Source organism: Sphingobacterium sp. GVS05A (assembly GCF_019969845.1).
In the GTDB taxonomy this organism is placed as follows: Bacteria; Bacteroidota; Bacteroidia; order Sphingobacteriales; family Sphingobacteriaceae; genus Sphingobacterium.
This window is the reverse complement of sequence record NZ_JAHXYR010000008.1, coordinates 57,672-115,342: the sequence shown is the minus strand read 5'-3', so window position 1 is coordinate 115,342 and position 57,671 is coordinate 57,672. Positions and strand designations below refer to the sequence as shown.

Below are 57,671 nucleotides of genomic sequence, written 5' to 3'. Positions count from 1 at the left end.
AACCTCTTTACCATTGGTCTCAATTGCTTTTTTCAGATTCGCTGAAACTTGGATACCGCGGATACCGTCTGTAAATGGAATAACGACATTTTCAACAATCTGACCACGTTCTGCATACACATTATTCAATACTGGAACAGTCAATGCACCAATAGCGTCAATTTTATGATGGTAAGCGTTAATTGCTTGCTCGAAAAGACGATCTGTCAATCCTTCAATCTTACCTTGTGCAAACTCTTCTGCAGTAATTTCCGGAGTAATCGCAAAAATACGGATTACTTCGATTTGGAAGTCTTCAAAATTACCTTGCTCTTTGGCTTCAGCAACAATCTCTTCAGCAACGTCAAAGATCATATTATTCAAATCCACGTCTAAACGTTCGCCGAACAACGCGTTTTTACGTTTTGAATAGATTACTGTACGTTGGGAGTTCATGACGTCATCGTATTCCAATAGACGTTTACGAATACCGAAGTTGTTCTCCTCAACCTTACGTTGTGCTCGCTCGATAGATTTGGTCAACATGCTATGTTGCATCACTTCGCCTTCTTCAACACCCATTTTTACCATGATATTGGAGATTCTTTCAGAAGCAAATAGACGCATTAAGTTATCTTCCAGGGAAACAAAGAATTGTGATGATCCTGGATCTCCTTGACGACCTGCACGACCACGTAACTGACGGTCAACACGGCGCGATTCATGACGCTCAGTACCAATAATCGCAAGACCACCTGCATTTTTAACAACCTCGGTCAATTTAATATCGGTACCACGACCAGCCATATTCGTAGCAATCGTTACTTGGCCCGGTTGACCAGCCTCTGCAACGATATCGGCCTCTTTCTGGTGCAACTTCGCATTCAAGACATTGTGTTTGATCTTCCGCAATTGAAGCATACGACTCAATAATTCGGAAATTTCTACCGATGTTGTACCAACCAATACAGGACGACCTTGTTCTGTCAGACGTTGGATTTCTTCCGCCACCGCATTGTATTTTTCACGTGCAGTACGATAAATAAAATCCTGTTGGTCATGACGTTGGATACCACGATTCGTAGGGATTTCAACAACATCCAATTTGTAGATTTCCCAAAGCTCTCCCGCTTCTGTCGAAGCTGTACCGGTCATCCCCGAAAGTTTGTGGTACATCCGGAAGTAGTTTTGTAATGTAATCGTCGCATAAGTCTGTGTAGCATCTTCGACTTTTACATTTTCTTTCGCTTCAATAGCTTGGTGTAAACCGTCCGAGTAACGACGACCATCCATAATACGGCCTGTTTGCTCATCGACAATTTTCACTTTACCCTCATCAACGATATATTCTACATCATTCTCGAATAAGGTATATGCTTTCAATAATTGATTGATCGAGTGGATACGATCAGCCTTAATAGAGTAATCGCGTAACATGTCTTCTTTCTGAGCGGCTTTTTCTTCCAAAGTCAACGAAGACTTTTCAATTTCCGCGATCTCAGTACCTACATCAGGTAAAATAAAGAATGAAGGATCCTCTCCTGTGGCTGTGATCAATTCAATACCTTTTTCAGTTAGTTCAACCTGATTGTTCTTCTCATCGATGACAAAATAAAGCTCAGCATCAACTTTAGGCATATTTTTATTTTGCTCTTGCATATAGTAGTTTTCTACTTTTTGCAAGATAGAACGATTAGCACCTTCACTCAAGAATTTGATTAAGGCTTTATTTTTAGGTAGACCTCTGTAAGCTCTTAATAAAGCTAGGCCACCACCTTCTACATCAGAATCACCTGCAGCCAATGCTTTTTTAGCATCATTTAATACGGTATTGATATAAGCTTTTTGGACATGTACCAAACGCTCAATACGTGGTTTCAATTGATAGAACTCATGTTGATCACCACGAGGGATTGGGCCTGAAATAATCAATGGTGTACGGGCATCGTCGATTAAAACCGAGTCAACCTCATCGACCATGGCAAAATGCAATTTACCTTGCACTAATGCATCAGGTGTCTGAACCATGTTATCACGTAAATAGTCGAAACCAAATTCGTTGTTGGTACCATATACGATATCCGATTGGTAAGCTTTACGGCGTTGTGGCGAGTTTGGTTGATGTTTATCGATACAATCTACGGATAAACCGTGGAATTCAAATAATGGAGCGTTCCATTCAGAGTCACGACGAGCAAGATAATCATTCACAGTCACGATATGCACCCCTTGTCCAGAAAGTGCGTTCAGATAGGTTGGCAAAGTTCCGACCAATGTCTTACCTTCACCCGTAGCCATCTCAGCAATCTTACCGCTATGTAATACAATACCACCGATCAACTGTACATCATAATGTACCATGTTCCAGGTTACCTCTGTACCAGCAGCCATCCATTTGTTTTTCCAAATGGCTTTATCACCATTGATAATAACGTTTGGCTTGTAGACAGCCAACTCTCTGTCAAAATCACTGGCAGTAACTTCTAATTCTTCGTTTTCTGTCAAACGTCTTGAAGTTTCCTTTACCACAGCAAATGCTTCTGGTAAAATATCCTTCAATACCTCTTCCAACTTCTTATCACGATCTTTCGACAATTTGTCTACTTGTTCATAAATAGAAGTCTTTTTAGCCATATCGTCCTCATCTTGATCCGCTTCTTTTTTAAGCGTATCTATTTCTTGGTCAATATCTGCAAGGTAATTTTTAATTCTTTCTTTGAAGTCAGCGGTCTTGGCACGTAACTCGTCATTGGTTAGATTTGAAAGTTTATCATATTCAGCTTTGATTTGCTCTACAACTGGCTGAATCCCCTTGATATCTCTTTCGGATTTACTTCCAAATAATTTACTTAAAAACTTTAACATAATTTTTTTTCTATCTCAACTAAAGATTTTGTACAATAATGACTCCAAAGTAAAATTGCAGACAATTTGACACTAATCGGGCAAATTTAGTTATTAGATATGATATCTAACAGCTTACCACTATTTTTTTTGCGTTATTTTTTTCTATCGGATTAGCTTCTTATTCTGCACGGTTCAATTTATCCTATTATCGGGTATCTCATATGCCCGGTATCCTGGTTATTTGCTCTCTAAACCCAAAATAGCCGCATTTGAAACCAAACTGGTAGACTTAATTCCTGCACAAGCGGCTTACTCATACGGCTACTAAATATCAGTGATGTTATGAAAGAAACAGTTTTTTATCCGAATGTGGGATAAAACCCATTTCTTGCGCTTTCTGAAACATCTTAGTAATTGCATTACGTCCTTCGACACCCAATTCAACGGAATATTTATTGACATACAGTTCAATATGCTTATACATCACCTCCTCACTCATCTCCTGCGCGTGACTACGGATAAACTCCAATCCGGACTTCGGATTTGCAAAAGCAAATTCAACACTTTCTTTTAAAATTCTATTAAGCGTGTCTTTCACATCTTTCGGCAACGAACGTTTTACGACAATACCACCAAGCGGAATCGGAAATTTTGTCGTATTTTCCCAATACTCTCCCAAATCGACCACTTTATACAGTCCTTTTTCTGCATAGGTAAACCGATTTTCATGAATAATCAGTCCCAAATCAATTGAACCATCTAATAGAGCACCCTCAATATCAGAAAAAACCAGCTCTATTTTATTGGTTAATTCCGGAAATGCTAGCCCCAACAGGAAATTTGCCGTTGTAAACTTCCCCGGATATCCCACCTTTAACTTATCGAATTCACCCAAACCGTCACCACTTTTTAGCTTCGCTTGGAGCACTTCGGCCAAAGTCGCATCTTTTGTGATCAGCATAGGCCCTACACCAAAGCCCAAAGCGCTACCTGCATCCAATAATTCATAGTCTTCAACGGCATAAGCAAAAGCATGATAGCTCAGTTTGGTAATGTCCAGATCTCCTTGAAATGCCTTCAAATTTAATGTCTCAACGTCCTGATATTCCACATCAAAATCCAAGCCTCTTGTATCAATTTTATGGTGAATCAAAGCATCAAAAATAAATGTATCATTTGGACAAGGAGAAAACCCCAATGTTAATTTCATCTTATTCCTCTTAAAAAATAAACAATAAAAACCTCGCAAATATCCTTCGCTGTATAGCTCGGGTATTTTTACATTTCGTTTTATACCGTCACTTTATGTGTAATTAAATATAATATCATGGACAAAAATGTCATGATGACAATTCCTTTCCCTACCTGATCATTACCTGAACGGTATGCAAACCTTAAGAAAATCAAATTGATCAAAACGGCAATGGTATACGTTGCCATTGGCTTCTCGGGCAGAAAATGAAGTTCGATGTCGGTGAAGCGTACCAATAAAAATGCTAGCAAGGGAAAAGCAATTCCTATGCCCGAGCCCACCCAAAGATTATTTTTCACCTTTGCCGTGTTTCGTCGTACCTTCCAAATGATCAAAACTCCATGAATTCAGTTCTGGGATAGCATGATGTGCAGTCATGTCGAATTGTGTAGGAACAACTGAAACATAGCCATTTGCTAACGCAAAACTATCCGTATCCTCTCCACGGTCTTGTAAGACAAACTTTCCTGTCGTCCAATAATAATCACGGTTATGTGGATCTATACGTTCATCAAATTCCTCTACCCAATGTCCTCCAGCCTGTCTGCAGATTTTAATCCCTTTAAATCCTTGTGTTTGTGGAAAGTTGACATTTAGCAGTGTATTTTTGGGTAAGCCATTGGCCAAAACTTGTTCCGTTATGGAAATCACATAAGGTCTACAGTAGTTAAAGTCTGCATCATGGGAAAAATTATCCAACGAAAAGCCAACAGAAGGTATTCCCTCGATAGCCCCTTCGACCGCAGCAGACATTGTCCCAGAGTATAACACGTTAATTGAATTGTTGAGCCCATGGTTAATACCGGACACACAGATATCCGGCTTCTGCCCCTTGAAGACTTTATTAACAGCAAGCTTGACACAGTCAACAGGTGTTCCAGAACATTGGTACATCTCAACTCCCTCATAGAGATTGATTTTATCCAATCGAAGTGGCCTACCAAGCGTAATCGCATGCCCCATACCCGATTGTGCCGAATCTGGTGCCACAACAACCACATTGCCAATTTTTTGCATTTCTTCTAACAACACCTTAATTCCCGGCGCTGTGATACCATCGTCATTAACAACTAAAATATTCGGTTTCTTCTTTACCATATACGAAGTTAGCAAATCTGAAAAATAAAAACCGCAAGAAAATTTGTCTTAATAGATCCTTTACATAAGTACGACATCGATTGCGTAAGATTGTATCGTTTTTGATAAATATTAGCCCTAAATTTAGCTTTCAAATAAAGAAAAATCATTCCGTTATGAGCATTAATTTTGAATCCCGCTATGCAATCGGGCCTAAAGAATACAAAACATTAGATACACAAGGATTAAGAGATAATTTTCTCATCGAAAAAGTTTTTGAAACTGATAAAGTTAACTTTGTCTACACACACTATGACCGTTACATGGCTGGTGGTGCAATGCCCGTAAATTCTAAAATTAAATTAGAAACAATCCCTGAATTATTAAAAGAACCTTACTTTCTCTCTAGAAGAGAATTGGGTATTATCAATGTCGGTGGCAATGGGCAGGTAGAGGTAGATGGAACATTGTATGAACTTAAAACCAAAGAAGCTCTCTATATCGGACAAGGCGCAAAAGATATCTATTTTTCAAGTCAAGAAAGTGCGAATCCGGCAAAGTTTTATTTAAACTCAACACCAGCGCACCAGAGTTATCCTACCAAAAAAGTCACTAAGGAAGATGCTAATAAAATAGAATTAGGATCTCTAGAGACAGCCAACCACCGTACCATCAACCAAATGTTATTGAATAAAGTTGTACAAACCTGTCAGTTACAAATGGGAATGACAGAGCTAAAGCCAGGATCCGTGTGGAATACGATGCCATCGCATACGCATGACCGTCGTATGGAGGTTTATTTTTACTTTGAATTACCAGAAGGTCAGGCTGTATCTCATTTTATGGGACCGATAGACGAAACACGTCATATCTGGATGCATAATGATCAGGCTGTCATTTCTCCGCCTTGGTCAATTCACTCAGGAGCTGGAACATCCAACTATACTTTTATCTGGGGTATGGCGGGCGAAAATCTCGACTACGATGATATGGATAAGTGCGCTATCACTGAGCTTAAGTAGTATTTAGATATCTTTTTCTTTAATCCATTATCAAATGAAAAGAACATTCATATTAAGTTTAACGCTGGGGCTTTCAAGCATCGCCTTTGCCCAAAACAATAAGACGATTACGGTTAAAAATCCTTCAGCTTTAGCTAGAACAGAGCTGATCAGTATTCCCTATGCAACGTTCGAAAAACATTTCGAATTGAAGAAAAATGTCTTTACGATTGTTGATAGCAAGGATAAAGCGGAACTGGCTTACCAATTGGAAAAGCTAGGACAGCCAACCCCTCAAAATGTACTGATACAAGTATCTATTGCGCCTAAAAGTGCTTTGACTTTTGGTGTAACTGGAAATAATCCAAAAACCGTTACTACCAAGACATTTGCGCGTTATGTCCCCGAACGTAAAGATGACTTTGCCTGGGAAAATGACATTGCTGCATTCAGAGCCTATGGAAAAGCATTAGAAGGGAGCTCTGAAGACGCCCAAGGATTTGATTTTTGGTCCAAAAGAACGAATGACCTTATTATTGACGAATGGTATAAAACAGGGGATTATCATGCCGATCATGGTAAAGGTTTGGATTACTATTCTGTGGGTCAAACACTAGGAGTAGGCGACGCAACTCCATTTATTGATCAACAGGTAGTCTATCACAAACATTATCGTCAATACGAAGTATTAGATAATGGTCCATTGCGGACTACGTTTAAGCTTATCTATGAGCCAGAAAATGTAAAGGGTCAAAATATACAAGTTGAAAAAACAGTCTCTCTGGACGCTGGAAGCCAACTGAACAAAATACGTTATGCAATCAAAAATACGACTTCAAGCAGCACCCCTGTAGTCGTTGGTCTTGCCAAGCGAAAAGAGGATAAACCTCAGCTCTTAAACGATACCAAAAATGGTATTTTGGCTTATTGGGAGCCTGCTGAGGGGGATAAAATCACTGGTACCGCCGTGATCTTGCCTAATAAAGTAAAATATGTATTTAAGGATAGTCCAAAACAGTTTTTATTGGCAACTACGGTCAAAAACAATAGTCCTTTGACCTATTTTGCTGGAGCAGCATTCAATAAAGCGGGAAAAATAACCAGTTTTGATCAATGGCAATCCTATATCAAAGAATTTAGAAATAAGTTAAATCAACCATTAACGATAAAATACTCAAAATAATGTCCATACTGCAATCTTTTGATTTGACCGGGAAGGTCGCTTTGGTAACTGGCTGTAAAAGAGGAATAGGTAAAGCTATAGCCGAAGCATTAGCGGAAGCTGGGGCAGATATCATTGGTGTTTCGGCATCGCTGGAGACAACAGGGTCCGTAGTAGAAAAATCCATCCAAGCATTAGGAAGGAATTTTTATGCTTACCAATGTGATTTTTCAAAAAGAACCGAGCTCTATCAGTTTATTGAAAAAGTAAAATCGGAGCATCCAACCATAGACATCCTTTTCAACAATGCCGGAAATATTCTGCGTAAACCAGCAGCTGAACATCCCGATGAGTACTGGGATGAAATTATCGAAATCAATCAAAATGCGCAATTCATCCTGACAAGGGAAATTGGAAAAGATATGATTTCACGTGGAACCGGAAAAATTGTATTCACGGCATCGTTATTGACTTTTCAAGGCGGTATCAACGTTCCTGGATATGCAGCCTCCAAAGGCGCAATTGGGTCATTGGTAAAGGCTTTTGCAAATGAATGGGCCTCCAAGGGAGTGAATATAAATGGTTTTGCTCCTGGTTATATTGCAACGGATAATACGGAAGCATTGAGAGACGATCCAGAACGTTCTAAATCTATCTTGGACCGTATACCTGCTGGACGCTGGGGAACGCCGGAAGACTTTAAAGGACCAGCGGTATTCCTTGCTTCAAAAGCAGCAGATTACGTACATGGTACCATCCTTACTGTCGATGGTGGCTGGATGGGAAGATAAAAAATCAACCTTTTAAGATTTTTTGTTTTAAAAGTCTTTATCCTTCGGGGTAAAGGCTTTTTTTACGATCCTAAATCCGAGATTGCTGAATGAGGCATTCGGGCTAACAGAACCAATATAGACTGTATTGAATGCCGAACAGCTATTTCTACTGCACCACCATGACCCTCCTCTTGCATGAGCCACATAACGCTCCCCATCTCTATTTAGCTTGCCCGAACAAAATTCAAATACATTACCAAATATATCATAAAGTCCCCATGGATTTGGTTTGAATGCCCCTACAGGGGAAGTATACATATAACCATCCGAATAGTCTGCTTTAAGGTGATCCCTGCTATGCCATATATTAGCATATTGACCTACATTTTCTTTATTCACCCCCTCAAAATAACGTCCATTACTGCCGGCTCGTGCAGCAACTTCCCACTCCTCAAAAGTAGGTAACCTGCAATCAGCCCAAGTGCAATAAGCCAATATGTCCTTAAAAGATATACAAGTGACAGGATGATCCATTTTGTCTACTATACCACCACGGCTTATTCCATTTGGGAAACGCCAATAAGCGGTGCTGTCTTGCAGCCACCTAAATTCCGCAAGCCCTGGCTCAAATACCATCGCATTATGATATCGTTCTGCCAAAGTCTGATAGCCCGTCGCCTGTACAAATTTTTCAAATTCGGCATTGGTCAGTTCGTATTGGGCGATCCAAAAAGGCTCTATATGTACTGTTCTTTTCGGATTGTCCATACTCATCGTATCCCCCAATTGATAATCTCCCTCAGGAATCAAAACATATCCCTTCTCCTGCCCTACTAATGATATATAGCTCAAGAGAAACAAGATCAATATGGATAATGCTTGTCTCACTGATTTTGATGTTTTTTATATAATGCTTGAGCAGATTCAACAATATACTCTTCGTTGGCACTTGAAAAATTTACCCAGCTATCCGAATGCGTATTTTCTCCATATAATTTGTTGTATATTTTAGACTTTTCAAATCCTACCAGATCTGATTTTTTTAATAACTGGAGCAAAGTGGTTAATATATCTTTGTCCTTTAGATTCTTTTGATAGAAACTGATCAAAAAGGGAATACTTTCCCAAGCGTCAATTTCTATTAATGCTGTTTTATAATTCAATCCGAGTGTATGGTTCTGGATCGCTTGATCTATGATCAGATCTATTATTCTTTTTTTATTTTTCTTCATAAAATGAAGCTGTCGTTCACTCCAAAAGACACCATTATAAACAAAAAGCAATTGCCCAAAGATTTTGTTCTGAGGATCGAATACAAACATTCGCTCCGCACATGCCTGACTGTAAATTTCAGGATAGACCATCGTATAAGTAAACTTCTCTTCAAAGCTCAGCTTATCAAAGTCGACTCTCGAAATTCCTGCGTTATAGTCTACCAATGCTCCATCCGGAAGACTTTTCAGTCGCTGTTCAACTAAGCCCTGAATCTTCTTGAGGCCAAAAGGTGGTATACTCGCTTTTTCCCGCATCACATAATAAGCTGAATCTTTTGACCGAGGTTCATTCCAGGCAACATCTTTATATTCCTGACCGAAGCTCGAATTGCTAATAAAGCCAAGCAAGAGCAGCCAGCAAGCCCATATTTTATTTACCATTTTTTTCATTGTAATACCCCATTGCTCTACGATATATTAGTTCTTCGTTTTCTTGATTATAATCCAAGTAGGAATAGTAATTACTTGTCTCGCCATATAACTTTTTGAAGGATGTAGACTTCATAAATTCGCTATACTCGCCACGTTTCATCAGTAACAACAGCAAAGTTAATGCATCCTTATCTTTAGGGGTTTTCTTTGCATATTCAATAATAAATGGAATCATTTGCCAGCCATTGATCTGTTCAATCGTTTCTTTGTAATTCACCCCCATTCGTTTGCTTCTCAAGACAGACTCTTGAATCAGTTTCATAACCGAATCTCTGTTTTCCCGCAAAAAATCAGTCTGTCTTTCTGACCACCAAGCTTCATTAAAACCACCAAGCAACTTACCAAATATTTTCTTGTCAATAGCTTTCTGGTTTTCCGGTATATCGCAATTCTGGGCATATACCTCCGCATGAATCATGGTATACGTAAATTTTTCGCGTAAACTTAAATTCTTAAAATCTGTTGCAGAAAGAGCAAGCACACTAGTCTCTCCCCCATCTTTATCCCCTACAGGAGATAATTTAGCAATCAAAGCTTTCACCTTTGCCAAACCATAAGGTGGTATTGTCATCTTTGTCCTGAATTCAATAGCCGCGGGATCCATGATATAATTATTTCCCTCCTCGTTTTCTGTCTGTGCAAAAGCCCAAGTCCAACTACCGAGGCAAATAAATAATAAAATTAAACTTCTCATAAAGTATACATAATGCTATTTAAAAGTAAAGAAATTATTCCTACCAAAAACAATTTCATTTGTTAAATCTAATACCATAAATTTTATTCCCTTCTGATCTATAAAGGTATCACTTTCGATATATCTACATCGTCCAAAGCCATGTGCTGCACAATTAGCTTTCTAACGACATAGAAAACAAAAATCCCCAGACTTCCTAAGAGATCCAGGGATTCACGTTGTATATTTTGCGGTCCTTATGAATAAAGGCCCTTTTTATCTATAAAATCAATAACTTTTTGCGGCGTAAAAAACTGAATATTCTTATTCTCTTTGATCGCTTTTCGCAGAAAAGTAGAAGAGAGTTCCATTAATGGTGTATCTGTCATGGTTATGGAAGGATGATCCTTTAGTTTTCCCCCATCATAACCTGGACGAGGGTATACATAAATATGATAATCGCGTAAAATAATCTCTGCATTCTTCCATTTTTCCAATGACTCTAAGATATCCTCCCCCATCAAAAGCACAAATTCTCTATTTGGATATTTTTCTTTTAGATATGTTAAGGTATCTATTGTATAAGACGGTACTGGTAAATGAAATTCAATATCACTCACGCGCAAATGTTCACAATCCTCCACTGCCAGATTTAACATCTCTAAACGATCGTAGGGATCCGCTAAGGTAGATTTTTTCTTAAATGGATTCTGTGGAGATACCACAAACCAAACTTCATCCAGTCCAGTAAAATTGGCCATGTAATTTGCTATAATCAAATGCCCAACATGCACCGGATTAAAAGAGCCAAAAAACAAACCAATTTTTTTCATTTAACCCCTTATTTATTGATGAAGCCCATTACAATTTCTTCTGCGTCGGCACAAGCTGTCGCGAGGTCAAAATTTTTCAAGATTACATCAAACTTATTCGCATAGGTTAGTTCCAATTCCGCTTTGGCAAATCTTTCCTGTAGTTTTTCCTCCGAATCTGTGCCACGTCCAGTTAGACGTTCTTTAAGTACTTCTAATGATGGTGGTTGCACAAATATAGAGATTGCCTGCTCTGGAAATTTAGATTTCAGACGTAATCCTCCGACGACATCAATATCGAAAATAACATTTTTACCCTCTTTCCAGATACGTTCGATTTCGGAACGCAAAGTACCATAAAATGTACCTGAATAGACCTCTTCAAATTCGATAAACTCTTGTTTGGCAACTTTATGCAAAAATTCTTCTTTGGACATAAAGTAGTAGTCTTTTCCATCGACTTCCTGTCCCCTTGGATCACGGGTACTCGCAGAAATAGAAAATTCTATTTTATCGCCATGTTTACTTAAAAGGTCTCTTACTATAGTTGTTTTTCCCGCGCCCGACGGTGCTGAGAAAATAATTAATTTACCGCTCATCCTTATAATACGTTGAGCAACTGCTCTTTTATTTTTTCTAATTCTTCCTTCATTCTAACCACAATCTGCTGTATACCTGCGTGATTAGCTTTAGATCCCAAAGTATTGATTTCACGGCCCATTTCTTGAGAGATAAAGCCTAATTTCTTACCATTTGAATCGTCAGAATCAAAGGCTTTTAGAAAGTAGTTACAGTGGGAACGCAACCTAACTTTCTCTTCAGTGACATCTAATTTATCTATATAGTAAACAAGCTCCTGTTCAAAACGATTCTGATCTACATTCTCTTTACCCACACTATCATTGAGAAATTGCTCTATACGTTGTCTGATCAAAGGGATACGTTCAACTTCAAGTGCTTCCACTTCGCCCAGGTAGGTCAAAATCATTTCAGCTCTCTTTTTTAGATCTTGAGCCAATACATTTCCTTCATCTTCACGGAATGTATTGAAATGTCTTACCGCATCATAAAAAGCATCCATCAATACGCTAGATTCTTCATCATCAACGGTATCGTCATTGTTGGTAACAACTTCAGGCATATTTAACGCCAATTCGAATAGATTGACATTCGTATCATTTAGCTCATTTGCGATCTGCTGCAATTGACCATAATATTTTTTTAGTAAATCAGCATTGATAGATGAAGCCTTGGCTGTTTGATCAGCATATTCTACGGTCACGTTCAGGTTAACTTTTCCGCGTTCAATAAGCTTACTGCATTCGGTGCGCAAGGTCAATTCTTTGTCCGAAACTACTTTAGGCAGACGAAGATTTAATTCAAGGAATTTTGAATTTAAGGACTTTATTTCGACACTATATTTGACTTTACCGTTCTCTTTGGAAGCCGTGCCATATCCTGTCATGGATTTTATCATATGCAAAGGTATGACTTTTCGAATAAAAGTTGAAGACGCAACATAGATTAATTGCTGACACTCCTCAAATTACCTCCAAATACGATAGTTTATTTACCAATCATGCTTTGCAATAATAACAACGAGATAGCTTTCATAAGGACTAGCTCCCTTACACTTCACATAACCAATCCCGATATCATATAGTGATCCGTTCCATTGATCCATACCCAATAAATGCGTACGATGATGATAACCTGGCGCTTCTCTTCCGATAATCAATGCTTTAATAGCATCGGTTGCACTAGCACGATTAGCGGCAATGGATTCAAAATTATTGGCGCTCCTTTTTTTTAGCCAAGACTGATTTAACTCGTATCCAGCTTCTTCGATAAAATAATTGGGTCCATAGCCTTCAGGAGAGACATGATCAAAATAAGACCGTTTGGCCATATCTTTAGCCCGATACTCTGCAACTTCGGCAAGCTGCTTGTTCCAATTAAGCTTTGTTCGGGTAACCTTTTGTAGATTGAATAGCTTTAATTCCTTTTTATATTTCTCGGGATTTGTTCGGATTTTATTCAACAGATCATAAGCTTCTTTTGCTTGGCGCCGATCGACAGAGACACGTTGCCCTGAAGCAAGCTGTGTGACAAATAAGGTAAATGCTAAAATGAAGTATTTCATATCAATCCTTTAACCTTAAAAGACTGACTTTAGTATTTAACGTTTAATCTTTTTTTGACCTTTTAACCGCTAAAAACTGTATCAACATGGGTATTAGGCTAATAAATATGATAGCTAATACAACTAGGGAAAAATTCTGCTTGAAAAAAGGAATCTGCCCAAAAAAGTAACCCGCTAGAATAAATAACGATACCCATAATATACCACCTGCTATATTGTATTTGCCAAAAATGCGGTATGGCATTTTGCCAATACCAGCTACAAAAGGGGCAAAGGTTCGGACGATAGGTACAAAACGAGCATAAACAATGGTTTTAGTACCATATTTTGCATAGAAATCTTGTGTTTTTTGAAGATAGGATGGTTTAAAAATTTTTGAGTCTGGTTTAAAAACTCGAATTCCAAAATATTTACCTATCTCATAATTCACAAAATCGCCAGAAATAGCCGCACATATTAGAATAAATAGGAAAAGTGACAGTGAAAGGTTGCTTTCTGGTCGGGCAATAATGGCTCCCAATGCAAATAATACTGAATCCCCCGGAAGGAATGGTGTAACCACAAATCCCGTTTCAGCAAAGATAATCATGAATAGAATGAAATAGGTCCATCCAGCATAGGTATTGACAATCTGCAACAGGTGTTGATCAATATGTAGGATAAAATCGACCAGCTGAGAAACAATCTCCATATTTGATAAATAAAAAAAGGGAGTCCTATTGAACTCCCTTTTTAGTTTTTATTTTTTCTTTTACCAACTCAAATATAATAGGCAGTACTGAAATAAAAATGATCAGTAGTACCACTTTCGAAAAGTTATCTCGAATAATTGGAATATTACCCAAAAAATAGCCGGCTAATGTAATGCCGCCCACCCACAACACAGCTCCTACTATATTGTAAGTAATGAAAGTACCATAATTCATCTTGCCAATACCACCAACAAATGGTGCTAAAGTACGTACAATGGGTACGAAACGAGCTATAACAATCGTTTTACTTCCATACTTTTCATAGAAAGCGTGTGTCTTGGCAATCTGTTCATCCTTGACAACCTGTTTTCCAAAAAGTTTGAATTTTGTCAATCGCATCCCAAAATGCTTTCCGATGGAATAGTTAAGAGAGTCGCCTGATATTGCAGCAATCAGCAGAATCAATATCATCAACCAAACATTCAATTCATTCGGTTGTGCAGCAAGCATTCCGCCAGCAAACAGCAAAGAATCTCCAGGTAAAAAAGGCATTACGACCACACCCGTTTCCACAAAAATGATAAGAAACAAAATAAGGTATGTCCATAATTGATAATCATTGACAATTTCAACCAAATGTTTATCAATATGGAGAATAAAGTCAATAAGATGTGTAATTATTTCCAAAACCGATAAGAAGATTAAGCGTTATTTAACATCACTGGCATAACCAACATCAAAATATCCTCATGATCTTCAGATGTCGCAGGAATCAATAAACCGGCACGGTTTGGTGTACTCATTTCGATAACAACCTCTTCGCTTTCAAGGTTATTTAGCATTTCAACCAAAAATTTCGCGTTAAATCCGATCTCCATATCATCTCCCTCAAATTGACAAGACAAACGCTCGTGTGCTTCGTTGGAGAAATCCAAATCTTCAGCAGAGATATTCAATTCGCTACCTGATATCTTCAATCGTACTTGATGTGTTGTCTTATTTGCGAAAATAACAACTCTTCTCAAAGTGTTTAAGAAAAGTAATCTATCAACCGTCAGCTTATTTGGATTGACCTGAGGAATTACCGCAGCATAGTCAGGGTAACGCTCGTCGATCAAACGACAGATCAGATTGATATTACCAAAACTAAAAAATGCATTAGTCTGATTATATTCGATAGATACTTTTGTATCATCTGATGGTAATGACGATTTTAATAAAGAAAGTGCTTTCTTAGGTAGAATAAGTGAAGCAGGTTTTTCAGCACTGATATCCGATCTTGTGTATCGTACCAATTTATGTGCATCTGTAGAAACAAAAGTCACATTTTTCTCAGCCAATTGCACTAAAACCCCAGACATCGCTGGTCTCAATTCATCGTTACTTACCGCAAAGATAGTCTTACTGATAGCCTCCGAAAGAACCGGAGCTGGCATTTCTATAATAGATCCGTTATCAATAGAAGGAATTTTAGGAAAATCATCTGCATTTTCTCCGCTCAATTTATATTTACCATCACCTGCACTGATTTCAATAGCCAATGTGTTCATGTCTACTGAAAAAGCAACGGGCTGATCTGGGAGAGTTTTTAGTGTTTCTATCAAAATCTTAGAAGGCATAGCTACTCTTCCTTCTTCTTTTGCTTCAATCTGCAAAGAAGTAACCATACTCGTCTGCAAATCCGTAGCAGAAATAGTCAAGTTATTGTCTTTTATTTCAAAAAGAAAGTTTTCCAATATCGGTAAAACAGTACTTGTACTAGATGCTCCATTGATAGCTTGTAACTGCTTTAATAAAATTGATGTTGATACAATGAATCTCATTTCCTAATTACTAATTATTATGTGCAATAATACACAAATTAATCAATATTTTTGAGATTTGTAAATGCCTTTCTTTCCACATACGAAGATTTATTGCACTTAAATAAGCGATTGTATTTCAATTAATAAGCACGCTTTCAAAAGTATAGAAAGCAAATTCACCCTGATAAATCACAATATTTATTACATTTGTATAATAGCAGTAGTGTATGCAGTTTAAAGATATCATTGGGCATAAAGACATCAAAGAACATCTTGTTCGTACGGTTCATGAAAACCGTGTGAGCCATGCGCAATTATTTCTAGGCCCTGAGGGCTCCGGAAGCCTTGCACTAGCTTATGCATATGCTCAGTTTTTAAACTGTGAAAATAAACAAACTACGGATAGTTGTGGCGAATGTGCCTCTTGCCGAAAATACGGCAAGCTGATTCATCCAGATTTGCACATGTCTTATCCTTTTATTGCCAAACACAAAGAAGATACAGCGACAGATTATGCTGAAAACTGGCGAAAGTCCTTTTTAACCAATCCCTATATGGGTTTGGAATACTGGCGAAATCAGTTGGATGCAGATAATAAACAGGTCAATATTAATATTGCTGAAGCACATGGTATCATAAAGAAATTGAGTCTTAAAGCTTTTGAAGCTGAATATAAAGTGTTGATCATGTGGTTGCCCGAATACTTGGATACCCAAGGCAACGCATTATTAAAATTGATTGAAGAACCGCCCGAAAAAACGCTATTTATTTTGGTTGCAGAGAATCAAGATAAAATTTTAAATACCATTATTTCTCGGACACAACTGGTCAAAATTAAGAAACTGGACCATACCGAAGTCTCACAGTATTTGAAGACTGCGCAACATCTTTCTGATCAGGAAGCATCTGAAATAGCTTTTATAGCTGATGGAAACTTACAGGAAGCGCTTAATCAACTCAATACACAGACCAATAATCATTTTGGTATTCTGGTAAACTGGCTGCGATTTATCGTATCGGACGCAGGAACAAACATGATTTCTTTAGTTGAAGAGGATTTGTCCAAAATGGGTCGCGAAAATCAAAAGAGCTTTCTTTTTTATGCGATCAACATGATGCGGCAGATTATTTTGATTAAGGAAGGGCTCTCCAGTCTCGTATTTTTACCTACCAAAGAATTGGATTTTGTCCAAAAATTTGCAGTACATTATAGCATAGAACAAATTGAAGAAACAATAAATCTATTTGAGGAAACGCATTATTTTGTAGAAAGAAATGCAAACCCTAAAATATTATTTTTAGATTTATCTTTGCAATTAACATTAATATACAAATACAAAACGTTTCCGAAAGGAACTCAATATATATAAATAGAAAACTATGGGATGTGGCAGTTGCTCATCCGGCGGAGGTTGCGGTACTACCACAGCAAGTGGTACACCAGCAGGATGTCAAAATAATGGCTCTTGCATGACTAGCGGATGTAATAAATTAGATGTATATGACTGGCTTTCCGATATGGATATGCCATCAAACTATAAACCATTCAATATCGTAGAAGTACGATTCAAAGGATCTCGAAAGGATTTCTTTATTAATGTAGACAACCTATACCTTGAAATGGGAGAAATGGTCGTTGTAGAGCCCTCAACAGGGGGATATGACGTTGGCCACGTTTCCTTGACGGGTGAATTGGTTCGATTGCAATTAAAAAAGAACAATGTTACCCCTGAATTGGTAACAAAAAAGATCTATCGGAAGCCAAATGAAGTGGATGTAGAAAAGTATAATGCAGCGAAAGATCTTGAATGGGAAACCATGCATAAAGCACGTAAACTTGCTTTGGATCTAGGCTTATTAATGAAAATTTCGGATGTAGACTATCAGGGAGATAAAACAAAAGCAACGTTCTATTATACTGCAGAGGGCCGTGTGGATTTTCGTGAATTGATCAAAAAAATGGCTGAAGCATTCCGTATACGGATTGAAATGCGCCAGATCGGTATGCGTCAGGAAGCGAGCCGTCTTGGCGGTATTGGATCGTGTGGACGTGAACTATGTTGTTCTACTTGGTTAACGGATTTTAAAACCGTTTCCACCTCTGCAGCCCGCTACCAAAATTTATCATTGAATACCTTAAAGCTAGCTGGACAATGCGGTAAGTTAAAATGCTGTCTCAATTATGAATTGGATAGTTATATGGACGCATTGAAAGATATTCCTAACAATATTGACCGTATTGAAACACTAAAAGGTGTGGCTTATCTCCAAAAAACCGATATCTTCAAAAAAATGATGTGGTTTTCTTTCCCAGGAGCAGAAAACTGGATTGCAATGTCAGTTCAACAAGTCAAAGAACTTGTCGAAATGAATAAGCAGGGTATTAAACCAGAAGCCATATCAAGCGCAATAGAAACCGAAGATATCCGAGAGGAAAAAATTATCAACTACGATTATGAAAATGTAGTCGGTCAAGATAGTTTAACACGTTTGGATGACCGCAACAAAAGAAAGAAAAAACGGAAAACCAAAAGCAATAATGCTAAACCGGAAAACAAAAGCGGCCAGAAAAGTGATAAGGCTGAACAAAATCCACCAAAACAGGTAGTGGCCAAACAGCAAAGCAATCCGGATAGTACAAATCCTGCAACAGCGAGCAAAGAGAATAAAGAGGGTCAAAATAATAAACCTAAAAAACGCTTTAATCGTCATAGAAATAAAAACAAAGGCAACAATAACAATCCTGCCTCAAAAACAGAATAAAACGAATATGCCTAATTTTAAAATGTTAGGCATATTCTATTTATATAGATTTAAAATGAAACTAAAGGCTTTTCTTTTTGGAATTTTATGTATTGGTTTATGGACATCCTGTGACCAAACTGCTATTATCAATGAAAATAAACCTATCGAAAATAAGACGTGGCTATATACCTCACATCCTAGTTTTCAATTCCACATTAGCGACAAGACAAAAAAATACGATGTACTTATAGATGTACGCCATACACCTGAATATGCTTTTTCTAATCTCTTTGTTTTGATTTACCAGCAGGGCCCAGATAAAAAAACAAATACCTTCCGTAAGGAAATTAAATTGGCAAAATCAGATGGAAAGTGGATTGGAAAATCATCAGGCAGTCTTTACAATCAGCAATCTATCATTCATCAAGATTACGTATTTCCAGATACAGGATTATATACGATATCCATTGAACAGAATATGCGAGATAATCCTTTGCAGGAAATTACAGATATTGGATTGACAGTAATACCAAAATAATGTGGACTTTCCTACGATATCTCCTTCTTCCCCTTTCCATTATTTTTGGATTAATCGTATGGTTAAGAAATCGACTATATGATTTCCATGTGCTACCAGCTCGATCTTTCCAGATTCCGACCATCGTTATTGGCAATTTAGCAGTTGGTGGTACCGGTAAGAGTCCCATGACCGAATTTGTTGTCTCCTATCTTAGTAGTAACTACAAGGTAGCTATCCTCAGCAGAGGTTATGGTCGAAAAACAAAAGGATTCCGGACTGTGCAAACAGATTCTTTAGCAACAGAAGTAGGCGATGAGCCATTGCAATTCAAAAACAAGCTTCCAAATATCACAGTAGCGGTATGTGAAGATCGTTGTACTGGAATAGAAAATCTTGAGACAGATCATCAGCTTATTATCTTGGATGATGCCTATCAACATCGAAAATTATCTCCTTTATTTAATATTCTTTTATTTGATTTCCGATCCTTTTCGCAACCTATGTTTGTATTTCCTGCTGGAAATTTCAGAGACCTACTCACTGAATCTAAACGAGCGCAAATCATAGTCATTACAAAATGTCCGCCTAATATTTCCAGTGAGGAAAAGATACGTATAGAAGAAAAGCTCCGTCGTTATAACAGCGAGGCCTTGATCGCATTTAGCCATATAGACTATTTTGAACCTGTTAATAGCGATGGGAGATCGATTGATATCGAAGATAAGGATATCATATTAGTGACTGGTATAGCCAGACCACAGCCATTACTAGATCATGTCAAGAAAAAAGCAAACGCTGTCAATCATATCTCTTTTGGAGATCACCATACATTTAACGACTCCGATATTGACCAAATCATAAAAGCATTCCAATCTCTAAATAGTAGCAATAAAATAGTATTAACCACTGAAAAAGATTATCAACGGCTAAAACCATATAAAGATCGTTTCGATACTATAGAACTCGTCTATTTACCGATAGGACTTAAATTTAATGATCCAGTACAAAGAGATCAATTTTGTAATATTATAAGTGATACAGTCGCATTAAGTGTTAATCAACCTTAAATTTTGTTAAGGGCTAATATTTTAGTAAACTTTTTCGTCAAATTTATATTCAAAAGGAAAGTAAACTTAAAATATAAAGCGATGAAAAAGAAAACTTTAATGGTAATAAGCGGCCTACTTTTGGTAACAACAGTAGCTTTTGCCCAGCAACGTCAACAACGGAGTCCCGAAGATCAAGCGAAGATGCGTGTGGAACATCTAGACAAACTACTTACACTTAATCAAGTGCAAAAAGATTCCATTTATAATCTTACATTAGGCCAAGCCCAACAGCGAGCGGCAATAAAAAGTGATGGCGGAGACCGCAAAGCCAATATGGAAAAGTATAAACAGCTCCAAGAAGCTCAGGCAACTAAAATAAAATCATGGCTCACTCCGGATCAAGTAAAACTATTCGATGAACAGCAAGAAAAAATGAAGGATAGAATGAAAAAACGTTCTGAAAACTAATTTTAATGGAAAAGGTCGATTATTTATCGACCTTTTTTATGAATTAACCTATGGCTAGCCAAAATAGTAGAGAGTGTACCTTTCTATAGCATATTAGACCTATAAAGCCTTATAATACCATTATTAGGTCTTTTAAGGCCATTTATTCTTCCAAGCAAGCATATTCTTTCTTCTATACCAAAAGCGATTCTCCGCGCTTTATTTAAAACAAAACAATCATTATCTATTATATCTTGCTCCTAAAAACACATACACAGCTGATAATAAATAAGATACACAAACATGTAGCGTTAAAACTTTGTTAAAGTAACATGCTTGATACAATATAAATCAGCTTTATTAGTTTTTATATCAAGACATCATAGTTGTAACTTTTTAAATACAATAGATATGAAAAAGCTAATTTTAACAGGTATAGGATTGTGTTTGGCACTTAGCCTAACATTTGCTCAACAGGCTACACCTGAGGAAACCGCTGCAAAAGCTACTACCGAACTGGTACAAAAGCTGAATCTGAATGATGAACAGAAAACTGCTGTATCCTCCATTCTATTGGATCAAGCAAAAGCAGAAGAAACGATTCTAAAAGACAGCTCTTCCACTGCTGCTGCGAAAGGCGAAACCCTAAATAAACTTCAAACAGAAGTAGACAGCAAGGTGAGTCAATTACTGACAGAAGATCAAAAAACTATTTATCAGAAGGTAATTGCCGAACGGCCAGCAAAAGCTGTCCCTACACCTACTGAACCTTCTAAAACAGAATCCAGTGCTAATTAACAGTTTATTGGAATCATTAAAAACAGACGTTAATAAATTCATTGAATAATTTCATTTAAAATTAAACATCATGAAAAAGTTATTTTTAACCGGTATAGGTTTTTTCCTAGCGATGAGCCTAATATTTGCACAGCAAACCAGCCCAGAAGAAAATGCAACTAAAGTTGTGACTGAATTGGTAACAAAGCTTACACTGAATGATGAACAAAAAACAGCTGTATCACCAATTGTATTGGATCAAGAAAAAGCGATAGCAGCTGTTATCCAAGATACTACAACAACAGCTGATGTAAAAAAAGAGAGTATTACGAAGCTTCAAGGTGAATCAGATAGCAAGATCGCTCTACTATTGACCGATGAGCAGAAAGTGGCCTTTAAAAAATACATTGAGGAGCGACCTGCAGTAAATATTCCTTCCACTCCGGCACCAACAGAACAAAAGGAAAATAACAACGAAAACAGCAATCAACAACAATAATCATTCTATTAAATTTAAGAAGAATGTATTAAACCTCTGGATATGCTTAGGCATATTCAGAGGTTTTTTTATTACTTCACCATATATGAGTACAAAAAAAGGCTGTCTAGATAGACAGCCTTTTTTACTTTAATTCGATATCAAGCTACATTAAGATTTCAATTTCTTCATAATGTCGCTGACATAAGTTTTAAATTTCTTGTCAGTTTCAATTAAATCCTCAACGGTTTGACATGCATAGATGACAGTTGAATGATCTCTTCCTCCGAAGAATGCGCCAATCGATTTGAGCGAAGATTTTGTGTGGCTTTTTGCTAAATACATCGAAATTTGCCTGGCCTGCACGATTTCACGTTTTCTGACCTTTGACTTTACCATATCCACAGGAACCTCAAAGTATTCGCAAACTAATTTTTGAATAAAATCCATTGAAATTTCCTTATGTGTATTCTTCACAAAATTCTTCAACATCGATTTCGCCAACCCCAAATCAATTTCCTTTTTGTTCAATGTAGATTGAGCCAATAGAGAAACCATTGCTCCCTCTAATTCACGAACACTGTTATCGATTTGTGTTGCTACATATTCCACGACATTTTCAGGTAATTCAATGCCGTCAGAATACATCTTCTTCTTCAAAATCGCCATTCTTGTTTCAAGATCCGGAATTTGAATATCTGCAGATAATCCCCACTTGAAACGACTAAGCAAACGTTCTTCTAAACCAGCTAGATCTTTAGGTGCTTTGTCAGAAGTCAGAATGATTTGTTTTCCAGATTGATGCAAATGATTGAATATATGGAAGAAAATATCCTGTGTTTTCTCTTTACCAGCAAAATTGTGTACATCATCCATGATGATTACGTCCATTGCCTGATAGAAATTAACGAAGTCATTGATTGTGTTATTTTTCAATGAATCCACAAACTGCTGACAGAATTTTTCACAGGACACATAAATGACCAACTTATCGGGAAGATTTCTTTTGATTTCATTACCGATAGCTTGGGCAAGGTGTGTCTTTCCCAAACCTACATCACCATAGATCATTAAAGGGTTGAATGAAGTACCTCCCGGTTTGTTTGCTACAGCGTAGCCTGCAGAACGAGCAAGACGGTTACATTCACCTTCAATAAAATTCTCAAATGTGTAGTTTTGATTCAATTGCGGGTCAACCTGCAATTTCTTTAATCCAGGAATAACAAATGGATTTTTGATATCTCTATTCAAAGATACCGGCACAGGAATAGATTGTCTCTTACCCTCTGCCCCATTGCCATTCGATGGAAGATTAGTCGTATAGGGATGAGAAGCCGATGACTTCTCAACTACAATATTGTATTCCAATCTACCTTGTTCTCCTAGAAACTTCTTTACGGTCTTGCGAAGAATACCCACATAGTGTTCTTCCAACCACTCGTAAAAAAATAAGCTAGGTACTTGAATAGTCAAAACGTCACCCTCCAAACGGACTGCTTTCACAGGTTCAAACCAGGTCTTGAAACTTTGTGCTGGGATATTATCTTTGATAATCGAAAGACAATTATTCCAGACACTTGAATACGTTTTTTCCATTCTAAAATTGTTAATAAGTTGATTTACAATACGCGACAAAAAATATGTTGATAACTTTCTCTGAGAACGAAGATGACAAAAAAAAATCAGCTAAAAAACTAAAATATAAAATAATTAATAAAACTCTATATATCAGTAAATTACCTTGTAAAATTGTGGAAAACTCGCGCTAAAATTGATCTCTAAAAATAATTATTAACATTCCAAATTTATTTCAAAAAAAAGAACAAAAAAAGTAGTAAACATACTACAGCTCAGTCTTAAAGGTATAGAACTAAATTAACCAAAATAAAAGCGAAATACAACCTTTAGTTCATATATTTTTAATATTAAATTTATAAGAATTTAAACTCTACTTAACAACATTACTCAACATCTTTCTACTCTATTCTGAAGCTCTTGTAAAATAAAAAAGTATAATGATTACAGGTCATTGAACAATCGTTTTTGTAACATGACAGAAAGGAAAACTCCAAAAAAAACTTTCTCAAAAAAAAGGAAATCCCCTTAGAGGATTTCCTTTTTATGGTAAATTATAAGTGGCTGGATCTATCCAACCATTGTATGGGTAAATTTTCCATCACACATTTTTTTTCCCTCTTCCACAATTGCAGCAGCATCGTAATGAGAATTTCGCCATTGGGCATTCTGTTCAGCATGTTCTACAATTCGGTCAGGAATACCTAATCGTACAATCTGACTATTGTAACCATGGTCGGCCATAAATTCTAATACAGCGGAACCTATGCCCCCCTGCAGACATCCATCTTCAACGGTGATTATCTTCCTGAATTTTTTAAATACTTGATGCAATAAAGCTTCATCCAAAGGCTTCGCAAATCGCAGATCATAATGCGCAGGATGTATTCCCAATTCATTCAATTGCTGTACGGCTTTGACGGCTTCATTTCCAATAGCACCGAAACTTAAGATAGCGAGTTCCTCCCCTTCGGTAATCACCCGTCCTTTCCCTATTTCTATTTCCGTAAATGGACGACGCCAATCTGGCATCACCCCATTTCCTCTCGGATAGCGAATGACGAAAGGTCCTTTATTAGGTAACTGTGCTGTATACATCAAGTTTCTAAGCTCCTCTTCATTCATTGGAGCGGAAACGGTCATATTCGGAACACAACGCATAAATGCAATATCATAAGCTCCATGATGTGTTGCACCATCTGCTCCCACTACGCCAGCACGATCTAAGCAAAACACAACATTCAAATTTTGTAGGGCGACGTCATGAACAACCTGATCATAGGCACGTTGCATAAACGATGAATAAATATTGCAAAAGGGTAATAAGCCCTGAGTCGCTAAGCCAGCACTAAAGGTAACAGCATGTTGTTCGGCAATACCAACATCAAATGCTCTTTCAGGCATTGCTTTCATCATGATATTCATCGAGGAGCCAGAAGGCATTGCTGGCGTGATACCAACAATTTTTTCATTTGCTTCAGCAAGTTCCACCATAGTATGTCCAAAAACATCCTGGTATTTTGGTGCAACAGGTTTTTCACTTGAAGATTTCTTTATCTCCCCAGTAATTTTATCAAATAAGCCTGGCGCATGCCACTTCGTCTGATCCTTTTCAGCAAGCGCAAATCCCTTTCCTTTCATTGTTACAACATGTAGCAATTTAGGACCGGGTATATGTTTAAGATCTTCAAGCGTCTTGGCTAACTTCTTTACATCATGTCCATCAACTGGACCAAAATATCTAAAGTTCAATGACTCAAAAAGATTCGCATTCTTCAATAGGGTACCTTTGATGCTTTTCTCTAGTTTTTTAACAATACCAAGAGCATTTGGACCCACTTCAGAAATTTTAGTCAACACAGCAGCTATATCATCCCGAAATCTATTATATCGTTTTGATGTAGTAATACTTGTTAAATATTCTTTCAGCGCGCCAACATTGGGATCTATGGACATACAATTGTCATTCAAAATCACCAATAGGTTAGATTTAGAAATACCTGCATGGTTCAATGCTTCAAATGACATACCCCCAGTCAAAGCTCCATCCCCAATAACAGCAATATGCTGCCTATCTTTTTCTCCTTTTATTTGGGAAGCTACAGCCATACCTAAAGCCGCTGAAATTGACGTAGAAGAATGCCCTACCCCAAAAGCGTCGTATTCGGACTCAAAACGGTTGGGAAAACCCGAAATTCCGTTTTCTATGCGATTCGTATGAAATATCTCACGACGTCCAGTCAAAATTTTATGACCATAAGCCTGATGACCTACATCCCAGATCAATTGATCATAAGGTGTATTCATTACATAGTGTAACGCCACGGTTAATTCAACGACTCCCAAACTTGCTGCAAAGTGACCACCATTCACCGAAACTTGATCAATAATAAATTGACGTAATTCCTGGCTTAGTTGTTCTAATTGGTCTTCCTTTAGCTTTTTAAGATCAGAGGGATCGTTTATTTTACTTAATAGTTCTCCAGCCTCAAATTGCATAGTACTGCTATTTTACATTAAATGTTTACACAAAGTAACGACAATTTTATTTAATCTTTAAAATAAATCGCATTTCCATATTGAACTACAACAAATAAAAGCACCAATAGTTTCTATATGAACAATTCCAAAAGATTTTATTATGTAAATTTGTATTAGATATGCAAGTAGAAGAAGGTTACGAAATCAAGCTTCCCCAATTTGAGGGACCTTTTGATTTATTACTATTTTTTATCGAGCGGGATGAATTGAACATTCATGATATCCCTATTTCGAAAATTACCGATGATTTTTTGTCTTACGTGAGTCAAATGCAGGCACTCAATATGGAGATGGCCAGTGAATTTATTTTTGTAGCCTCTACATTGATGCGTATTAAGGCGAAGATGTTACTACCTAGACCAGATCTGGATGAAAACGAAAACGAAATAGATCTGAGAGAAGACCTCGTTCAGAAACTTATCCTCTATAAGCAATTTAAAGAGGTATGCGAAGGCTTAAAGGTAATGGAAGAAAATCGTCTCCAGTTATTTAGTAGAGGCAACATCCAATATGATATACGACAACGACTACAATTAGATGCAACAGGTGAAAACCTAGACAGCTTTGATCTCTATGGACTAATGATGATCTATGAACAAATGATGTATCAATTTCGCAATAGACCAGTAGAAGTAACACATACTGTTGTAAAGTATCCCTATACTATCGAACAACAGAAAAAGGCGATAGCTGAGCTTATTGAAATCAATAAGAAATTGGATTTTCAGGAGATATTGAAAAACTCAGAAAACAAGATTCAGTTTGTATATAATTTCTTGGCCATTCTAGAGATGCTCCAACAGCGTTTACTGCAGATAGAAGTAGGTCTTGGATACAATAATTTCAATGTTGGTGAGCGAGATCCACAACAAGAAGATTTAGTGCTTGAAGAAGAATTAGAGCAATAAAAAAAGGCTGCCAAATTAGTTTGGCAGCCTTTTTTTATCTTGCTTTAACGAAACATTCCACATCAACTTTTTCAATATTTATTCGTGGAAAATTCGTTTCTTTTTTTTAGATATCTTCTTTTTAATCCTTTTTCTTGAAAGCATTCCAGCCTTGCGCTGTAATCGGATACAGATTTCCAGATTTCGAAATCATTTCACAACCTTCTGAAGCCGCTGTCATATAGCCTATGATACTGATATCAGGCAAATTCTTAATCTTATCGTGATCTGACTGTGCTATTGTAAACAGCAGTTCATAGTCCTCTCCACCATTAAGAGCAGCAACGGTTGGGTCAATACCAAATTCACGTCCAGTATCATAAGTCATCTGATCCAATGGAATTTTTTCCTCATACAGTCTACAACCTTTATCAGATTGGCGACAAATATGAAGTACTTCGGAAGCCAAACCATCTGAAATATCCATCATTGACGTAGGTATAATATCCAATTTTGCAAATAATTCAACAATATCTTTTCGTGCCTCTGGTTTTAACTGACGTTCCACGATATAGTCTTTACCTTCTAAATCAGGCTGCACATTAGGATTTTCTAAATAAATATCCTTTTCTCTCTCCAATAGCTGTAATCCCATGTATGCTGCTCCTAAATCCCCCGATACACACAATAGGTCACCTTCTTTTGCTCCGTTACGATAAACGATCTTTTCAGCATCGGCATAGCCTATACTTGTTACTGATATAACGAGACCTTGCGCTGAAGCCGAGGTGTCTCCGCCCACCAGATCAACATTATACTTTTTACAGGCAATCAAAGCTCCCTGATAGATCTCTTCCACCGCCTCCAATGGAAATTTGGAAGATAGGCCAATAGAAAATGTAATTTGAGAAGCAATTCCATTCATGGCATAGATATCACTCAAATTTACCTGTACAGCTTTATAGCCCAAATGTTTTAATGGAACATATCGCAGATCAAAATGAATTCCCTCGAGGAGCAAATCAGTAGAAATTAAAGTCTTCTTTCCTCCAAAATCCAATACAGCTGCATCATCACCAATTCCTTTAATGGTAGATTTCTCGGTCAGCTCTACTGCTTTACTTATATAGTCAATTAAACCAAACTCCCCCATTTCTTCCAAATTGGTACGTTCAGTATTATCAAAATCAAACATGTTAAAAAATTTAAAATTTCAAAATATCATGTAATGCTTCATCAGGATATTCCCTCGATCCTCATCAAGATAACTTGATGAATAGCATTACAAAATAATAATCGATATGAAAACCAATTTGTTATCATATCGATTATTATCAAAAATTATGCAAATTACTACAGTCCCAAACTTGCCGATATCTCTAACATCCGTTCAATAGGCCGTTGTGCGCGAAGTATGACATCTTCAGGAAGTAAAATTTCAGGTGATTCATATTTCAAACAATTATAAAGCTTCTCAAGCGTATTAAGCTTCATGTGAGGGCAATCATTACATGCACAGGCATTGTTTGGTGGAGCAGGAATAAAAGTCTTCTCAGGGCTTGCTTTCTGCATCTGATAAAGAATTCCAGATTCCGTGGCAACAATATAAGACTGGGCACTATCTGTCTGTGTAAACTTAAGCATTCCGGCCGTGGAACCAACATAATCTGCTTTAGCTAAAATATGGTCTTCACATTCCGGATGCGCAATAAATTTAGCCTCAGGGTATTCGCTTTTCAAACGATCTATTTTATCCTGAGAAAAAATTTCATGTACCATACACGCTCCATTCCACAACACCAGATCACGTCCAGTTTTTTTCTTTACATACGCCCCAAGGTTACGATCTGGTCCAAATATGATTTTTTGGTCTATCGGAAGACTCTCGACGATTTGTACAGCATTGCTTGAGGTACATACGATATCTGAAAGCGCTTTTAATTCAGCTGTACAATTTACGTAAGTAATCACCAAATGATCTGGGTATTGCTCTTTAAACTTAGCAAACAAATGTGGTGGACATGAATCCGATAATGAACAACCAGCTTTAGCGTCTGGCAAAATAACTTTTTTTGTTGGTGAAAGTATCTTGGCTGTCTCGGCCATAAAATGTACTCCAGCAAACACTATCAAGTCTGCATCCGTTTTCGCCGCTTCTTGCGACAAGCCCAAACTATCCCCAATATAATCTGCTATATCTTGAATTTCAGACTCTTGATAATAGTGTGCCAAAATTACAGCATTCTTTTCTTTCTTTAATCGTTGGATTTCGGCTAATAAATCCAATGAGGGGTCAATCGGAGCATCATTATATCCTTTTGCCTGAAGCTCATAATTTACAATTTCCATGCGGGTACCTTCAACAGTTTATGAACAACAAAAATAAGCATTGTTACATATATAAAAGTCAGCAAAAAGCAAATTAATCAAATATGTTGATAGAGTAATTTAAAAATAACACAAAAACTAAAGTTAAATTATTATCGCAAAACAAAATAACTCCAGAAATATTCAATTTTTAACCCTCTTAGAGTCGTATATCCAATAAATAACCAAGCTATATATCCTATATCAAAATCTCAGCGGGTTTGTTTCAGAATCTTTCTAACACAGAAAACGAATTTCTATAAATTTCTAGCCTTATGAACGTTCTTAGGCATGATACAAAACAAGGAAAAATATAGCATAAACGGAAGCTTTATTTATTAACATTTTCTATCCGATGGAAATTTGTAGCCGTTAGAATCCGCTATTCAAAAATGAATTTATGAAGGAAAAAAATATTGATGTCTAGGGAAATTTAGGAAGAAACTTCAATAACCATCCACCCTTCTAATAACTACCATATCGAGCCGCTATAGAGGATAAAAATATGTCGACTTCAAAGAGAATACGCAAATATAAAGTCATTTAGAATCGATTATTCCCGTGCAGGAAGTCAGCCGCGATTTTTAATAAAATCTAAAAGACTCTATTTTTAAATCGACCAGTTTTTGAAAAAATAAAAATCTAAAAAAATTGATAAAGGATTGTCCATACAGAATCCACCCTCAAATAAGGCCCCTGAGATTTGAATATTCACATATTGGTGGCTAGCGATGAATTTTTAATAAAACCTGAAAGACTTTATTTTTAAATCAACCAGTTTTTGAAAAAATAAAAATCTAAAAAAATAGGGAAAGGATTGTTTATAAACAATCAATGGTCAAATAAGACCGCTGAGAATTGATTATTCATATACTGGCAGCTAACGGTGAAGTTTTAAGAAAACCTGAAAGACTTTATTTTTAAATAGAGCTATTTTTTAGATGTGCGAATCGAAAGGAGTAAAACAAGCGTAGACCAAGCGCTATCCATTTTCAAATAAAGTCGCTGAGAATTGAATATCTGTCTCTATTATCAACATAATGTACTGTAGCAAAATCTCAAAGACTTTAAATTCTCGGATAAAGTGTTTTATGCAGCATAATTTCGAAAATAAAAATTTGTATTATGAATAGGTTTAGACAGTCAGAAGTAGTTGATTAAATAATCCAGATCGATTTTGAAAATAAATCGATTCCGAAAAGACAAATATTGGCTATTCGGAATAAAAAGTCTTTCAGAATCCAATTTTCTAATAAAATAAAAAAATAAAAAGTTATATAGAAAGCTAGGAGGGTTTGGTCTTGTTGTAAGGTCGAAATTCAACTAAATAAAGGCTGTAGGAATAGAATATCCTTCCGAAAAATCTGTAAATCGGAATTTATTCAAGTTTAGCAGGCTTTACTATTATACAAGACCCTTATGGATAAACTATTCAATATAATAAATAGAAGATAGGCTTATATCGGAATCTAGAACGCCCAATAAAAACTATTAGTCGAATAGAATTGAATTAAGTGTTTATAAATAATGTATTCCTACCAAAGCGCCCACTAATACGTTCAAAATAACTCAGAAATATATAGAGAAAATAGCCATTTCTATGCTTTCTACCGGTGTAAAGGAATATTATTTAAAAAATTTCTATATAATTAAATATAAACCATATATAAAATTATATTACAATAACAATATTAATATAATTTAAAAAAGTATAAAATTTTATTATAATTAACTATTGTAGTTTGTAAAGTCTTTTATAGGCTCTAAGAATTCAATAATCTATAAACATAAATCCTATAGTTCCAATAACCAATCTTAAAGCCTTTAGAATCCGCTATGCCGTACAAATAAACTCCTTGAGAATCTATCAGAATTAAAATTTTACAAACTATATAATTCTATTACATTCATAAAGATCCTATTTTAAAAATAAACTCCTTGAGGTTGTCATAAAAAATATACAATATTCAATAATGGCATTCATTAAAAGCTAAAGCACTTAAATTTAAAATTTCCAAAAATGCCCAATCGATACTGGGTCGCAAATATAGTAAGAATGTTCATTTCTCAATAAACTTTTTTCAAATAACACAATCACATTCGATTTCAGTGTATCTACTGTGAAATTATGCTAAGCTCATCAAATACGCGGTTCATGCGATTCGATTAGTATATTTCAAAATGTCATTTAGAATCTAATAACAATTTCTTAAAAAAATTCAGTGGAAAATATTCAATTCTAATCGCCTCTATTTTACAAAAGTTTATAATAAAGCCGCTGAGAATAGCATAAATACCAATAAATACTACAAAAATTTGAATATCTCAAAGAAATCGGTAATAAATCACCATTAAATAGCGTTTTTCAAAATTTTCACTCATATAAAATAATTTTTTTAAAATAGTCGATCTCAAAATAAACTTTTCTTGTTTTAAACCCAGTAGGAATCCGATAAAACGCCAAAAGTATATTAGCGAATCGTTTATCTGATTCTGAAAGGGTTAAAAATTTAAAATTTCAAAATATAGAAATCTCCCAAAATATGGTTCTAAAATTCAATAAAAAATCCTCGTTTAAACCATTTTAAACTTAGTAAACCAAGAATATTCCAGAAAAAAATAAATATTAAAGCGAAAACGACCTAAATAAACAGATTTTTCCATTTAAAATGATTTTAAATGCATTAAGATTCAGATAAAATCCGAATAAAGTTATCAGAAGTGAAATAAACAAGTCTAATAGCCTCAAAAACGAAATTCCAGAATAAAAAGCATAAAAATACCAATACAAACTCTTTTATAATCTCATAAAATGTTGTTTCTAAATTTTTTAAAAAAATATTCAATTCTAAAGAGTATAAAAATCCCTCAAGAATTTGATTTCCGAAAATAAGCCCGTTTAGATTTCGATATTTCAATAGGGGAGTTAATCACTTCCAAATATCGTAACCTAAAAAGGTTTGATTCGATGCTGACAAAACTAAACAAAGATTTTCGAACGTATTCCACAATCTTTTTTTTCAATAAATACTAATATTTTAAATTAAAGAATCTCTTATTGTTTATTAGGGTGTGGAAAAGTGGTATAAATTGATCTGAATCGATTTTGATTTTAGGTTTTTATAGAGTTTTCAACAATTTTTCAACAGAAATTTGGTATTAAAGAGCTGATTTTTAAAATTCTAATTTTTCCTGTTTTTTATTTTCCATATTTTTTTGTTGAATAGTTAATGTTTGTAAAATGTGGAAATCTGCCAATTTTTGTGCGGAAAAATAATTGGAATTCGTAGTGAAAGTAGGGGATTTGTGGAATGTTAAATACTTTTCATTTTTATTTAACCTTTTATTTACACGTTTTCCACATTTTTCGTTAATTTGAACCATCACTTTTGGGGATAGTTTGTGAATTTTAAAATATATGGCAGATAGAAAAGTAGATTTTTTGGTCATTGGATCAGGTATTGCCGGATTGAGCTTTGCATTGAAAGCTTCTAAATTTGGTAAAGTGTTGATAGTCACTAAGTCCAATGAGGATGAGTCTAACACGAAATACGCACAGGGGGGAGTGGCTGCCGTTGTGGATAAGTCAGATAGCTTCGAAAAGCATATCATTGATACTCAGATAGCTGGAGATGGATTATGCGATGTAGAAATTGTGGAAAACGTGGTTCGGGAGGCTCCGGATCGGATTGCCGAACTTATTTCTTATGGAACTTCATTTGACAAGGAGGAATCTGGAGTTTATGATCTAGCTAAAGAAGGGGGGCACTCGGCTCATCGTATTCTCCATTATAAAGATATAACAGGTTATGAAATAGAAAGAGCGTTGTTGGTGCAAGCACACAACGATCCTAATATTGAAATGGTTACTCATTATTTTGCTATCGATCTGATCACCCAGCATCATATGGGGGAGTATGTTGATAAGAATAGGGAAGATATTACCTGTTACGGTATCTATGCATTTGATACCTCATCGCATCTCGTAGACAAGATTTTGAGCAAGGTGACTGTCATGGCATCCGGTGGTGCGGGACATGTGTACTCGAGTACAACTAATCCGACTATTGCTACTGGTGATGGTATAGCGATGGTTTACCGAGCGAAAGGAAAGGTGCGTAATATGGAATTTATGCAATTTCACCCGACCTCATTATATAATCCGAAGGATTCACCCGCTTTTTTGGTTTCGGAAGCCGTCCGTGGTTTCGGAGGGATTCTTAGAAGGATAAATGGGGAGTCTTTTATGGAGGAATATGACGAAAGAGCATCTTTGGCTCCAAGAGATATTGTTGCGCGCGCTATAGATGCCGAAATGAAGAGGTCTGGTATAGATTATGTGTATTTGGATATTACCCATAGGGATAAGAAGGATATTATTAAACACTTTCCAAATATTTATGAGAAATGTCTTTCTATAGGATTGGACATGGCTACAGACTTTATACCGGTCACTCCGGCTGCCCATTATTTATGCGGTGGAATTTATGTGGATGATTTTGGACGAAGCAGCATACGTAATCTATATGCCTGTGGAGAGTGTTCATCGACTGGATTGCATGGAGCAAATCGATTGGCTTCTAATTCCTTGCTTGAGGCTCTTGTATATGCTCATCGGATCTTTTTGGATGCTACAAAATCCGTTGGAGCTATAAACCATGTTTCCGATGTTCCCGAATGGGATGACTCTAAGACCTCCCTTTCCAATGAGGATATTTTAGTCAGTCATAATCTGCGTGAATGCCAAAAGATCATGAGTGATTATGTTGGTATTGTTCGATCGGATTTTAGACTAGAAAGGGCGCTTAAACGCCTACATTTACTATATGAGGAGACAGAGGATTTCTATCGCAATACCCGGCTTTCTGTGAAGCTTTGTGAACTGCGGAATGTGATCCAGGTTGCTTATATTGTAACCAAGTCGGCTATGCTTAGAAAAGAAAGCAGGGGCTTGCATTATACGACAGATTATCCCCAGCATTCAGATATATTACAGGACACGATATTTTAGTAGATATGGCACTTATTTTACCAGTTTTAGATAAGTCTCCAATGATAGCTGAGGAGTGCTTTTTGGCCCCCAATTCGACTATTGTTGGCGATGTAGAGATTGGGCACCATTGTTCGGTTTGGTTCAATGCGGTAATTCGCGGGGATGTTAATTATATTCGTATAGGTCATTATACCAATATACAAGATGGTGCTGTTATCCATTGTACCTATAAAAAATGCGGAACTACCATTGGTAATTACGTTAATATTGGCCATCAGGCCATGGTACACGGATGTGTCTTGGAAGATCATGTTCTGATAGGGATGGGCGCTATAGTAATGGATAATGCAGTGGTGGAATCCAATGTAATTATTGCTGCTGGTGCTGTTGTTTTAGAAAATACCCGTTGTGAATCAGGATATTTATATGCTGGAGTTCCTGCAAAAAAAATAAAAGCGCTGACTGATGAACAGAAAGCGCTTTTACAGCAGCTACCACATAACTATGTATTATATAGCTCTTGGTTTTAGCTTAAACGTATTAGCAATAGTTTTTTTCTTGTTTTTTTACAATTAGTCTCAATTTTATTCCTTTTTGAGTCCACTTAATGAAAAGCTATCTTTTTGTTCCCAGTTTGCACGTATCGTGAAAACCTTATTTAGGTAGACAACAGGCTCAGGGAAAGTCTTCTTCTCAACATCTCCGGTATCCCATATTCCATTGTTATTGTCATCGCGGATGACACGTATGGTATATTTTCCTCCTGGAAATTGTTTGTAAACTACTGATGAATTAACACTATTGATCTTATCCATTCTATATATCCTATCTTTTTTCTCATTGATCAGTTCGACCAAGTAGGTTGTATTGCTATCCAGATCCGTAAAGTCAAATATTAGATCCCCATAGTTTTCACTATCATCGTAAGTCAGATCGAATTTCTTCTCTTTATTTTGTTCCCCAAAATATCCTGTTATGGCACCTTCTGTAAATTCTATCTGATATTTTTTATCTTTTCTCCAATTATAGCGGATATGGTAAATATTGGAATCATTTGTATCCACTGCCAATTGATAGTTCGTTCTTATAAGAGAATCTTCTTTGAACTTTAACTTCGCTTTATCTATATTTTTTATCGGAGTAAAAGCTGATACCTGAAGGTGATTGATCCTATCTACTTTACCATTATTTGGTGTAAATTGTGGGTCTATAACCTGCTCTATTTTCACATTTCCTCTTCTGACAAGAATAGTATCCAAAGGTTTCTCACCTTCTGTTAGAACGAGCTTGAGTGAGTCTATTTTTAGGTTGGGAAGAAACAACGTCGCAGAATCGGAACTCTTCGAGAATCGTACTATTTTATCCTTATTATTGACTTCATCGTTTAGAATATTAAGCTTTGGTTTATCCACTCTTCTATTGAAAATGAGTAGCACACTTCCATTTTTCTCAAATTTCTTTTCTTGCGTGCGGAATTTTTTTGGAACAGCTTTGAATACTTCTAAATTGATATTGGTAAGATCCCGTTCTAATACGATGGAATCTTTTAGAAAGCCTATTTCTTCATCGGGTGCATTATAGATCCGATCATTGTTCTTTTCCTGGAGAGCATATATACGATACGTTCCCTCACGGAGGTTATTTAGTTTGTAGTTTCCAGCAGTATCAGTTATTGTGAATATATTGGCTTTCTTTTTTCCAAAAATAGAATCCTGGCTTGTGGGTATTAGAAGAACTTTAACTTCTTTTAATAATTCTTTTGTGGTTGCACTTTTTACATTACCCGATATACTGAGCGAGTCAATTTTATCACCTGTTGCAAATACATAAGCGTAATTTACCAATGCATTCCCTGCATTATAATCTACGAGGCCCTTGCCGAAATAGATGCTATAGGTCGTATTTTTTTCCAGTGAATCTGGTAATGTGATTTCCAGATTTTTTTTCTTGATTTTGAATTGGGGATTACTTCCCATATCCGGTGTGATACTAAACTCTTTTTGCTGATTGGCCAGCTTGACATACTCATCAAAAGTTATAACGATTTTTTTTTCGGTAAAATTCTTCGAAAAGTTCGTAGGACTTTCCTGCAGAATTTTTGGAGGAATAGAGTCTTTTGGTCCTCCTGTTGGCTGTTGTATACTCGCACATTGTATTGACAAGCCAATGAGCATTATAAACATGCTTAAAATAAGTAATCTCGTTTTTAAGCTACTTTTTAGCCTTTCTGAACTACTTTTATTACTTTTTAAAGAAGTTGTCATAAAAAATAGAATATTGTCTTAAATCGCTTATTTTAAGCTTGTTTATTTTTATTTATAATCACCTGTAAATCAATTAATTAACTCATGTGTACCATCAAAACACTGATATCTGATGGTGATACACCCGAAATTCGGGAAGCTTGGCCTAATGTTCTGGGTTTTACCTTCGCTAATTTTTGTCTTGCTTCAATTGACAGTGAAGTTAGTAAACTATAATCGAAATCAGGATTAATTTCTCTATCTTCCATCTTCTTCATGCGATTGACTATTTCTATTTCTTTTTCGAAATAGCTCTCGTATTTCATGTTAATTTCTGCCTGCTCTATTGTTTCATTATCAAATTGAGAAACATATTGAGCAAAGGCTTCATCGCCTTTGACGATATCTTGTATGCTGACCTGTGGCCTGGCTAGTACATTACTTAAACGTGTTTTTTGAGCAAGTGCACTGGATCCAACTTCTGCCAATACCGTATTCATCTTTTCAAGATTCGTTGAATTCTGTTTGAGATATTCAATGATGTTATTGGAGTTATCTATTTTATCTTGCACTTTCTTTAGTCTCTCCTCTCCAACTAATCCTAGTTTATAGGCTAGTGGTGTAAGACGGATATCGGCGTTATCCTGACGCAGCAGTAAACGGTGCTCTGCTCTCGAAGTAAACATGCGGTACGGTTCCTCTGTTCCTTTTGTGACAAGGTCATCTACTAATACACCAATATAAGATTCGGATCTTTTTAGAATAAGTTCTTTGTCATCATTGATACGTTGGTGAGCGTTTATACCAGCAAGGAATCCTTGTGCTGCAGCTTCTTCATACCCCGTAGTACCATTGATCTGCCCAGCAAAAAATAGATGTTTTACCAACTGGGTTTCCAATGTTAGATCGAGCTGCATTGGTGGAAAGTAGTCATACTCTATCGCATATCCCGGACGGTACATCTTTGCATTTTCAAATCCGGGTATAAGTTGTAGCGCTTTTAATTGTACATCTTCTGGAAGTGATGTGGAGAATCCGTTTACATAAATTTCCACTGTTTTGAATCCCTCCGGTTCCACAAAAATCTGGTGTCGCTCACGCTCCGCAAAGCGATTGATCTTGTCCTCTATCGAGGGACAATAACGAGGACCTAATCCCTTAATTCGTCCAGTAAACATAGGCGATTTTTCGAACCCTGTACGAAGCATTTCATGTACCTTATCGTTGGTATATGTAATCCAGCAACAGCGTTGTTCTGTCGGCATCTCTACATCTGTATAGGAGAATCGTCCTTTCTTTTCATCACCCCATTGTTCTTCCATGAGACCATAGTTTAGACTGCGGCCATCAATTCTTGGTGGGGTACCGGTTTTCATTCTACCTGATTCGAAGCCCAGTGAAACGAGCTGTTCGGTTAATCCTGTAGCAGCCTTCTCTCCTGTTCTACCGCCTCCAAATTTTTTATCACCGATATGGATTAGGCCATTTAAGAATGTTCCGTTTGTTAGGACAACAGCATCCGATTCAATTTTTATTCCCATAGAAGTGATGACTCCACATGCCTTTCCGTTTTTAACGATTACCTCTTTGACGGTGTCTTGCCACATATCTAGATTCGGCAAAGATTCTAATTGTAATCTCCACTCCTCTGCAAATCGCATCCGATCATTTTGTGTACGTGGACTCCACATCGCTGGGCCTTTTGAAAGATTAAGCATGCGGAATTGAATCGTTGATTTATCTGCAATGATACCTGTGTATCCTCCCATCGCATCTATTTCTCTTACGATTTGTCCTTTGGCTACACCACCTATAGCGGGGTTGCAACTCATTTGAGCTATCACACCCATATTCATTGTAATAAGCAAAGTGGAAGAACCCAGATTGGCTGCTGCTGCTGCTGCTTCACATCCGGCATGTCCTGCACCTACTACAATTACATTGTATTTTTTAAACATCTCTATATCCTTGTTCCACGTGAAACGTGGCTTTTTATTTATTTACAAATTTACTCTTTTATCTACGTTCCACGTGAAACCCGATAGAAAATTTTACATAAAATCTGCAAGATATAACCATCGTTCAGATTTTTGGTCTATCTGTTCTTGCATAGTTTTGATCTCCTCTGCTAATGTTGAAAGCTTGACATGATCTGTTAATTGAATTAATTCTTCAGTCTTTGCCTTTACCTGTAGTTCGAGATTTTCTATTTCTGTTTCCAGTTTATTGTATTCAAGTTGATCCTTGTAAGAGAGCTTTTTCTTTTCCTCTTTTACCTCGGGTTTAGCTTTGTCTTGGCTATTTTTCTTTTGCTTTTCCTTTTCTAATTTTTGGATTTCGTCTTGTTCTGATTTAAAGTCGGCATAGTTTCCATTATAGATACGGATCTTACCTGTTCCCTCAAATATGAAAAGTTGATCTGTCAACTTATCCAATAGATATCTATCATGGGACACCAATATAAGTACGCCCCTATAATTATCAAGGAAATCTTCCAGTACATTTAATGTATCAATGTCCAGGTCATTGGATGGCTCATCTAGTATAAGGAAATTAGGATTCTTCATTAATACCCGCATCAATTGAAGACGCTTTCTTTCCCCACCACTAAGTTTGTTGACAAAACCAAATTGCTTCTCTGGAGGAAACAAAAAGTGTGTGAGTAATTGAGATGCTGTAATCACTTCTCCATTTGCCATCTCAATATAATCAGCAATATTTTTTACAACATCAAGTACACGATCATTTTCATTTACTTCAAGTCCTCCTTGTTTATAGTACCCATATACTGTAGTCTCTCCTACTGCTATAGTTCCGGCATCTGGATTTTCTTCTTTTGTGATAAGATTTAAAAAGGTTGATTTACCAGTTCCGTTTTTTCCCGCTAGACCTATACGGTCGCCTTTTTTGAATGTGTAAGAAAAATCTGTTACGATTTCTTTCGCTCCATAATGCTTGGATACATGTTCCAGTTCGAGAATTTTAGAACCCTGTCTACTTACTTTTACACTAAGCTGAACAGAGTCATTTCCTTTTATTGATTTGGATTTTTCTTCTAGATCGTAGAAAGCTTCGATGCGGGATTTAGATTTGGTACCTCTTGCCTGAGGTTGACGCCGCATCCATTCCAATTCCTTGCGAAGTAGATTTCTGCTCTTCTCGACCATGACTGCATCGATAGTTTCTCGATCCGACTTCTTCTCCAAAAAATAGGAATAGTTACCTTTATAAATGTAAAGATTACCCCTATCCAGTTCTCTGATTTCTGTACATATATTATCAAGGAAGTAGCGGTCGTGTGTAACTAAAAGTACCGTCTTGCTGCCAGTGGTCAGCAACTTTTCTAACCATTCAATGGTTTCTATATCCAAGTGGTTGGTTGGCTCATCCAGGATATATACATCCGGCTCGTCTATCAAAAGTTTGGCCAGTGCGAGTCGTTTACGTTGTCCCCCAGAGAGACTTTTTATGTCCTGCTGAAAGTCCATAATATTTAAACGATTTAAAATCGTCTTTATATTATGCTCATATTCCCAAGCATTCAATGAACTTATTTTTTCAGTAAGATCTTCTAATTTTTTTTGATCAATATCAGTACTTTCAAGAAGTTCTTCATATTCCCTGATTAGACGTTGCTGATCGTTATCTGCACTATATATAAAATCATTGATTGATTTTAATCCTGTGAAATCAGGATCTTGTTCGAGAAAGCCTATTTTTATACCCTTTTCTTTGACAACTTTTCCTGATGTTGGCAAGGTACGATCTGCTAAAATAGAAAGCAATGTTGATTTGCCTGTACCATTTATTCCGACCAAAGCCACCCGCTCTCCTTTTTGGAGTCCGAAGTGTAAATCTCTAAAAAGCCACCTATCATGGAAGGAATGGCTTACTTGTTCTGTAGCTAAAATACTCACGTTATATCACCCAAAAATTAATTTTAGTCATTTTAATACAATAAAATTCCATTCAAGAATTTATTACCCCTGATGGTTTTTTTAATGTATTGAAAATCAAGTAATTATATTATTATTTTTGATTTTCAATTATTTATATATTGAATCAATAATCTTTTTTGATTGCTGACTAATTAAATCTAATGGATGGCTTTCTATGCTATGTTTAACTATGGGCTGAGGAACAAAATGATCCTGTTCAGCATAATCTCAGTAACAAGTTGATTTAGAATGCACGCAAAAATAAAGAAATAGTTTCTTATTCGATGCGAAAAAAGCTTCGTTGTGTGATAAATCGGCAATAATGATATTACCTTGATAAATTTAATTCAACGCATAATCCGCAATCAGATTGAAACGTGGTATTTCAACCTGGAAACTGCTATTATCCAAAGAACGGATCATATTGTAATGACCTTCCATGAAACCAAATTCACTGTTGAGATTACATCCCGAAGTATATTGATGTACCTGGCCCGGTTCGATAACAGGCTGCTCACCTACAACACCTTCTCCCGACACTTCCCTATAGTCGCCTTTTGCATCAAATATTTTCCAGTAACGACTGATCAATTGTACCGTGTAATCGCTCAAATTTTCTATGCTAATGTGATAAGCAAACATAAAATGTTCACGGTCGGGATTAGAATACTCCGATTGATAGATGGTTTCAACCGAGATTTTTACGCCTTCTGTAATTTGTGTGATCATTTGGATGATGTTTATTGTTGCAACAAATACTTATGCTAAAATACTAATAATGAGTTTAAAATTCGCAAACTTAATCATTTTTAAAGGTTAAATTATGCTAAGTTTAAAATTACTATAGCCAAATGGTCGTTAATTAGTAGGTTTGTATATGGCAAAAGGTATATTATATTTAATTCCCGTTCCTTTGAGCGATGATGCTGCATTCCAATCTTTTACTCCTTATTTGGTTGAGACAATCAATGCATTGGACGAATATATCGTGGAAAATGAAAAGACGGCGAGAAAGTTTCTCAAACTGGCTGGATTAAAAATTCCTCAAAGTGAATTGACTATACATGATTATGGTAAACATGCGCGCGACAAGGGAAATATCAATGATTTTTTCGATGGCTTGAAGCAAGGAAAAAACGTAGGATTGATGTCGGAGGCCGGCTGTCCGGGAGTAGCGGATCCCGGTGCTTCTGTGGTTGCTCGCGCTCATCAGCTTGGGATAAAAGTGGTACCGTTGGTTGGTCCCAGTTCCATCCTTTTAGCACTTATGGCTTCAGGATTTAGTGGACAGAAGTTTGCTTTCCATGGCTATTTGCCTATTGATAAAAATGAGCGAGCAAAGAAAATCAAAGATCTGGAGCTACAATCTATGCGCGAGAAGCAAACTCAGATATTTATTGAAACACCTTTTCGAAACAACCATCTTCTCGAAGATATTCTAAAAAACTGTAAATCCAATACACAGCTTTGTGTAGCCTGTAATGTCACTTCTGCTGACGAGTCTATAAAGAGTCTAACCATTGCTGAATGGAAAAAACAGAAAGAGGATTACCATAAAAAACCAACAATATTTTTGTTGTATGTCTAACAAGTTTTGTCGAGTTCTCCCCTACCCTGCTTTATCTGTTGGGACAGTTTTAATATGAAATCTATCTTTAAACAAGGATAAAGCCAGGTGTAGTTTTATGAGTAATTACTCACATACATAGTTTTTGACTGCAAAATGGAAAATGCTTATTGGAACATAGGAAATTGTTGAATAGATTTAGGAGGAGTGACGTGTTAATTTGACTAAACATAATGCAATGAAATTTAATAAATTAGGTTATTTTATATTGTTTTTTTCATTAGCTGTAGGCTTAAAATCTACTTATGCACAGCAAACTACTTATGTTATTGTGCATGGAGCCTGGGGTGGCGCCTGGCAATTTAAAAAGACAGCAAATGAATTAGAAAAAGAAGGACATAAAGTATATCGTCCTACCCTAACTGGTTTGGGAGAGCGTTATCATTTAGCGGATACTTCTATTCGTTTACAGACCCACATCAACGATGTTGTCAATACGATATTATTTGAAGATCTTCGAGATATTGTATTGGTTGGACACAGCTATGGTGGAATGATAATAACGGGGGTAGCAGACAGTCTTCCGGATAGAATAAAAAAAATGGTATATTTAGATGCCATCCTTCCCGATAATCAGGAATCAGTCTTGAGCTTGATGGTAAAGCCTGGGGACAATGGTCTTTTGAAATTTGAGAAGGAAGGTTTTATTATTCCATTTTGGGTAAAAGACGAAAGTAAGTTTCCGCGGGACGTCCCCCACCCTTTGAAAACGATGACTGATAAAATCAGTTTAAGAAACCCAGAAAGGGAGAGAATTCCCGCTACTTATATCTTGACATACGAAGAAGGTAAGGCAATGGAAAAAGATGACTTTTATCCATTTTACGCGAAAGCTAAACAACGTCATTTTAAAACCGTTGAATTGATCGGAGATCATAATCCGCAAATAAAGAAGCTGAAAGAATTAGTAGATTTGTTATCACAAGAAAAATAAAAAAGAGCAAGATATTTCAATGACGCAGGAAGAATTAGTAAAAGAATTAAATAAGCCCGAAGTACTCTATACAATCTTAGGTCTAGTAGCGATACGGATTATTATTTGGTTGTTATTTGCGAATACTATTCGCAGAACTTTAAACTTGATCGCAGTGGAAAATAGATTGATGACACCTAATCAATCTTGGTTGGTTGCGATTCCATTAATCAATATTTATTGGAATTTTCAGGTCGCTTCCCGCCTGAGAGATTCCCTCATCAATGAGTTCTATGACCGTAAGATAGCTGTAGAGGAAAACCCTACCTTTCGGAAAGGATCGTTATACGCATGGATTTATTTGGCGACAAATATCCCGTTACCTATTTCTATTTCAGGGGTATTGGTCATTTTGCACTTTGTCACATTGGCTAACTATTGGTTCAACATTAGCGCGAACCGTAGAATTTTAGAAGAACACGATAAATTTAGAGAAAAGGAGGTGATTATAAACGATGAAAATTAAAGCAGTTATTCAATATCTGGAGCAGCTGGCTCCATTGGATTTTCAGGAATCTTATGATAATGCCGGACTTATCGTAGGCGATGCAAATCAGGAGATTACCAAAGTATTAATTTCGTTGGATTGTACGGAGGAAGTTGTACAGGAGGCGATCGAAAAAGGATGCAATTTAATTATTTCACATCATCCTATTGTTTTCAAAGGCTTAAAAAAGTTCAATGGAAAGAATTATGTGGAACGCACTGTCATAAAAGCTATTGAGAATAAGATTGCGCTATATGCGATACATACCAATCTGGATAATATCACTGGCGGGGTCAATTCAAAGATAGCAGATAAACTTGGATTGGTTAATCAGGCGATATTGGAATCGAAACCAAATGTATTGCGCAAGATGGTGGTGTTTGTGCCAAGGAGTCATGTAGAAGAAGTCAGGACAGCATTGTTTGATGCTGGAGCGGGTCAAATTGGGAAACATTATGATCAATGTAGTTTTAATACTGCGGGATATGGAAGTTTCAGACCTTTGGCGGGATCCGAACCTACTATTGGTGAAATAGGAACACAGGAACGTGTCGAAGAAACGCGGATCGAGGTGATCTATACACGTTCAATAGAAAGAAAGCTGCTTTTGGCACTTTATGAAGCACATCCTTACGAAGAGGTGGCTTATGATCTTTTCGATTTGCAGAATACAACAGTGGAGATTGGAGCTGGGATGATCGGTAATTTACCCGAGCCCATGGACGAACGGGATTTTTTAGCTTATTTGAAGGAAAATCTTAAACTAAACGTTATTCGCCATACAGCACTTCTTGGCAGAAAAGTCAGTAGAGTTGCCGTCTGTGGTGGCGCGGGAGGTTTTTTGTTAGGTGCAGCAAAGCGATCTGGCGCTGATTTTTTTGTGACAGCTGATTATAAATACCATGAATTTTTCGATGCCGAGGGTGAAATTGTCATCGCGGATACGGGACATTTTGAGAGCGAACAATTTACGCAAGAATTATTGTACGACATTATTACGAAAAAATTTCCTAACTTTGCAACCTTAACAACAGAAATAGATACAAATCCTATAAAATACTACAGTTGATGGAACAAACCGTAGAACAAAAATTGAAAGCACTATGGCTTTTGCAAGCCATACATACTAAAATAGACAAAATTCGCCAGGTTCGTGGTGAATTGCCTATGGAAGTTGCAGATCTTGAAGATGAGATTGCGGGTTTAGAAACTCGTATTGAGAAGATCAGAACAGACTTAGACGATTTAGAAGATTCGATCGTTAAGCGTAAAAACATGATTAAGGATGCCCAAGCTGCTATCAAAAAATACGAGTCGCAGTTAAATGAGGTAAAGAACAATCGTGAGTACGACGCTATTTCGAAAGAAATTGAAATTCAAGGTCTTGAGATTCAGGTTTGTGAAAAAAGAATCAAAGAAGCAGAGTTCGAGATTCGTAACAAAACAGAAAACTACGATACTACTGTAGGTAACCTGGAATACAGCAAAGGCGAACTTGAGGGTAAAAAGAAAGAATTGGAAACAATTACTTCCGAAACCCAAAAGGAAGAAGATGCTTTATTAGCAAAAGCTGCTGAAGCGGAAGCTAATATTGAAGAGCGTTTGGTAAAAGTTTACTACCGCTTACGTAATTCTTTCAAAAATGGTTTGGCGGTCGTTTCTATCGATCGTGATAGCTGCTCAGGATGTCACAATAAAATCCCTGCTCAGATGCAATCTGAGATTCGTCAACGTAAAAAAATCATTATCTGCGAACATTGCGGTCGTGTTTTGGTTGACGAAGGTATTGTATTGGAAATCGAACAAGAATACGGTTTTTAATCTTCAATAACAGTATATAAGCCCTGCTTAACAGCAGGGCTTTTTTTTTGTGATATTTTTTATGCAACTTTGTTGATATACGAAGCAATGTGCTAGACAAAATAGTAGCTTTGCATAATAAATTTTAACCACTAAACATTTATGAATAAAACTCATTTTAAGTTTATTGCTGCGTTTTTAGTAGGAACATCATTTCTACAGGCCAAAGCACAGGAAACTTTATTGCTCCGAAATCCGAGTATCAGTGCTAATAATATTGCTTTCGTGTACGGCGGCGATATTTGGATCGCAGACAAAAACGGTGCAAATCCAAAACGTCTGACGACAAACCCTGGTGTAGAACAAAACCCAATGTTCTCTCCTGATGGAAAAAAAGTAGCATTTACAGGCAATTATGATGGTAATACAGATGTATATGTCCTTCCTATTGAAGGAGGTGAACCCAAGCGTATTACGTATCATCCATCTTCAGATGTATTGCGTGGCTGGTTGAATAATGACGAAGTATTTTATACAACATCGCGTGACTTTACCTATGCGCTAAGCCCACGATTATATAGTTCTAATATCCAAAGACCGGGTATGGACAGAGCTTTATTGATGCCTGAGGCTAACCAGGGGAGCCCTTCTGCGGATGGACGTTATTGGGCTTATATCAAAAATACTGATCCTACGGAGCGCGATCGTGTCGCTTTCAAGCGTTACCGAGGTGGTGGTACACCTACTATTTGGATTTTTGATACAAAAACCAAGGAAATTGAAGCAATTCCACAGGTAAAAAGCAACGATGTTAAACCCCTTTGGTTAGGCGGTAAGGTCTATTTTCTATCGGATCGTGATAAAATAGTAAACATCTTCAGTTACGATACGAAATCAAAGAAAGTTGAAAAACTAACTGATTTCAAAGACTACGATGTACGCTCGCTCAATGGAAATGGCAATGAACTGATTTTTGAATATGCTGGCGTATTGAATACATTAAGCTTAAACAATAATAATAAGGTAACCGCCCTACATATTAGTGTAAATACAGACGCCATGTTTAAGCGTCCTTTCTACAAAAATATCAAAGAGGACATTCGCTACGCGGCCCTCTCTCCTACAGGCCAACGGGCGCTATTTGAGTCACGGGGTGAGATCTTTACCGTGCCTAAGGAGAAAGGTGAGGCACGTAATTTATCGAATTCACCAGGTTCTCATGAACGTTTTCCAGATTGGTCTCCCAATGGAAAATGGGTTTCTTACATCTCAGATAAAAATGGTTCCTATCAGTTGGTTTTAGTGGATCAATTTGGAAAGGATCAACCTTTGTATTTCAATCTGGGCGAAACTAATTTTTATTTTGAGCCTACCTGGTCTCCAGATTCGAAGAAATTATTCTATAATGACGCTCACCTCAATCTGTACTATATTGATATCGCATCTAAGGCTATTGTAAAGGTCGCAGACGATAAGCTGAGTGGACAAACCGGTAGAGTATCAAATCATTTTCAACCGAGCTGGTCTCCAGATTCAAAATGGATTTCGTTTACACGTACTTTGGAAAACGGCGTACCGGCTGTATTTATGTACAATCTGGATACAAAGAAAACGCAGCAAATTACAGATGGTATGAGTTCTGTTCGTAGTACTGCCTTTTCACAGGATGGCAAATATCTTTTCTTCACGGCGAGTACCAATACAGGATTGACCAATTCTGGTCTACATATGTCCGCTACGCAACGTAATGTTGATTATGCTGTATATGCCTTTATTTTGTCAAGTAAAACCCCTTCGTTCTTTAAGAATGAAAGTGATGAAGAGCAGATTCGTGAAGATAAAGCGGACAAACCAGCTGAAAAAGAAGACAACAAAACAGCTCGCGTAAAAGAAAACGATAAAAAAGCACCGAAAACAGATAAAAAGGAAGAAGCTCCGGCTAATAAGCCTGAAGACAAGTCCATTCAGGTAGATTTTGACCGTATCGAGAACCGCATTGTTGCTTTACCTTTGCCGGTAGGTACCTATTGGAATCTGAATGGCTTGGTTCCAAACCAATTGACCTATCAGCGCGGAGGTACCATCGGAGCCTATGATTTTAAAGATCTGGAAAATAAGACATTGGTTGAGAATGCCCGTAGTTTTGTGATCAGTGCTGATGGTAAGAAAATGTTGTATCAGGCAGGGAATGGTTATAATATTGTGAACGCCGGACAGAAAGTTGCGTCTCCAACTGCAGGTGCAATAAAATTGGATGGTATCCAACAATTGGTAGATCCTGTTGCCGAATGGAAACAAGTCTTCAATGAAGTTTGGGCAATGCAAAAAGACTATTTCTATGTAGAGAATATGCATGGTGCTGATTGGAAAGCCATGAAAACCAAATATGAGAAGTTTCTACCATTTGTTAATCATCGTTCTGATTTAGGCTATTTATTGAACGAAATGATGGGCGAAATGGTTGTTGGACACAATTATATTTATCCGGGTGATCAACCTTCTACCCCATCTGTGTCAGTAGGTGTATTAGGGGCTGACTATACGATCAAAAATGGATATTACCAGATAGCGAAGTTATTTACACGTTTGGAGTGGAATCCTTCTTTTAAGGCACCGTTGGCAGAACCGGGATTGAATATCAAAGAAGGCGATTATATTGTCGCTGTAAACGGTATTGAATTAACGGAAGATAAGGATATCTATAGTCTATTTGATAATACCGTAGGCAAGCAGGTGGCCTTAAAAATTAATTCCAAGCCATCTCTGGTTGGCGCTCGCGAAGTCATTGTAAAACCGATTTCTTTTACGGACGAAATGAGCTTACGTAGCATGGAGTGGGTGGAGCGCAACCGTAAGAAAGTAGATCAGTTAAGCAATGGACAAATCGCTTACGTATACATGCCAAATACAGGTCCTGAGGGGTATACCTACTTTAACCGTTATTATTTCTCCCAGATGGATAAAAAGGCCCTTCTGATGGACGAAAGAAACAATGGAGGAGGCTGGGTAGCCGATTATGTCATTGACTTACTATCCCGTGAATTAATATCCGGCTGGGGTATTCGTGATGGCAAAGGATTTACGACTCCAGGTAATGGTATTTATGGACCAAAGGCGATGATCATAAATGAAAATGCCGGTTCTGGAGGTGATATGATGCCGTACATGTTCCGTTTCAAAGGTCTAGGTAAACTGGTTGGCCGTACAACAATGGGAATCTTGGTCGGTATCAGTGGATACCCGCCGTTGTTGGATGGTGGACGTATTACCTCTCCAAACTTTGGTGTATATGACCTGAAAGGCAACTGGATTATTGAAAATGAGGGTGTTGCTCCAGATATCTTTGTTGAGCAATTACCGAAAGATTTGTTAGAGGGACGTGATCCACAATTGGAAAGAACGGTGAAGATTTTATTGGAAGAAATGAAAACCTATCCATACAAAAATCTACAAAAACCTGCAGATCCAATACGGGTGAACTAATAGAGGAATAGCGATAAAAAGGGCTTTGGAAACTATTTCCAAAGCCCTTTTTGCATGTTTGTGGAGCTGATTATCTTGCTTTGATAATTATTTTAAGGTATCTGGGATCAGGTTTTTAGTAAATGGTCTTTTTCCACTACTTTAATGAATTAATGGCTATTGAAATGCAGTGATTTTATAAAGTAACATGCTTTTATTGTTATCTTTAAAGCATATTTTAAATTTATGTACCCCGAGCAAACTACTTCCCCTTTTCAATCGTTATTGCGTTTGGTCCTGTTGGTCATCGGATTTACCTTTCTCTCACAGGTCATCGGTATCCTTATCATCTTTTTCTACTACAAGTTTACAGGACAGGCATTTTCAATGGCTACCCTAATGCAAGGATCAGCGAATGAAATGCGTTTTCTATTGCTGTTGAGTAGCTTGGGATCCTTTGTTGTACCCGCCTACCTGATGAATACCCGGGAGGGATATGGAATCACTTATTTTAAACAGGAAGATATGCCACAGGCAAAGCAGCTAGCATATATCTTTTTCGCAATGCTTGCTTTTATGCCATTGATGAGCTTAATAGGGCATTGGAACGAGTCATTACAGTTGCCTGATAATATGAGATCCGTGCAGGTATGGATGGAACGTAGCGAGCGAGAATCAGGAGATCTGATCAAGGGGATTATCGTGGAAACAAGTTTTATCGGATTTCTATTTAATCTAGTTGTTCTGGCATTTATACCAGCTTTAGGTGAAGAATTATTATTTAGGGGTGTCCTTCAAAATATTGTGGGAAGATGGGTTTCCAACCCTCACATTGTCATTTGGATTGTGGCTATTGTTTTTAGTGCCATACATCTGCAGTTTTTTGGATTTATACCACGGATGTTGTTGGGTGCATTTTTTGGTTATCTCTATTTATGGAGCAGAAATATTTGGTTACCTATTTTTGGCCATTTTGTCAACAATGCAGGGGCTACGATCATGGCATTTTATTATACAAGAAATGGTAAAAGCTATGCTGAAATCGATGCATTTGAAGTGCAGTCTTGGTGGATATATGTTGTAGGCTTCATTTTTACTGCTATTTTTGTATTCTTATTTTATCTGTCAACACAAAAAGGAAACCATGGAGAACGATTGGAAGAAAATTAAAACATATACAAATGCTATTCAGGCTGAAATAGTGAAACAAATGCTGGAAGAGAATGGTATTCCCGCTGTTGTATTAAATAAACAAGATTCTTCTTATCTGTTTGGAAAGATAGAGCTATATGTTAGCGAAAATTCGGTTGAAACTGCCGAAAGATTGATCGAAGAAGTAGAGGGAGAAAACTAAAATGAAGACAAGAGCGATAACCGGTGCTATTTTTGTAGCTGTCATGGTGGCATCCACCTTATTCGGGCCATACTTATACAGTATCTTTTTTACACTCTTGAGTGCATGGTGTCTGTATGAGTTTTACGGTATTGTGTCATCCGAAGAACGTGCGCCTAATAAGACCTTAGGGATCATTTTGGCGGTGACAGGATTTGCCATAGGGTCTATGGTAGCTATGAACCTTTTGGAACCTAAATTTCTATGGCTCGTTACGCCACTGGTCGGTTTGACCTATATTATTTCACTTTTTCAAAAGCGAAGTTTTCCCTTTAATGATATCGCCTATACTTTCTTAGGTATCTGTTATGTCACATTCCCCTTCTTTCTTTTTGCAAAACTGGGATTTATCAATGGTGTATATAATCATTATATTCCCCTCGGGTTTTTAATATTGCTCTGGACCAACGATACCGGAGCATATCTTGCAGGTCGGAGCTTTGGTAAACATAAATTGTTTGAGCGGATCTCTCCGAAAAAGACTTGGGAGGGATTTTTTGGTGGTTTCATTTTAGCTATTGTGGTAGCTGTAAATCTTGAAAAATATTTTGGAAGTTTGCCATTGTGGCAATGGATTATCGTTGCTATGATCATCAGTATTGTTGGAACATTGGGCGATCTGGTCGAATCGATGTTAAAGCGAAGCTTGCACGTCAAGGATTCAGGCAGTATCTTACCGGGACACGGAGGTTTCTTGGACCGTTTTGACGGCTTATTATTGGCAGCACCGATAGTTTATGTTTTCTTAATTTTAATCAGTTAAAAGAATTATGAGTCACATTCAGAAATCTACCTTTGATTTTTTGACCGAATTAAAGGAAAATAATACAAGAGAATGGTTTGCAGATAACCGGGAGAAATATGAATCCGCATTGGCTGATGTACGGAGTTTTCTAACGGATTTGATAGTCGCGCTGAGTGAATTTGATCCTAAAATAAATACCTCCATACAAGCCAATAAATGTCTGTTCCGTATCTATAGAGATACCCGTTTTTCAAATGACAAGACGCCCTATAAGACCTGGTTTGGAGCCGGAATATCTGTTGATGGAAGAAAATTGCGTGGGCCTGAATATTATATTCATATCGGTGCTGAAAACTCATTTATTGCCTGTGGCTACTGGAGGCCGGAGAAGCCGCACTTGGAGGCTATTAGACAGGAGATAGACTACAGTGGCGAACAATTGGCTAAGACTCTGAATGGATTGTTGGATGAGGGGAAAATAAATCTTTTCAAAGAAGATCTGTTAAAACGTGCTCCCGCCGGTTATGGCGAAGATAATCCCTATATTGATTTTATCAAGTTAAAAAGCTTTGTTCTGGATCAACCCCTGACGATCAAAGATCTGTCAAACAAAAACGCATTGGATAATATTATCGCCTCTTATAAAAAGATGTTACCCTTCAAGGAGTTTTTACAAGAGGCGATCGACAGCGAATAGTCTACTCTGGTAGACTAATTTTGCCCATACAGACCGCCGGAGAATCTTTTATATGTTCGACATTGGATTTGTTTCCAGTGAGGGTCTCATTGGCTAGCAAGGCGAATAATACAGCTTCCTTCGCATCGGGATCAACCCCTAATGTGGCGAAGCTCTCTACTTTGATGTCCGGTAGATTTGCTTTGATGTACCCAAAAAGTAGCGGATTATGCAATCCCCCGCCACTGATATATACCGAGAAATTCGCTAAGCCAAGGGCTTGCCGACGTATGCCGTTGATCATCGCTTGGGCCGAAAAGCGATTGAGTGTTGCCATGATATCTTCTGCTGAGAGATCTAACGTCTCTGAACGTTTTTGAGCCTCTTTCAGGTAATCAAGATTGAATAATTCCGGACCTGTTGTTTTCGGGAACTCCAAAGTTAGGAATTCTTCCGCCAGGAGCTGCTCCAATAATGGTCCATTAACTGTCCCCTTTTTTGCAATCATGGCGTCTCTGTCCATCTCTTGGTCAAAATGAGCTTTCATATACTGGTTCATCATTGTATTTCCTGGCCCTAGATCTGTCGCATAGGCTTCCAGATTGCTTTGATGACTCGGAATAAAGGTGAAATTTGAAATGCCGCCTATATTCAGTAAAAATCGGTTTTCGGTGGGATGGGAAAAAAGAAGGTAGTCTCCATAGGCTGCTAATGGTGCCCCCTCTCCTCCTGCAGCAATGTGTTTTTGTCTAAAATCTGACAGTGTAATTATGCCGGTATGTATAGCAATATGATCCCCATCACCGATTTGTAGTGTGCTATTTGGCCAAGCAAGGTCCTTTGTCAACGATTGCGGGGCATGGTATACCGTCTGTCCATGACTAGCGATGCAGTCTATCTCAGTAGCTGAAATATTCCAGCTTTCAAGAGCCTGGTTGATCAGGTTCGCATGGGTGATCCCAACATATGCGTTGAGGCCCGAAAATAACTGCTGGTCGATGGTTCTTTTTGCGAATATTTCACGGACTTTCGTTCTGAATATATCCTCGTAATCCATTGTGATAAACTTTTCTAAGCTTATTTTTGTGGTCTTTCCGGCATTTTCAATACGGCACAATGCGATATCAAGACCGTCTAAAGATGTTCCGGACATTAATCCAATAATAAAACGCTCTTTTTTAAGCGCGATCTGATAAAGTTTTTCGATTTGAGGATTCATAATCTAAAAATAAACACAAAAATCTTATAATGAATATCATTTTTGACAATTGAAGATATTTTGTAACTTCACGGCATTAAAAATCAAAAAATTAGATACAATGAATTTTCCAGCAGAATTGAAATACACCAAAGATCACGAATGGATTCGTGTTGAAGGTGATGAAGCAGTTGTAGGGATTACCGATTTCGCTCAACGTGAATTGGGTGACATCGTTTTTGTTGACATTAACACTGTAGGTGAAGAAGTTGCCGCAAATGAAGTTTTCGGTACAATCGAAGCTGTAAAAACAGTTTCTGATTTGTTTTTGCCTGTAGCAGCTACAATTTTATCAGTTAATGATGCAATTGATGCTTCTCCTGAATTGGTGAATTCTGATCCATATGGTGAGGGCTGGATTGTTCGTGTTAAATTGAATAATGTAGCAGACGTAGACGCATTATTATCTGCAGATCAATACAAAGAAGAAATCAACGCTTAATATCGTTGTGATAACAAAAAAGGGGCTTAATTTTAAAATTAAGCCCCTTTTTTGTCGCCATCTACTGGCATTTTATGACTGTTTTGATCTTTGCTTCAGGCATATCGACATCACTTGTCATTTCTGTTATTTTAGTCAGACAAGTCTTTTTATCCAATACATAGAATCCTTGGATACTGCCGACCTGTTTTGCGTCGGATCCAAACATTTTTCCTTCCACATTTACCTTATAACCCTGTTCATTTACTTCGGCGAGAGTCATTTTGTTTTCGACCAGTAGACCCGATTCTTCCGATTCTGATTTTGAACTCCATGATTCTCCAATACTAATGGCATGCTCAGGCAATACGGTGCTAATATTTTCAAACATACTGCGATCAAAGGGAAGGTTGACGCCTTCTGGCAATTTTATATCAGAAGATTTTCCCAAGTGATCTATTGAAAAGCTGATCTTACTATCTACTAGCTTGCCTACTGTAGCATGCATCTGTTTTGAAAATTCATTTGCTTCCGGATTTTTGGAGTCATAGGTCATTTCCATAGCTTCTCCGCTCATTTTCATATTGATACCAGTGTATTTAAGCTCAAATAGAAAGGAATTGTCTTTCTTGGCTGTATTTGTAATATCAAAGCCCATTGTTAAATCTGTCACAATCTTCTGTTCGCCAGTTTCGATATCCATTGCCATGATAACATTTTGCGCTATTTTCTTTCCCTCTTCGGGATTCACCCGTAGGGTAAATTTCTTTTGGGCTGATACAGACAGGGCTACAAATGCGATTACAGCCGTCATAGCTATTGTTTTTAGTGTTTTCATCTATTGGGATTTTTGTTAATAATAACAGAACAGATAAATATATAAAAAAATCCCTTTTACAATCAGTAAAAGGGATTTTTATTGGATTCAAAAAAGAATCCAATTATTTTTTGATGTAAGATACTTCTTTTACAGCTTTAACTACTTTTTCTACATTAGGTAAAGCAGCTTCAATCAATGTTGGTGCATAAGGAAGAGGTACGTCAGCACAATTCACACGAATTACAGGAGCGTCCAAATAATCAAATGCATTGCGTTGTACATTAAATGCTAAATCTGTAGAGATCGACGCCAAAGGCCAAGCTTCTTCTACAATAACCAAACGGTTTGTTTTCTTTACAGATTCAATAAGCGTAGGGTAATCAATAGGTCGTACAGAACGCAAATCGATCAATTCTACACTGATACCTTCTTTTTTCAATTCTTCAACTGCTGGAATTACAACACGAGGAAGCATTTTACCGAAAGAAACAACAGTAACATCAGTACCTTCTTGGATGATATTTGCCTTTCCGATTTCTAAGTAGTACTCTTCTTCAGGAACTTCGCCTTTATCACCGTACATGACCTCAGATTCCATGAAAATAACTGGATCTGGATCAATAATAGAAGATTTCAATAAACCTTTAGCTTCATAAGGGTTTGAAGGAACAACCACCTTTAAACCTGGTGTATTTGCAAACCAGTTTTCAAAGTTTTGAGAGTGTTGTGCTGCTAGCTGACCTGCATTTCCTGTCGGGCCACGGAAGACCATTGGGATAGAAAATTGTCCACCACTCATCGAGTGGATTTTTGCAGCGGCATTGATAACTTGGTCAATCGCAACAAGTGAAAAGTTGAACGTCATGAATTCAACGATTGGTTTTAGACCGTTCATTGCTGCACCGACAGCAATCCCAGCAAAACCAAGTTCAGCAATAGGTGTATCAATGATACGTTTTGCACCGAATTCATCAAGCATACCTTGGCTTACCTTATAAGCTCCGTTATACTCTGCAACTTCTTCACCTAATAAAAATATTTTGTCGTCTTTACGCATTTCTTCGTTCATTGCTTCACGAAGTGCTTCTCTGAATTGTATTTCTCTCATCAGTTGTAAAATAGTGTCAATTTTTAGATTACAAATCTACTATTTAAAATTGATATTTTGAAGATTTGACTAGCCTAATTGTATAGTTTTATGTCATTTTTTAATAAGTAAATGACTTTTGTATTAAATTTTGGAAAATAAGTCTGGCAAGAAATCCAATGTTTGTATAAGCGCCTTATTACTATTCATTATTGCTAGAGGAATGTTCCACGTGGCACGGTTTCTTTTTTCTACGTAGTTGGAAATCCCACGAAGCTCAATCACCGGAAGTCCCATTTTATCCGCGGCAAAAAAAACGGCCGCACCTTCCATGCTCTCGATACAACTGTTGGGGTTGATCTGTAGAACTTTTGCAATACTATCGGCATTCCCATGGACCTTATTTACTGTAATACCATGTCTTTGGGCTAAAAAGGGAAACGCTACATTTTTGCCTTGAAGCAAAGAAGACTCAAATTTGGATTTTCCGAAACCCAACTGTTCGATCGGGATAAACTGTAGGTCATCTTCTGCACCCAATTCCACTAAAGATTCTGAGGTGACCTGCACGACCTCTCCTATTTTCAGGTTGCGGTCAAAGCATCCTGCTATACCTATATTTATAAGGAGATCATATTCGTTTTCATGTAGTATCCTTCCTAATTCAAATGCTGTTGCAACCATCCCCACACCTGTGATTACCGTATCACAATTGGGGTAGTTGGCGGCAACCTCCAAAAAAGGTTGAATTTCGAATTGCGTAGCGGCTACGATTAATATCTTCATGATAGAACTCTTTTAAATAGTATGCGAAAATTACGAATTATAGCGGATGTCTTTAGCAGATTAAAATAAAAATCGACAGATGATCTTTACTTGTTAATTATATTACCATATTCTGACGGCATTCCTAAAATAGAAATGTTAAAATTGGGCCTAAAGCCGTATCTTTGTCTTATTATGATATTTATAACTCGTCGTGAACGTTTTTGTGCAGCACATAAGCTGTATCGTGAAGATTGGAGCAATGAACAAAACGAACAAGTGTTTGGACTCTGTTCTAATCCAAATTGGCATGGACACAATTATGACCTTTTTGTCACAGTGAAGGGGGAGGTAAATCCCGAAACTGGTTTTTTGATTGATTTAAAGATCATGAAGGAAATTATCAATCGTAGCATCATTGATAAAGTGGATCATCGTAATTTCAACTTGGATGTTGATTTTATGAAGGGTGTCATGGCTTCTACAGAAAATATCGCTATTGAGATATTCAGGATACTGAAACCACTGTTTGAAGAACAAGGAGTGGCACTACATAGTGTTCGTTTGCACGAAACCGAAAATAACTACGTCGAATATTTTGGCGATTAATCTTTAATACATTTAAATAGTAGAAACTATGAGTCAACACTCATTTGACAACGAAGAGTTGGATGGATATATTAAGATCGACAAATACAATACTGAAAAAGTAGATCGCATCGCTTCTCATTATACAGATATATTGGAATGCCTGGGAGAGGATCCTAAGCGTGAAGGTCTGGTAAAGACTCCTGAGCGTGTGGCTAAAGCCCTGCAGTTTTTGACACATGGATATGATATCGATGCTGCTGAAGTACTGAGAGGAGCCATGTTTGAGGAAGATTATAGCCAGATGGTGGTTGTAAAGGACATCGAAGTGTACTCTTTGTGTGAGCATCACATGCTGCCTTTCTTTGGAAAGGCACATATCGCTTATATTCCAAACGGACATATTGTAGGTTTGAGTAAAATTCCTCGTGTTGTAGATATCTTTGCTCGCCGCCTGCAAGTACAAGAGCGTCTGACCAACGAAATCAGAGACTGTATCCAGGAAACACTAGGCGCGCGTGGAGTTGCGGTTGTGATGGAGTGCAAACACATGTGTATGGCCATGCGTGGTGTACAAAAACAAAATTCTGTTACAACAACCTCGGCATTTACAGGAGCATTTCAGAATGACGTGACACGATCGGAATTTTTACGTTTGATCACAGCGGATCTTGCCTAATATTTTTATCGATAAATAATAAAAATTAGCCCTCGAAAAGCACGTCTTCTCGAGGGCTAATTTTTTGATGAAATTTGGAAATAAATACAAAAATCAAAAAAAGAGGATATTGCGTTTTTGGGCTTTTAAGGCAAGTCACTGAAAAATTCCTTTACAATCCGATAATTATATTGTACTGTTTTTCAGTTGTTTATAAAAAAATATTTTTATCATAAAAATGTTTTTTGGTACCTTTGTGGTTATGGAAATTGTTGCCGACGATTTGGAGTCCTATTTGGAACATACTACAGACGATGAAAATTCGTTACTGAAAAGGGTAAATCGGGAGACATATTTGAAGGAAACAATGCCCCATATGTTATCTGGTCATTACCAGGGAAGAGTTCTTTCTTTATTGAGTAAATTGGT

The 57,671-nt window shown here is 37.1% G+C and carries 53 protein-coding genes (2 of these 53 cut by a window edge); 27 read left to right on the top strand and 26 right to left on the bottom strand.

What is annotated here, in order from left to right:
* From secA to surE, 4 genes are all read right to left on the bottom strand, one after another.
* Window positions 1-2,844 carry the 5' portion of a preprotein translocase subunit SecA gene (secA, locus tag LC454_RS19405; protein WP_223584068.1) on the bottom strand. 444 nt of this gene lie to the left of the window's left edge, so 2,844 of the gene's 3,288 nt are visible here — the first part of the coding sequence; it begins with the start codon at window positions 2,842-2,844; its stop codon lies beyond the left edge, outside the window.
* Between the two features lie 322 nt (window positions 2,845-3,166).
* Window positions 3,167-4,036 carry a menaquinone biosynthesis family protein gene (locus tag LC454_RS19400; protein ID WP_223584067.1) on the bottom strand — a complete coding sequence of 290 codons (870 nt, stop codon included), beginning with the start codon at window positions 4,034-4,036 and terminating at the stop codon, window positions 3,167-3,169.
* An 80-nt stretch (window positions 4,037-4,116) separates the two neighbouring features.
* Window positions 4,117-4,377, bottom strand: coding sequence for a hypothetical protein (locus LC454_RS19395; RefSeq protein ID WP_223584066.1), 261 nt, complete (start codon window positions 4,375-4,377; stop codon window positions 4,117-4,119).
* A complete protein-coding gene (surE, locus tag LC454_RS19390) occupies window positions 4,367-5,176 on the bottom strand; it encodes a 5'/3'-nucleotidase SurE (protein ID WP_223584065.1) in 810 nt (269 codons plus the stop codon). Before surE ends, LC454_RS19395 begins: the two co-directional genes overlap by 11 nt.
* A 155-nt stretch (window positions 5,177-5,331) precedes the next feature.
* Between surE and kduI the strand changes: the two genes are divergently transcribed.
* From kduI to LC454_RS19375, 3 genes are read left to right on the top strand one after another with little or no spacing between them, the layout of a single operon-like run.
* Window positions 5,332-6,177 (top strand): 5-dehydro-4-deoxy-D-glucuronate isomerase, encoded by an 846-nt coding sequence (kduI, locus tag LC454_RS19385; protein WP_223584064.1) that lies wholly within the window; start codon window positions 5,332-5,334, stop codon window positions 6,175-6,177.
* A gap of 34 nt (window positions 6,178-6,211) precedes the next feature.
* On the top strand, window positions 6,212-7,339 hold the full coding sequence (locus LC454_RS19380) for a DUF4861 family protein (RefSeq protein WP_223584063.1): 1,128 nt from the start codon (window positions 6,212-6,214) through the stop codon (window positions 7,337-7,339).
* 5 nt (window positions 7,340-7,344) lie between these two features.
* Window positions 7,345-8,109 carry an SDR family NAD(P)-dependent oxidoreductase gene (locus LC454_RS19375; RefSeq protein WP_223584266.1) on the top strand — a complete coding sequence of 255 codons (765 nt, stop codon included), beginning with the start codon at window positions 7,345-7,347 and terminating at the stop codon, window positions 8,107-8,109.
* Window positions 8,110-8,136: 27 nt separating this feature from the next.
* Here the strand turns inward: LC454_RS19375 and LC454_RS19370 are convergent, their stop codons facing one another.
* The 10 genes from LC454_RS19370 to dnaN all read right to left on the bottom strand — a co-directional run bounded on the left by LC454_RS19370 (window position 8,137) and on the right by dnaN (window position 15,940).
* On the bottom strand, window positions 8,137-8,979 hold the full coding sequence (locus tag LC454_RS19370) for a formylglycine-generating enzyme family protein (RefSeq protein ID WP_223584062.1): 843 nt from the start codon (window positions 8,977-8,979) through the stop codon (window positions 8,137-8,139).
* Window positions 8,976-9,746: a hypothetical protein gene (locus LC454_RS19365; RefSeq protein WP_223584061.1), complete on the bottom strand. Its 771-nt coding sequence runs from the start codon at window positions 9,744-9,746 to the stop codon at window positions 8,976-8,978. The genes LC454_RS19370 and LC454_RS19365 overlap by 4 nt, the downstream gene beginning before the upstream one ends.
* A complete protein-coding gene (locus tag LC454_RS19360) occupies window positions 9,736-10,491 on the bottom strand; it encodes a hypothetical protein (RefSeq protein ID WP_223584060.1) in 756 nt (251 codons plus the stop codon). The genes LC454_RS19365 and LC454_RS19360 overlap by 11 nt, the downstream gene beginning before the upstream one ends.
* A gap of 236 nt (window positions 10,492-10,727) precedes the next feature.
* Window positions 10,728-11,303 carry a nicotinate (nicotinamide) nucleotide adenylyltransferase gene (gene nadD / locus LC454_RS19355; RefSeq protein WP_223584059.1) on the bottom strand — a complete coding sequence of 192 codons (576 nt, stop codon included), beginning with the start codon at window positions 11,301-11,303 and terminating at the stop codon, window positions 10,728-10,730.
* Window positions 11,304-11,311: 8 nt separating this feature from the next.
* The gene (gene gmk / locus LC454_RS19350) at window positions 11,312-11,881 is read right to left on the bottom strand and encodes a guanylate kinase (protein WP_120261277.1); all 570 of its coding nucleotides are present in this window, start codon (window positions 11,879-11,881) and stop codon (window positions 11,312-11,314) included.
* Between the two features lie 2 nt (window positions 11,882-11,883).
* Window positions 11,884-12,759, bottom strand: a complete 876-nt coding sequence (locus LC454_RS19345; protein WP_120261278.1) for a YicC/YloC family endoribonuclease — start codon at window positions 12,757-12,759, stop codon at window positions 11,884-11,886.
* A gap of 93 nt (window positions 12,760-12,852) precedes the next feature.
* On the bottom strand, window positions 12,853-13,425 hold the full coding sequence (locus tag LC454_RS19340; RefSeq protein ID WP_223584058.1) for a CAP domain-containing protein: 573 nt from the start codon (window positions 13,423-13,425) through the stop codon (window positions 12,853-12,855).
* Window positions 13,426-13,468: 43 nt separating this feature from the next.
* Window positions 13,469-14,116, bottom strand: a complete 648-nt coding sequence (locus LC454_RS19335; protein WP_223584057.1) for a DedA family protein — start codon at window positions 14,114-14,116, stop codon at window positions 13,469-13,471.
* A 25-nt stretch (window positions 14,117-14,141) separates the two neighbouring features.
* Window positions 14,142-14,804 (bottom strand): DedA family protein, encoded by a 663-nt coding sequence (locus LC454_RS19330; protein WP_120261281.1) that lies wholly within the window; start codon window positions 14,802-14,804, stop codon window positions 14,142-14,144.
* Window positions 14,805-14,818: 14 nt separating this feature from the next.
* The gene (gene dnaN / locus LC454_RS19325) at window positions 14,819-15,940 is read right to left on the bottom strand and encodes a DNA polymerase III subunit beta (protein WP_104384747.1); all 1,122 of its coding nucleotides are present in this window, start codon (window positions 15,938-15,940) and stop codon (window positions 14,819-14,821) included.
* Between the two features lie 209 nt (window positions 15,941-16,149).
* Between dnaN and LC454_RS19320 the strand changes: the two genes are divergently transcribed.
* From LC454_RS19320 to LC454_RS19290, 7 genes are all read left to right on the top strand, one after another.
* A complete protein-coding gene (locus LC454_RS19320; RefSeq protein ID WP_223584056.1) occupies window positions 16,150-17,292 on the top strand; it encodes an ATP-binding protein in 1,143 nt (380 codons plus the stop codon).
* 10 nt (window positions 17,293-17,302) lie between these two features.
* Entirely contained in the window at window positions 17,303-18,685 is a 1,383-nt protein-coding gene (locus tag LC454_RS19315; protein WP_223584055.1) for a stage 0 sporulation family protein, read from the top strand.
* 7 nt (window positions 18,686-18,692) lie between these two features.
* Entirely contained in the window at window positions 18,693-19,205 is a 513-nt protein-coding gene (locus LC454_RS19310; RefSeq protein WP_223584054.1) for a gliding motility lipoprotein GldH, read from the top strand.
* Entirely contained in the window at window positions 19,205-20,254 is a 1,050-nt protein-coding gene (gene lpxK, locus LC454_RS19305) for a tetraacyldisaccharide 4'-kinase (protein WP_223584053.1), read from the top strand. Before LC454_RS19310 ends, lpxK begins: the two co-directional genes overlap by 1 nt.
* Before the next feature lie 81 nt (window positions 20,255-20,335).
* On the top strand, window positions 20,336-20,704 hold the full coding sequence (locus tag LC454_RS19300) for a hypothetical protein (RefSeq protein WP_223584052.1): 369 nt from the start codon (window positions 20,336-20,338) through the stop codon (window positions 20,702-20,704).
* A 390-nt stretch (window positions 20,705-21,094) separates the two neighbouring features.
* Complete coding sequence (locus LC454_RS19295; RefSeq protein WP_223584051.1) at window positions 21,095-21,481, top strand: hypothetical protein; 387 nt, start codon at window positions 21,095-21,097, stop codon at window positions 21,479-21,481.
* Window positions 21,482-21,551: 70 nt separating this feature from the next.
* Window positions 21,552-21,959, top strand: coding sequence for a hypothetical protein (locus tag LC454_RS19290; RefSeq protein ID WP_223584050.1), 408 nt, complete (start codon window positions 21,552-21,554; stop codon window positions 21,957-21,959).
* Window positions 21,960-22,109: 150 nt separating this feature from the next.
* Here the strand turns inward: LC454_RS19290 and dnaA are convergent, their stop codons facing one another.
* Window positions 22,110-23,534 carry a chromosomal replication initiator protein DnaA gene (gene dnaA / locus LC454_RS19285; protein WP_077436883.1) on the bottom strand — a complete coding sequence of 475 codons (1,425 nt, stop codon included), beginning with the start codon at window positions 23,532-23,534 and terminating at the stop codon, window positions 22,110-22,112.
* 549 nt (window positions 23,535-24,083) lie between these two features.
* Complete coding sequence (gene dxs / locus LC454_RS19280) at window positions 24,084-26,012, bottom strand: 1-deoxy-D-xylulose-5-phosphate synthase (protein WP_223584049.1); 1,929 nt, start codon at window positions 26,010-26,012, stop codon at window positions 24,084-24,086.
* A gap of 161 nt (window positions 26,013-26,173) precedes the next feature.
* Here dxs and LC454_RS19275 point away from each other — a divergent pair, with 161 nt between their 5' ends.
* Complete coding sequence (locus LC454_RS19275; protein WP_223584048.1) at window positions 26,174-26,962, top strand: segregation and condensation protein A; 789 nt, start codon at window positions 26,174-26,176, stop codon at window positions 26,960-26,962.
* 121 nt (window positions 26,963-27,083) lie between these two features.
* On the opposite strand, the gene thiL is transcribed toward LC454_RS19275, so the two are convergent.
* Together thiL and nadA are read right to left on the bottom strand one after the other, a co-directional pair.
* Window positions 27,084-28,136 (bottom strand): thiamine-phosphate kinase, encoded by a 1,053-nt coding sequence (gene thiL / locus LC454_RS19270; protein ID WP_223584047.1) that lies wholly within the window; start codon window positions 28,134-28,136, stop codon window positions 27,084-27,086.
* A gap of 158 nt (window positions 28,137-28,294) precedes the next feature.
* On the bottom strand, window positions 28,295-29,290 hold the full coding sequence (nadA, locus tag LC454_RS19265) for a quinolinate synthase NadA (RefSeq protein ID WP_223584046.1): 996 nt from the start codon (window positions 29,288-29,290) through the stop codon (window positions 28,295-28,297).
* Between the two features lie 3,436 nt (window positions 29,291-32,726).
* On the opposite strand from nadA, the gene nadB reads away from it, so the two are divergent.
* Both nadB and LC454_RS19255 read left to right on the top strand, forming a co-directional pair.
* A complete protein-coding gene (gene nadB / locus LC454_RS19260; RefSeq protein WP_223584045.1) occupies window positions 32,727-34,319 on the top strand; it encodes an L-aspartate oxidase in 1,593 nt (530 codons plus the stop codon).
* Window positions 34,320-34,324: 5 nt separating this feature from the next.
* The gene (locus LC454_RS19255; protein WP_223584044.1) at window positions 34,325-34,831 is read left to right on the top strand and encodes a gamma carbonic anhydrase family protein; all 507 of its coding nucleotides are present in this window, start codon (window positions 34,325-34,327) and stop codon (window positions 34,829-34,831) included.
* Between the two features lie 54 nt (window positions 34,832-34,885).
* Here LC454_RS19255 and LC454_RS19250 read toward each other — a convergent pair whose 3' ends face one another.
* The 4 genes from LC454_RS19250 to apaG form a co-directional block, all read right to left on the bottom strand.
* The gene (locus LC454_RS19250) at window positions 34,886-36,484 is read right to left on the bottom strand and encodes an Ig-like domain-containing protein (protein ID WP_223584043.1); all 1,599 of its coding nucleotides are present in this window, start codon (window positions 36,482-36,484) and stop codon (window positions 34,886-34,888) included.
* A gap of 158 nt (window positions 36,485-36,642) precedes the next feature.
* Window positions 36,643-38,502, bottom strand: a complete 1,860-nt coding sequence (gene mnmG, locus LC454_RS19245) for a tRNA uridine-5-carboxymethylaminomethyl(34) synthesis enzyme MnmG (protein WP_223584042.1) — start codon at window positions 38,500-38,502, stop codon at window positions 36,643-36,645.
* A gap of 93 nt (window positions 38,503-38,595) precedes the next feature.
* Window positions 38,596-40,461: an ABC-F family ATP-binding cassette domain-containing protein gene (locus LC454_RS19240; protein ID WP_223584041.1), complete on the bottom strand. Its 1,866-nt coding sequence runs from the start codon at window positions 40,459-40,461 to the stop codon at window positions 38,596-38,598.
* Window positions 40,462-40,824: 363 nt separating this feature from the next.
* Entirely contained in the window at window positions 40,825-41,211 is a 387-nt protein-coding gene (apaG, locus tag LC454_RS19235; RefSeq protein WP_223584040.1) for a Co2+/Mg2+ efflux protein ApaG, read from the bottom strand.
* A 148-nt stretch (window positions 41,212-41,359) separates the two neighbouring features.
* On the opposite strand from apaG, the gene LC454_RS19230 reads away from it, so the two are divergent.
* The 10 genes from LC454_RS19230 (at window position 41,360) to LC454_RS19185 (ending at window position 51,666) form a co-directional block, all read left to right on the top strand.
* Window positions 41,360-42,070, top strand: a complete 711-nt coding sequence (locus tag LC454_RS19230) for an SAM-dependent methyltransferase (protein ID WP_223584039.1) — start codon at window positions 41,360-41,362, stop codon at window positions 42,068-42,070.
* 217 nt (window positions 42,071-42,287) lie between these two features.
* Window positions 42,288-43,043, top strand: a complete 756-nt coding sequence (locus LC454_RS19225) for an alpha/beta hydrolase (RefSeq protein ID WP_223584038.1) — start codon at window positions 42,288-42,290, stop codon at window positions 43,041-43,043.
* A 19-nt stretch (window positions 43,044-43,062) separates the two neighbouring features.
* On the top strand, window positions 43,063-43,548 hold the full coding sequence (locus LC454_RS19220) for a hypothetical protein (protein WP_223584037.1): 486 nt from the start codon (window positions 43,063-43,065) through the stop codon (window positions 43,546-43,548).
* Window positions 43,538-44,638: a Nif3-like dinuclear metal center hexameric protein gene (locus LC454_RS19215; protein WP_223584036.1), complete on the top strand. Its 1,101-nt coding sequence runs from the start codon at window positions 43,538-43,540 to the stop codon at window positions 44,636-44,638. The genes LC454_RS19220 and LC454_RS19215 overlap by 11 nt, the downstream gene beginning before the upstream one ends.
* A complete protein-coding gene (locus LC454_RS19210) occupies window positions 44,638-45,390 on the top strand; it encodes a zinc ribbon domain-containing protein (RefSeq protein ID WP_223584035.1) in 753 nt (250 codons plus the stop codon). Before LC454_RS19215 ends, LC454_RS19210 begins: the two co-directional genes overlap by 1 nt.
* 141 nt (window positions 45,391-45,531) lie before the next feature.
* Window positions 45,532-48,852, top strand: coding sequence for a S41 family peptidase (locus LC454_RS19205; RefSeq protein ID WP_223584034.1), 3,321 nt, complete (start codon window positions 45,532-45,534; stop codon window positions 48,850-48,852).
* Between the two features lie 225 nt (window positions 48,853-49,077).
* Window positions 49,078-50,001: a CPBP family intramembrane glutamic endopeptidase gene (locus LC454_RS19200; RefSeq protein ID WP_223584033.1), complete on the top strand. Its 924-nt coding sequence runs from the start codon at window positions 49,078-49,080 to the stop codon at window positions 49,999-50,001.
* On the top strand, window positions 49,976-50,185 hold the full coding sequence (locus tag LC454_RS19195; protein ID WP_223584032.1) for a DUF2007 domain-containing protein: 210 nt from the start codon (window positions 49,976-49,978) through the stop codon (window positions 50,183-50,185). The genes LC454_RS19200 and LC454_RS19195 overlap by 26 nt, the downstream gene beginning before the upstream one ends.
* Window position 50,186: 1 nt before the next feature.
* Complete coding sequence (locus LC454_RS19190) at window positions 50,187-50,987, top strand: phosphatidate cytidylyltransferase (RefSeq protein ID WP_223584031.1); 801 nt, start codon at window positions 50,187-50,189, stop codon at window positions 50,985-50,987.
* 7 nt (window positions 50,988-50,994) lie between these two features.
* A complete protein-coding gene (locus LC454_RS19185; RefSeq protein ID WP_223584030.1) occupies window positions 50,995-51,666 on the top strand; it encodes a DUF2461 domain-containing protein in 672 nt (223 codons plus the stop codon).
* Between the two features lies 1 nt (window position 51,667).
* Here the strand turns inward: LC454_RS19185 and LC454_RS19180 are convergent, their stop codons facing one another.
* A complete protein-coding gene (locus tag LC454_RS19180; RefSeq protein WP_223584029.1) occupies window positions 51,668-52,864 on the bottom strand; it encodes an anhydro-N-acetylmuramic acid kinase in 1,197 nt (398 codons plus the stop codon).
* 100 nt (window positions 52,865-52,964) lie between these two features.
* On the opposite strand from LC454_RS19180, the gene gcvH reads away from it, so the two are divergent.
* Entirely contained in the window at window positions 52,965-53,345 is a 381-nt protein-coding gene (gene gcvH / locus LC454_RS19175; protein WP_223584028.1) for a glycine cleavage system protein GcvH, read from the top strand.
* 61 nt (window positions 53,346-53,406) lie between these two features.
* On the opposite strand, the gene LC454_RS19170 is transcribed toward gcvH, so the two are convergent.
* From LC454_RS19170 to mqnB, 3 genes are all read right to left on the bottom strand, one after another.
* Window positions 53,407-54,162 carry a DUF6263 family protein gene (locus tag LC454_RS19170; RefSeq protein WP_223584027.1) on the bottom strand — a complete coding sequence of 252 codons (756 nt, stop codon included), beginning with the start codon at window positions 54,160-54,162 and terminating at the stop codon, window positions 53,407-53,409.
* A gap of 103 nt (window positions 54,163-54,265) precedes the next feature.
* A complete protein-coding gene (locus tag LC454_RS19165; RefSeq protein WP_120261315.1) occupies window positions 54,266-55,252 on the bottom strand; it encodes a pyruvate dehydrogenase complex E1 component subunit beta in 987 nt (328 codons plus the stop codon).
* Window positions 55,253-55,375: 123 nt separating this feature from the next.
* Window positions 55,376-56,017: a futalosine hydrolase gene (mqnB, locus tag LC454_RS19160; RefSeq protein ID WP_223584026.1), complete on the bottom strand. Its 642-nt coding sequence runs from the start codon at window positions 56,015-56,017 to the stop codon at window positions 55,376-55,378.
* A gap of 174 nt (window positions 56,018-56,191) precedes the next feature.
* Here mqnB and LC454_RS19155 point away from each other — a divergent pair, with 174 nt between their 5' ends.
* The 3 genes from LC454_RS19155 to LC454_RS19145 all read left to right on the top strand — a co-directional run.
* On the top strand, window positions 56,192-56,605 hold the full coding sequence (locus tag LC454_RS19155; protein WP_223584025.1) for a 6-pyruvoyl trahydropterin synthase family protein: 414 nt from the start codon (window positions 56,192-56,194) through the stop codon (window positions 56,603-56,605).
* Between the two features lie 28 nt (window positions 56,606-56,633).
* Window positions 56,634-57,263 (top strand): GTP cyclohydrolase I FolE, encoded by a 630-nt coding sequence (gene folE / locus LC454_RS19150; protein WP_104384782.1) that lies wholly within the window; start codon window positions 56,634-56,636, stop codon window positions 57,261-57,263.
* 241 nt (window positions 57,264-57,504) lie between these two features.
* A protein-coding gene (locus LC454_RS19145; RefSeq protein ID WP_223584265.1) for an O-methyltransferase crosses the window boundary here: on the top strand, window positions 57,505-57,671 show its beginning. It continues 469 nt past the right edge of the window; only the first 167 of its 636 coding nucleotides appear in the window; its start codon is at window positions 57,505-57,507; its stop codon lies beyond the right edge, outside the window.

Coding starts and splice junctions, on each gene's coding strand:
- LC454_RS19250 (WP_223584043.1), bottom strand. CDS start 36,484: ATGTTTATAATGCTCATTGGCTTGTCAATACAATGTGCGAGTATACAA.
- LC454_RS19170 (WP_223584027.1), bottom strand. CDS start 54,162: ATGAAAACACTAAAAACAATAGCTATGACGGCTGTAATCGCATTTGTA.
- dnaN (WP_104384747.1), bottom strand. CDS start 15,940: ATGAGATTCATTGTATCAACATCAATTTTATTAAAGCAGTTACAAGCT.
- kduI (WP_223584064.1), top strand. CDS start 5,332: ATGAGCATTAATTTTGAATCCCGCTATGCAATCGGGCCTAAAGAATAC.
- mqnB (WP_223584026.1), bottom strand. CDS start 56,017: ATGAAGATATTAATCGTAGCCGCTACGCAATTCGAAATTCAACCTTTT.
- LC454_RS19195 (WP_223584032.1), top strand. CDS start 49,976: ATGGAGAACGATTGGAAGAAAATTAAAACATATACAAATGCTATTCAG.
- apaG (WP_223584040.1), bottom strand. CDS start 41,211: ATGATCACACAAATTACAGAAGGCGTAAAAATCTCGGTTGAAACCATC.
- LC454_RS19400 (WP_223584067.1), bottom strand. CDS start 4,036: ATGAAATTAACATTGGGGTTTTCTCCTTGTCCAAATGATACATTTATT.
- LC454_RS19310 (WP_223584054.1), top strand. CDS start 18,693: ATGCCTAATTTTAAAATGTTAGGCATATTCTATTTATATAGATTTAAA.
- gcvH (WP_223584028.1), top strand. CDS start 52,965: ATGAATTTTCCAGCAGAATTGAAATACACCAAAGATCACGAATGGATT.
- LC454_RS19275 (WP_223584048.1), top strand. CDS start 26,174: ATGCAAGTAGAAGAAGGTTACGAAATCAAGCTTCCCCAATTTGAGGGA.
- LC454_RS19185 (WP_223584030.1), top strand. CDS start 50,995: ATGAGTCACATTCAGAAATCTACCTTTGATTTTTTGACCGAATTAAAG.
- LC454_RS19215 (WP_223584036.1), top strand. CDS start 43,538: ATGAAAATTAAAGCAGTTATTCAATATCTGGAGCAGCTGGCTCCATTG.
- LC454_RS19360 (WP_223584060.1), bottom strand. CDS start 10,491: ATGAGAAGTTTAATTTTATTATTTATTTGCCTCGGTAGTTGGACTTGG.
- LC454_RS19335 (WP_223584057.1), bottom strand. CDS start 14,116: ATGGAGATTGTTTCTCAGCTGGTCGATTTTATCCTACATATTGATCAA.
- LC454_RS19200 (WP_223584033.1), top strand. CDS start 49,078: ATGTACCCCGAGCAAACTACTTCCCCTTTTCAATCGTTATTGCGTTTG.
- LC454_RS19320 (WP_223584056.1), top strand. CDS start 16,150: ATGCAGTTTAAAGATATCATTGGGCATAAAGACATCAAAGAACATCTT.
- LC454_RS19210 (WP_223584035.1), top strand. CDS start 44,638: ATGGAACAAACCGTAGAACAAAAATTGAAAGCACTATGGCTTTTGCAA.
- surE (WP_223584065.1), bottom strand. CDS start 5,176: ATGGTAAAGAAGAAACCGAATATTTTAGTTGTTAATGACGATGGTATC.
- dnaA (WP_077436883.1), bottom strand. CDS start 23,534: ATGGAAAAAACGTATTCAAGTGTCTGGAATAATTGTCTTTCGATTATC.
- LC454_RS19340 (WP_223584058.1), bottom strand. CDS start 13,425: ATGAAATACTTCATTTTAGCATTTACCTTATTTGTCACACAGCTTGCT.
- thiL (WP_223584047.1), bottom strand. CDS start 28,136: ATGTTTGATTTTGATAATACTGAACGTACCAATTTGGAAGAAATGGGG.
- nadD (WP_223584059.1), bottom strand. CDS start 11,303: ATGAAAAAAATTGGTTTGTTTTTTGGCTCTTTTAATCCGGTGCATGTT.
- lpxK (WP_223584053.1), top strand. CDS start 19,205: ATGTGGACTTTCCTACGATATCTCCTTCTTCCCCTTTCCATTATTTTT.
- LC454_RS19255 (WP_223584044.1), top strand. CDS start 34,325: ATGGCACTTATTTTACCAGTTTTAGATAAGTCTCCAATGATAGCTGAG.
- LC454_RS19230 (WP_223584039.1), top strand. CDS start 41,360: ATGGCAAAAGGTATATTATATTTAATTCCCGTTCCTTTGAGCGATGAT.
- LC454_RS19205 (WP_223584034.1), top strand. CDS start 45,532: ATGAATAAAACTCATTTTAAGTTTATTGCTGCGTTTTTAGTAGGAACA.
- folE (WP_104384782.1), top strand. CDS start 56,634: ATGAGTCAACACTCATTTGACAACGAAGAGTTGGATGGATATATTAAG.
- LC454_RS19190 (WP_223584031.1), top strand. CDS start 50,187: ATGAAGACAAGAGCGATAACCGGTGCTATTTTTGTAGCTGTCATGGTG.
- LC454_RS19315 (WP_223584055.1), top strand. CDS start 17,303: ATGGGATGTGGCAGTTGCTCATCCGGCGGAGGTTGCGGTACTACCACA.
- LC454_RS19380 (WP_223584063.1), top strand. CDS start 6,212: ATGAAAAGAACATTCATATTAAGTTTAACGCTGGGGCTTTCAAGCATC.
- LC454_RS19295 (WP_223584051.1), top strand. CDS start 21,095: ATGAAAAAGCTAATTTTAACAGGTATAGGATTGTGTTTGGCACTTAGC.
- LC454_RS19180 (WP_223584029.1), bottom strand. CDS start 52,864: ATGAATCCTCAAATCGAAAAACTTTATCAGATCGCGCTTAAAAAAGAG.
- LC454_RS19165 (WP_120261315.1), bottom strand. CDS start 55,252: ATGAGAGAAATACAATTCAGAGAAGCACTTCGTGAAGCAATGAACGAA.
- LC454_RS19290 (WP_223584050.1), top strand. CDS start 21,552: ATGAAAAAGTTATTTTTAACCGGTATAGGTTTTTTCCTAGCGATGAGC.
- LC454_RS19345 (WP_120261278.1), bottom strand. CDS start 12,759: ATGATAAAATCCATGACAGGATATGGCACGGCTTCCAAAGAGAACGGT.
- dxs (WP_223584049.1), bottom strand. CDS start 26,012: ATGCAATTTGAGGCTGGAGAACTATTAAGTAAAATAAACGATCCCTCT.
- LC454_RS19225 (WP_223584038.1), top strand. CDS start 42,288: ATGAAATTTAATAAATTAGGTTATTTTATATTGTTTTTTTCATTAGCT.
- nadB (WP_223584045.1), top strand. CDS start 32,727: ATGGCAGATAGAAAAGTAGATTTTTTGGTCATTGGATCAGGTATTGCC.
- LC454_RS19155 (WP_223584025.1), top strand. CDS start 56,192: ATGATATTTATAACTCGTCGTGAACGTTTTTGTGCAGCACATAAGCTG.
- LC454_RS19220 (WP_223584037.1), top strand. CDS start 43,063: ATGACGCAGGAAGAATTAGTAAAAGAATTAAATAAGCCCGAAGTACTC.
- gmk (WP_120261277.1), bottom strand. CDS start 11,881: ATGAGCGGTAAATTAATTATTTTCTCAGCACCGTCGGGCGCGGGAAAA.
- nadA (WP_223584046.1), bottom strand. CDS start 29,290: ATGGAAATTGTAAATTATGAGCTTCAGGCAAAAGGATATAATGATGCT.
- mnmG (WP_223584042.1), bottom strand. CDS start 38,502: ATGTTTAAAAAATACAATGTAATTGTAGTAGGTGCAGGACATGCCGGA.
- LC454_RS19300 (WP_223584052.1), top strand. CDS start 20,336: ATGAAAAAGAAAACTTTAATGGTAATAAGCGGCCTACTTTTGGTAACA.
- LC454_RS19365 (WP_223584061.1), bottom strand. CDS start 9,746: ATGGTAAATAAAATATGGGCTTGCTGGCTGCTCTTGCTTGGCTTTATT.